This is a genomic window from Streptomyces sp. NPDC032745 (assembly GCF_055579465.1).
On record NZ_JBVING010000019.1, the window covers coordinates 57,672 to 107,611 of the forward strand.

At 70.5% G+C, this 49,940-nt stretch carries 37 protein-coding genes and 1 pseudogene (1 of these 38 only partly in view); 25 read left to right on the forward strand and 13 right to left on the reverse strand.

The annotated features are described in order from the left end of the window. On the forward strand, positions 1-88 hold the 3' portion of the coding sequence (locus ACZ5WG_RS35720; RefSeq protein ID WP_468728686.1) for an oxidoreductase. 845 nt of this gene lie to the left of the window's left edge; the window shows 88 of its 933 coding nt (coding positions 846-933); its start codon lies off the left edge, out of view; it ends in the stop codon at positions 86-88. Positions 89-198: 110 nt separating this feature from the next. Then, a complete protein-coding gene (locus tag ACZ5WG_RS35725) occupies positions 199-1,605 on the forward strand; it encodes an FAD-dependent oxidoreductase (protein ID WP_468728687.1) in 1,407 nt (468 codons plus the stop codon). 43 nt (positions 1,606-1,648) lie between these two features. Here ACZ5WG_RS35725 and ACZ5WG_RS35730 read toward each other — a convergent pair whose 3' ends face one another. Then, positions 1,649-2,707 carry a trypsin-like serine peptidase gene (locus ACZ5WG_RS35730; RefSeq protein WP_468728689.1) on the reverse strand — a complete coding sequence of 353 codons (1,059 nt, stop codon included), beginning with the start codon at positions 2,705-2,707 and terminating at the stop codon, positions 1,649-1,651. A gap of 209 nt (positions 2,708-2,916) precedes the next feature. Here ACZ5WG_RS35730 and ACZ5WG_RS35735 point away from each other — a divergent pair, with 209 nt between their 5' ends. Continuing rightward, complete coding sequence (locus tag ACZ5WG_RS35735) at positions 2,917-3,975, forward strand: phosphatidylinositol-specific phospholipase C domain-containing protein (RefSeq protein ID WP_468728690.1); 1,059 nt, start codon at positions 2,917-2,919, stop codon at positions 3,973-3,975. Positions 3,976-4,021: 46 nt separating this feature from the next. Further along, complete coding sequence (tsaD, locus tag ACZ5WG_RS35740) at positions 4,022-5,086, forward strand: tRNA (adenosine(37)-N6)-threonylcarbamoyltransferase complex transferase subunit TsaD (protein ID WP_468728692.1); 1,065 nt, start codon at positions 4,022-4,024, stop codon at positions 5,084-5,086. A gap of 3 nt (positions 5,087-5,089) precedes the next feature. Here tsaD and ACZ5WG_RS35745 read toward each other — a convergent pair whose 3' ends face one another. Continuing rightward, positions 5,090-5,392 (reverse strand): hypothetical protein, encoded by a 303-nt coding sequence (locus tag ACZ5WG_RS35745; protein ID WP_468728694.1) that lies wholly within the window; start codon positions 5,390-5,392, stop codon positions 5,090-5,092. Between ACZ5WG_RS35745 and ACZ5WG_RS35750 the strand changes: the two genes are divergently transcribed. From ACZ5WG_RS35750 to ACZ5WG_RS35780, 7 genes are all read left to right on the forward strand, one after another. Beyond that, complete coding sequence (locus tag ACZ5WG_RS35750; protein ID WP_468728695.1) at positions 5,391-6,059, forward strand: O-methyltransferase; 669 nt, start codon at positions 5,391-5,393, stop codon at positions 6,057-6,059. The genes ACZ5WG_RS35745 and ACZ5WG_RS35750 overlap by 2 nt on opposite strands. 180 nt (positions 6,060-6,239) lie before the next feature. Further along, complete coding sequence (locus tag ACZ5WG_RS35755) at positions 6,240-6,968, forward strand: tyrosine-protein phosphatase (protein ID WP_468728796.1); 729 nt, start codon at positions 6,240-6,242, stop codon at positions 6,966-6,968. 143 nt (positions 6,969-7,111) lie between these two features. After that, positions 7,112-7,948 carry a S1 family peptidase gene (locus ACZ5WG_RS35760; RefSeq protein ID WP_468728696.1) on the forward strand — a complete coding sequence of 279 codons (837 nt, stop codon included), beginning with the start codon at positions 7,112-7,114 and terminating at the stop codon, positions 7,946-7,948. 105 nt (positions 7,949-8,053) lie between these two features. After that, entirely contained in the window at positions 8,054-8,644 is a 591-nt protein-coding gene (locus ACZ5WG_RS35765) for a DUF421 domain-containing protein (RefSeq protein WP_468728698.1), read from the forward strand. A gap of 398 nt (positions 8,645-9,042) precedes the next feature. After that, positions 9,043-11,400, forward strand: coding sequence for a hypothetical protein (locus ACZ5WG_RS35770; RefSeq protein WP_468728699.1), 2,358 nt, complete (start codon positions 9,043-9,045; stop codon positions 11,398-11,400). Next, positions 11,397-13,622, forward strand: a complete 2,226-nt coding sequence (locus ACZ5WG_RS35775; RefSeq protein WP_468728700.1) for an SNF2-related protein — start codon at positions 11,397-11,399, stop codon at positions 13,620-13,622. The genes ACZ5WG_RS35770 and ACZ5WG_RS35775 overlap by 4 nt, the downstream gene beginning before the upstream one ends. Positions 13,623-13,753: 131 nt before the next feature. After that, on the forward strand, positions 13,754-15,019 hold the full coding sequence (locus tag ACZ5WG_RS35780; protein ID WP_468728701.1) for an NAD(P)/FAD-dependent oxidoreductase: 1,266 nt from the start codon (positions 13,754-13,756) through the stop codon (positions 15,017-15,019). Positions 15,020-15,064: 45 nt separating this feature from the next. Here the strand turns inward: ACZ5WG_RS35780 and ACZ5WG_RS35785 are convergent, their stop codons facing one another. Further along, complete coding sequence (locus ACZ5WG_RS35785; RefSeq protein ID WP_468728703.1) at positions 15,065-17,956, reverse strand: AfsR/SARP family transcriptional regulator; 2,892 nt, start codon at positions 17,954-17,956, stop codon at positions 15,065-15,067. Between the two features lie 118 nt (positions 17,957-18,074). Between ACZ5WG_RS35785 and ACZ5WG_RS35790 the strand changes: the two genes are divergently transcribed. Genes ACZ5WG_RS35790 through ACZ5WG_RS35800 form a run of 3 tightly spaced genes read left to right on the forward strand, consistent with a single transcriptional unit; the run spans position 18,075 to position 22,143 of the window. Next, complete coding sequence (locus ACZ5WG_RS35790; protein ID WP_468728704.1) at positions 18,075-18,374, forward strand: trypco2 family protein; 300 nt, start codon at positions 18,075-18,077, stop codon at positions 18,372-18,374. Then, a complete protein-coding gene (locus ACZ5WG_RS35795; RefSeq protein WP_468728705.1) occupies positions 18,371-21,211 on the forward strand; it encodes an NACHT domain-containing protein in 2,841 nt (946 codons plus the stop codon). The genes ACZ5WG_RS35790 and ACZ5WG_RS35795 overlap by 4 nt, the downstream gene beginning before the upstream one ends. Positions 21,212-21,222: 11 nt before the next feature. Then, positions 21,223-22,143, forward strand: a complete 921-nt coding sequence (locus ACZ5WG_RS35800; RefSeq protein ID WP_468728707.1) for a DUF6801 domain-containing protein — start codon at positions 21,223-21,225, stop codon at positions 22,141-22,143. Positions 22,144-22,238: 95 nt separating this feature from the next. Here ACZ5WG_RS35800 and ACZ5WG_RS35805 read toward each other — a convergent pair. From ACZ5WG_RS35805 to ACZ5WG_RS35825, 5 genes and pseudogenes are all read right to left on the reverse strand, one after another. Further along, a pseudogene (locus tag ACZ5WG_RS35805) lies at positions 22,239-22,445 on the reverse strand (transporter); the annotation flags it as partial. A gap of 160 nt (positions 22,446-22,605) precedes the next feature. After that, on the reverse strand, positions 22,606-24,084 hold the full coding sequence (locus ACZ5WG_RS35810) for a TerD family protein (protein ID WP_468728708.1): 1,479 nt from the start codon (positions 24,082-24,084) through the stop codon (positions 22,606-22,608). A gap of 615 nt (positions 24,085-24,699) precedes the next feature. Then, positions 24,700-25,599: a hypothetical protein gene (locus ACZ5WG_RS35815; protein WP_468728709.1), complete on the reverse strand. Its 900-nt coding sequence runs from the start codon at positions 25,597-25,599 to the stop codon at positions 24,700-24,702. Between the two features lie 23 nt (positions 25,600-25,622). Further along, the gene (locus ACZ5WG_RS35820) at positions 25,623-30,329 is read right to left on the reverse strand and encodes an AAA domain-containing protein (RefSeq protein WP_468728710.1); all 4,707 of its coding nucleotides are present in this window, start codon (positions 30,327-30,329) and stop codon (positions 25,623-25,625) included. A gap of 827 nt (positions 30,330-31,156) precedes the next feature. After that, positions 31,157-32,326 (reverse strand): magnesium and cobalt transport protein CorA, encoded by a 1,170-nt coding sequence (locus ACZ5WG_RS35825; protein WP_468728712.1) that lies wholly within the window; start codon positions 32,324-32,326, stop codon positions 31,157-31,159. Positions 32,327-32,478: 152 nt separating this feature from the next. Here ACZ5WG_RS35825 and ACZ5WG_RS35830 point away from each other — a divergent pair, with 152 nt between their 5' ends. Both ACZ5WG_RS35830 and ACZ5WG_RS35835 read left to right on the forward strand, forming a co-directional pair. Then, positions 32,479-33,585 carry a winged helix DNA-binding domain-containing protein gene (locus tag ACZ5WG_RS35830; RefSeq protein ID WP_468728713.1) on the forward strand — a complete coding sequence of 369 codons (1,107 nt, stop codon included), beginning with the start codon at positions 32,479-32,481 and terminating at the stop codon, positions 33,583-33,585. A gap of 45 nt (positions 33,586-33,630) precedes the next feature. Further along, entirely contained in the window at positions 33,631-35,382 is a 1,752-nt protein-coding gene (locus ACZ5WG_RS35835) for an AMP-binding protein (protein WP_468728714.1), read from the forward strand. Between the two features lie 63 nt (positions 35,383-35,445). On the opposite strand, the gene ACZ5WG_RS35840 is transcribed toward ACZ5WG_RS35835, so the two are convergent. Together ACZ5WG_RS35840 and ACZ5WG_RS35845 are read right to left on the reverse strand one after the other, a co-directional pair. Next, positions 35,446-35,934, reverse strand: a complete 489-nt coding sequence (locus ACZ5WG_RS35840) for a glutathione peroxidase (protein ID WP_468728716.1) — start codon at positions 35,932-35,934, stop codon at positions 35,446-35,448. A gap of 144 nt (positions 35,935-36,078) precedes the next feature. Beyond that, positions 36,079-36,984, reverse strand: coding sequence for a hypothetical protein (locus ACZ5WG_RS35845; protein WP_468728717.1), 906 nt, complete (start codon positions 36,982-36,984; stop codon positions 36,079-36,081). Between the two features lie 289 nt (positions 36,985-37,273). Here ACZ5WG_RS35845 and gcl point away from each other — a divergent pair, with 289 nt between their 5' ends. After that, positions 37,274-39,052, forward strand: a complete 1,779-nt coding sequence (gcl, locus tag ACZ5WG_RS35850; RefSeq protein ID WP_468728798.1) for a glyoxylate carboligase — start codon at positions 37,274-37,276, stop codon at positions 39,050-39,052. Positions 39,053-39,219: 167 nt separating this feature from the next. After that, positions 39,220-39,843 (forward strand): ATP-binding protein, encoded by a 624-nt coding sequence (locus ACZ5WG_RS35855; RefSeq protein ID WP_468728718.1) that lies wholly within the window; start codon positions 39,220-39,222, stop codon positions 39,841-39,843. Between the two features lie 397 nt (positions 39,844-40,240). On the opposite strand, the gene ACZ5WG_RS35860 is transcribed toward ACZ5WG_RS35855, so the two are convergent. From ACZ5WG_RS35860 to ACZ5WG_RS35870, 3 genes are all read right to left on the reverse strand, one after another. Next, positions 40,241-41,698, reverse strand: a complete 1,458-nt coding sequence (locus ACZ5WG_RS35860; RefSeq protein ID WP_468728799.1) for a catalase — start codon at positions 41,696-41,698, stop codon at positions 40,241-40,243. Positions 41,699-41,928: 230 nt separating this feature from the next. Then, the gene (locus ACZ5WG_RS35865; protein WP_468728719.1) at positions 41,929-42,828 is read right to left on the reverse strand and encodes a 2-hydroxy-3-oxopropionate reductase; all 900 of its coding nucleotides are present in this window, start codon (positions 42,826-42,828) and stop codon (positions 41,929-41,931) included. 75 nt (positions 42,829-42,903) lie between these two features. Next, positions 42,904-43,737: a TIM barrel protein gene (locus tag ACZ5WG_RS35870; RefSeq protein WP_468728720.1), complete on the reverse strand. Its 834-nt coding sequence runs from the start codon at positions 43,735-43,737 to the stop codon at positions 42,904-42,906. Positions 43,738-43,863: 126 nt separating this feature from the next. Here ACZ5WG_RS35870 and ACZ5WG_RS35875 point away from each other — a divergent pair, with 126 nt between their 5' ends. From ACZ5WG_RS35875 to ACZ5WG_RS35905, 7 genes are all read left to right on the forward strand, one after another. Beyond that, on the forward strand, positions 43,864-44,115 hold the full coding sequence (locus ACZ5WG_RS35875) for a thiamine-binding protein (protein ID WP_383509964.1): 252 nt from the start codon (positions 43,864-43,866) through the stop codon (positions 44,113-44,115). Further along, positions 44,112-44,495, forward strand: coding sequence for a helix-turn-helix domain-containing protein (locus ACZ5WG_RS35880; protein ID WP_266662320.1), 384 nt, complete (start codon positions 44,112-44,114; stop codon positions 44,493-44,495). Before ACZ5WG_RS35875 ends, ACZ5WG_RS35880 begins: the two co-directional genes overlap by 4 nt. Before the next feature lie 154 nt (positions 44,496-44,649). After that, the gene (gene uraD, locus ACZ5WG_RS35885; protein WP_468728721.1) at positions 44,650-45,168 is read left to right on the forward strand and encodes a 2-oxo-4-hydroxy-4-carboxy-5-ureidoimidazoline decarboxylase; all 519 of its coding nucleotides are present in this window, start codon (positions 44,650-44,652) and stop codon (positions 45,166-45,168) included. Between the two features lie 2 nt (positions 45,169-45,170). Beyond that, positions 45,171-45,560, forward strand: a complete 390-nt coding sequence (gene uraH / locus ACZ5WG_RS35890) for a hydroxyisourate hydrolase (protein ID WP_468728722.1) — start codon at positions 45,171-45,173, stop codon at positions 45,558-45,560. Between the two features lies 1 nt (position 45,561). Continuing rightward, a complete protein-coding gene (pucL, locus tag ACZ5WG_RS35895) occupies positions 45,562-46,485 on the forward strand; it encodes a factor-independent urate hydroxylase (protein ID WP_054226574.1) in 924 nt (307 codons plus the stop codon). A 204-nt stretch (positions 46,486-46,689) separates the two neighbouring features. After that, the gene (locus ACZ5WG_RS35900; protein ID WP_468728723.1) at positions 46,690-48,093 is read left to right on the forward strand and encodes an 8-oxoguanine deaminase; all 1,404 of its coding nucleotides are present in this window, start codon (positions 46,690-46,692) and stop codon (positions 48,091-48,093) included. Between the two features lie 303 nt (positions 48,094-48,396). Then, positions 48,397-49,779 carry a nucleobase:cation symporter-2 family protein gene (locus ACZ5WG_RS35905; protein WP_468728801.1) on the forward strand — a complete coding sequence of 461 codons (1,383 nt, stop codon included), beginning with the start codon at positions 48,397-48,399 and terminating at the stop codon, positions 49,777-49,779. The last annotated feature ends 161 nt before the right edge of the window (positions 49,780-49,940 follow it).

The following is a 49,940-nucleotide window of genomic DNA, read 5'->3' on the forward strand; positions in this document are numbered from 1 at the left end:
GTGGACCCTGGACGACACCTCCGGCGAACGGCTCTGGGCGGCCTCGGAGAAGCTCACCTCCGTCCCCTACGACTCCCTCGCACGCTGAGGGGATCCGGCCCGGGCGCCCCGCCGTGAGCCCGTCCGCCCCCGGGGTGCCCCGGGGCGCCCCGGGCGGGACCTGATCCCGGGTGCGCCCGCCACGGGAGACTCGGCGCCATGGACGACGACACGGACAACCACCCAGAAGCCCACGACCACGCAGTGGTCCTCGGCGCAGGCCTGGCGGGGCTGCTGGCGGCGCGGGCACTCGCCCAGCGGTTCGCGCGCGTGACCGTGGTGGAGCGGGACGAACTGCCCGACACCGGACCGGCCTTCCGGCCCGGTGTGCCGCAGTCCCGGCACGTGCACGTGCTGTGGTCGCGGGGCCTGGAGCTGATGGAGGAGCTGCTGCCCGGGGTCACCCGCGAGCTGCTCGCGGCCGGGGCGGCCCTGATGGAGTCCCCGCGGGACTTCCTGTGGCTGAGCTCCGCCGACTGGTTCCACCAGGTTCCGGGTTCCCGGATCCTGGTGGGCAGCCGGGAGCTGATCGACTGGACGGTCCGCAGGGAGGTCCTGCGGGACGAGCGCATCCGGGTCCGCGCCGGATCGACGGCGACCGGGCTCGTCGCCGGACCGGACGGCCGCTCCGTGGCCGGCGTGCAGCTGCGCGAGGGAGGCCCACTGCCCGCCCGCTTCGTGGTCGACGCGACCGGGCGGACCTCCCGGGCCCCGGCCTGGCTCGCCGCCCTCGGCCACCCGGCCCCGGCGACCACCCGCTACGACTCCCGGCTCGGCTACTCCAGCCGCTACTACGAGGTGCCGCCGGATCCGGCCCGCCGCTGGCAGGGCATGTACGTCCAAGGCCGCCCCGACAGTCCGCGCGGGGGCGTGCTGGTGCCCCTCGACGACGGCCGCTGGCTGGCGACCCTGATCGGCAACGGCGATCACGCCCCGCCGACCGGGGACGAGGAGTTCCTCGAGTACACGCGGAGCCTGCGCACCCCGGCCCTGTACGACGCCCTCCGCGACGCCAAACCGCTTTCCTCGCCGACGGGCTTCCGGAGCACCGCGAACGAATGGCGCCACTACGAGCGGCTCGACCGCTGGCCGGCCGGATTCGTCGTCCTCGGCGACGCCGCCTGCCGGTTCAACCCCGTGTACGGGCACGGGATGACGGTGGCCGCCCTCGCGGCGGACGCGCTGGCCGGCGCCATCCGGGGGCTGGCGCCCCGGGAGATCGCCGCGGCCGCCCGGCGGATCCAGCGGCGTACGGCCGCCGCCGCCGAAGTGGCCTGGCAGATCGCCACCAGCGAGGACATGCGCTACCCGCAGACCGAGGGGCCGCCGCCCGACCGGGCGACCAGGGTCCTGCAGGCCTACATGTCACGGGTGATCGTGGGCGCCAACGCCGACCCGGAGATCTCCCGGCCCTTCTTCGGCGTGCTGTCGCTGTCGGCCTCGCCGAACACCCTGCTGAGCCCGGGCACGGTGATCCGGGTCCTGGCCAAGTGGCGCCTGCCCACGACCCCGGAATCCGCGGCCTACCCGCCGCACCACCCGGGCCCGCCGGATTCGGGTACGTAGGCGTCCGGGGGTCCGGCGGGGGTCCCGCCGGACCCTGCAAGCACTAGCGGGCCGCCACGGCCCGCTCGTACAGGGCGCGTACCGCCTCGTCGAACCGGCTGCTGTACGAGGTCGTCTCGTCCCCGCCCCCGTCGCGGCCGCCGACCACCCCGATCAGGGTGTGCGCGTCGGTCAGCACCGGACCACCGCTCGTGCCGTCGGGTACGTCCGCGCAATCCAGCCGCAGCTGCGCGGGCCCGGCGGCGCGGGCGGTGTTGAAACACTCCACCGGGTGCTCGGTGTCGTTCGGATAGCCCACGACCCGGGCCGGCGCGGGCAGTTCGGGCCGGAACCGGATCGTATGGGACCCGGTGGCGTCCTCCAGGCGCTCGCCGGGACGGCCGGGCCGGCGCATCCGGAGGAAGGCCACGTCGTAGTCGGGGTCCTGGTCCTCGGTCCACCGGGGGTCCACGTCGATCCGGGTGGGCACCCAGATCCCGAACGGGGCCTCGCCGTCCCGGTAGCCCGGGGCGAAGGCGAGGTTGGTGCGGAAGCCGAAGCTGCCGCGGTACACGCAGTGGGCGGCGGTGGCGATGAGGTCGCCGTCGGGGGAGTGGACCACGCCGGCCGAGCAGTGGTGGTCCTGGTCGCCGTCCTCGCCGGGGGAGAACAGCGCCCCGGTCGCGGGCTCGGCGGCGGCGGGCCGCGCGACCAGCGGGTCGGAGGGCTGCCAGCCGCCCGACCGCCAGTGCACGCCGGCCGGGGGGCCGCCCGTGCCCTGCGCGGTCGGGCCCGGCGGGGCGGATTCCGGCGCCGGAGCCTCCCGTACCGGGGCCTCGGGCGCCGGGGTCTGCCGTACCGGAGCCCCCTGAGCCGGGACTTCCCGTACCGGAACCTCCTGCGCCGGAGTCTCCCGCGCCAGGCCGTCCAGCACGGCCGCCGCCGCGCGGTCGGCCTGCTCCGGGTCCTGTACGTAGCTCCCCTCCGCGGGATCCCCGTCCGCGAGGTGCGCCGCGATGCCGCGCAGCTCCCACAGGAACCCGCCGCCTGCGATCAGCACCGCGCAGCACATGCCGACGAGCAGGGAGACCCGTACGGCCCGCCCGTGAACCTTGGTGAACATGTGGTACTCCCGCCGAAAACCCCGATCGGCACCCCGATCGGCCCCCTGTTCGACGGACGGCGTGACGGCGCCAGTTCCGGATCCGGAACGTGTCCGTTCTCACAGCCGGGCACCCGTCATCCGCCGTCCTTCCGGACGTCACCCAACTCGCCTACTCTCCCGGCGGGTTGACACATGGCGCACCGACAGGGCGGACAGGAGCCGAAGGCATGGGATTGCGGAACCGGATGGCGGGCGTGGTGACGGCGGGCCTGGCGGCCCTGGCCCTCGTACTGGGCACGGCCCCGGCAGGGGCCGCCGCCGGGGCGGCAGGCGCATACGCCGACCTCCCTTACGCGGGATCGACCGGCGTCGGCGTGCACAACGCGTACGAGAAGGCCAAGTACCCGTACTTCGCGGACGCCCTCGACTCGGGCGCCGCGATGCTGGAACTCGACGTGTGGACCAACTTCTTCGGCAGCTCCTGGCGGGTCTCCCACGACAACCCGTTCGGCAACGACAACAACTGCGAGAACGCCACGAGCCCCGCCCAGCTGCGCACCAAGTCCCGCAACCAGAACCTCGCGGGCTGCCTCTCCGACATCCGCAGCTGGCACGACGCCCACCCCGGCCACCGCCCGGTCGTCCTCAAACTGGAGCTCAAGGACGGCTTCGCCGCCAACCTCGGCCGCGGCCCGGCCGAGCTCGACGCGCTGCTGGCCTCGAAGCTCGGCGACGCCGTCTACCGCCCCGGCCAGCTCGCCGCCGGCCACCCCGACCTGGACAGCGCCGCCCGGGCCGGCGCCTGGCCGAGCCGCGCCGCGATGGCCGGGAAGTTCCTGGTGGAGCTGATCCCCGGCACTCTGGAGGAGGGCAACGCGGGCGACACCCTGTGGACCGACCGGGAGTACGCCCAGTACCTGCGCTCCCTCGCCGCCGCGGGCCGGCTCGGCCAGGCCGCCGCCTTCCCCGCCGTGCACCGGGCCGAGGCCGGCGACCCGCGGGCCCGGTACGCCGACGCCTCGCTGCGCCCGTGGTTCGTGGTCTTCGACGGGGACGCGAGCGCGTACGCGGGCGGCTCCATCGACACGGCCTGGTACGACCGCAACCACTACCTGCTGATCGCCACCGACGCCCACGACGTGGCGCCCGCCATCGACGGGGTGCACCCGACGGAGGCCCAGGCCCGGGACAGGGTCGGCCTGATGGCCCGGCACCACGCGTCCATCGCCTCGGCTGACTGGTACCCGCTGCCGTCGGTGCTGGCGACGGTGGTCCCGCGCGGCTAGTACCCTTATTGCGAACTGTTCGCAATAAGGGTCGGGTGCGGGTCTGATGGCTGTTTCTCCGGTGGTGCTCGGCATCGAGTCCTCCTGTGACGAGACGGGCGCGGGCATCGTGCAGGGCGGCCGACTGCTCGCGCACGTCGTCGCGTCGAGCATGGACGAGCACGCCCGCTTCGGCGGGGTCGTCCCCGAGATCGCGGCCCGCGCACACCTGCACGCCTTCAACCCGGTGGTCCGCCAGGCCCTCGACCAGGCCGGACTGCGCGCGGACCAGCTCGACGCGGTGGCCGTCACCACCGGCCCCGGCCTCTCCGGCGCGCTCCAGGTCGGACTGGCCGGGGCCAAGACCCTCGCGTACGCGCTGGGCGTACCGCTGTACGGGGTGCACCACCTGGCCGGGCACGTCGCCGCCGACACCCTGGAGCACGGGCCGCTGCCCGAGCCCTGCGTGGTGCTGGTCGTCTCCGGCGGGCACACCTCGCTGCTGCTCGTACGGGACCTCGTACGGGAGCCGATCCTGCACCTCGGGGACACCCTGGACGACGCGGCCGGGGAGTGCTTCGACAAGGTGGCCCGGGTGTTCGGCCTGCCGTACCCGGGCGGGCCGGCCATCGACCGGGCGGCGCGGGGCGGGAACCCGAAGGCGGTGGCCTTCCCCCGCCCGCTGACCGGCGGGCCGCGCGGGGAGGACCCGTACGCGTACTCCTTCTCCTTCTCCGGGCTGAAGACGGCCGCCGCCCGCTGGGCCGAGGGCCACCGGCAGCGCGGGGAGCAGCCGCCGGTCGCCGACGGCGCGGCCTCGCTCCAGGAGGCGGTGGCCGACGTACTGACCCGCAAGGCGGTCGCGGCCTGCACGGCGTACGACGTGCGGACGCTGGTGGTGGTCGGTGGAGTGGCGGCCAACTCGCGGGTCCGGGCACTGGCGGAACGGCGCTGCGCCTCGGCGGGCATCGAACTGCGGGTGCCGCCGATGACGTTGTGCACGGACAACGGGGCGATGATCGCGGCGATCGGCGACCTGCTGGTCCGCGCGGGCGCGGAGCCGGCGCCGCACGACCTCACGATCGACCCGTCGGCCCCGCTGGAGTACGCGGCGCTCCACCCGGCGGGCTGACGGTCAGCCGAGCAGTCGGGGCCGGTCGAAGACCGAGTTGTCGATGACGGCGTCGATACCAGCGGCATCGTGACGGGACATCTCACGTCGTGAGGTGGCCAGCGGCTTGCGCCAGTGCTGGGCGCCCCACATGGAGGTGTACGGCCGGGCCGGAGCTGCGTTCCGGCCGGCCCCGGCCGCGCCACGACGCGGGCGGGGTCGTGCCGTTGCCGTTTCGGGGGTGGTGTCGTTGGTCAGCGGGGTGATCCGGTGGCGCGGGGTCTCCCGACGGCGTGACGGACTCGCGGAGGGGTGTACGGACGACATGGGCAGGACTGCCGACGATGTGAAGACGGTGCACCTCACCGCCGAGGTGTACGGGTACCTGGTGGCGCAGGCCGAGCCCCCGAGCCCGGTCCAGGAGCAGCTGATCGCGCGCACGCGCGAGCTCGGCCGCCCGGCGCAGATGCAGGTCCCGCACGAGCAGGGCGTCTTCCTCACCCTGCTGGGCAGGATCGTCGGGGCCCGCCGGATCGTCGAGGTCGGCACCTTCACCGGCTACTCCACGCTCGCCCTGGCCGAGGGGCTGGCTTCCGGTGGACGGGTCCTGACCTGCGACGTCTCCGAGGAGTGGACGGCGATCGCCCGGGAGGCCTGGAAGGCGGCCGGGGTCGACGACCGGATCGACCTCGCGATCGCCCCGGCCCTGGAGACGCTCCGCGGGCTGCCGCAGGACCCGGTGATCGACCTGGTCTTCCTGGACGCCGACAAGTCCGGCTACCGCGCCTACTGGGACGAGCTCGTGCCGCGCCTGCGCCCGGGCGGGCTGATCCTCGCCGACAACGTCCTGTACGGGGGTGAGGCGGTGCACGCGGACGCACAGGGGAACGCCCTTGCCATCCGGGAGTTCAACGCGCACGTGCGAGCCGACGAGCGGGTCGAGTCGGTGATGCTCCCGATCGCGGACGGCCTCACCCTCGCGCGCAAGCGCTGACGGTCCAGGGGTCCTGAGCGGCCTCGGGGGCAGTGGGGCATCCTGGGGCGACAACCGCACTCCGAGGAGCCCCAGTTGACCGACCTGCACGCCGACGCGCCCGCCGACCTGCACGCCGACGCGCCCGCCGACCCGCCCGCCGACGCGCTCGTGGACCTGCCCGCCGGCCCGGCCGCGGACATGCACCGCCGGCACATCGAGTTCGAGCGCCTGCACAACTTCCGCGACCTGGGCGGCTACCGCTCCGCCGACGGCCGTACCGTCGCCTGGGGCACGCTCTACCGGTCCGACTCCCTCGGCAAGCTGGCGGGCGCCGACTGGGAGCGTTTCCTCGGGCTGGGCATACGGACCGTCATCGACCTGCGCTACCCCTGGGAGATCGAGGCCAAGGGCCGGATCCCGGAGGCCGGGCGGTTCACGTACGCCAACCTGAGCATCGAGCACCGCCCGTACGACCAGGCCGCGATCGACCCCGGCATCGACCCCTGGCGGTACCTGGCCGACCGGTTCGCCGAGGTGACCGAGGACGGCATCGAGGAGATCCGCGCGGCCATCGAGCTCATCGCCGCCGACTCCGGCCCGACGGTCTTCCACTGCACCTCCGGCAAGGACCGCACCGGCCTGATCGCCGCATTCGTCCTGACCCTCCTCGAGGTGTCCGAGGAGGAGATCCTGGCCGATTTCGCGCTCACCGAGCTGGCCACCGCCCGCCTCACGGCCGACTGGCACGCGGCCAACCCGGGCCGCACCATGCGCTGGCCCTCGTACGGCCGCGCCCCGGCGACGGTCCTCTCCCTCGTCCTCGCCGACCTGACCACGCGCTATGGCTCCGCGGCGGGCTATCTCGCCACGCGCGTCGGGATCACGCCCGCGACGACGGCCCGGCTGCGGGAGCGCCTGCTGCGCTGATCATGGCCGGAACCTGACGCCGGCGTGGCATCAGCCAACTGGGCCTACGGGCTTGTCAGTTGAGGCGGGCATCCCAACAATGCGCATGACAACCGGAGGATCTTCGGTTGCATCGTGCTTCGTCATCAGAGGGGAACCCCCACATGAACAAGCCTCTCGCCGGCGCCCTGCTCTCGCTGCTCCTGATAGGAGCGGCGGCGGCTCCGGCCGTCGCCTCCGAACCCCAGGGCAAGGCCGCGGCGGCCGTCACCGTGAACTACGCGGGGACGGTCGCGCTCAGCAACTGCTCAGGCTCCGTCGTCCGCGCCCCCGGCTCCCTGCCGACCGACCCCGCGCTCGTCCTCTCCAACGGGCACTGCATCGAGACCGGCTTCCCGGGGCCGGGCGAGGTCGTCAGGGACCAGCCGTCCAGCCGCTCGTTCTCGCTGCTCAACGCTTCGGGCTCGCGCGTGGCGACGCTGCGGGCCAGCAAGATCGCGTACGCGACGATGACCGACACGGACATCTCGGTCTACCAGCTGACCAAGACGTACGCGCAGATCCAGAGCCAGTACGGCATCGGCGCGCTCACCCTGAACGACGCCCGCCCGGTGCAGGGAACGGCGATCAAGGTCGTGTCCGGGTACTGGAAGCGGATCTACAGCTGCAACGTGGACGGGTTCGCGTACCGCCTCAAGGAGGGCGAGTGGACCTGGAAGGACTCCGTCCGCTACACCTCGTCCTGCAACACCATCGGCGGCACCTCGGGCTCCCCGGTGATCGACACGACGACGGGCAAGGTCGTCGCGGTCAACAACACGGGCAACGAGGACGGGCAGCGCTGCACGGAGAACAACCCGTGCGAGGTGGACGAGAACGGTAACGTCACCGTCCGCCAGGGCATCAACTACGCCCAGGAGACGTACCTCATCGTTCCCTGCATCGGTGCGGGCAACAAGATCGACCTGAACCGGGCGGGCTGCGCCCTGCCGAAGCCGTAACACGGACGGCCGCCCGCTCCGCGGGGCGGGCGGCCACCGGCCTCACCACGGTCGACGGCGGGTCGATCGCCGCGGTCGCCCCCGGCATGTGCCAGCGTTGACCCGATGCAATCCGCCCACGGTGTCCTCACGCCCTTCCTGCAGAGCGACATGCCGTACCTGGAGAAGGCGCTCCGCACGATCGCGGTCTACGCGCTGATCCTCGTGCTGCTCCGGATCGTCGGCAAGCGCCAGCTGGCGCAGCTCAGCACCTTCGACCTCGTCGTCATGCTGCTCCTGGCCAACGTCGTGCAGAACGCCGTGATCGGCCCGGACAACTCGGTCATCGGAGCGGCCTTCGGGGCCACCGTACTGCTCGCGGTGAACACCGTGGTGGTGCGGGCGGCGGCCCGCTACGAACGGCTGGGCCGCCTGCTGGAGGGCGGCCCCACCACCCTGGCCCGCGACGGCCACTGGCTCACCCCGGTGATCCGCCACTACGGCCTGCGCCGCGCCGACCTCGACGCGGCGGTCCGCCACCAGGGCGGCGACGACGTCACGGAAACCACGGAGGTCACCCTCGAGCCGGGCGGCACCCTGGTGGTCCAGCTGGCGGAACCCGAACAATCGGCGGACAAGGCGGACATCGCCGCCCTGAGGGCCGACATCGCCGCGCTGCAACGGAAACTGGACGCCCTGGCGGCCGGTACGTCCTGAGCCGATGTGGCCGGAAGTCATCGCTCGTTTCTTCTAACTTGCGGGATCGGTCCGCCAGTTGGGGCGTCGTCCGCTAGCGTCTGCTGCGCAACCACCTCCGACGGGTGGTCGCTCCACATCATCGGGAGTCCATCCGCCCTCGCACGCCGCAGCAGGCGACGCGCCTGGCCGGCTCTGGTGACGGTCTGTGGAGGCGGCGCTTGCGTCGTCATGCAGTTGAGTTCCGCGCTCCTGCAGCGCACCGACGACGCACCCGTCCTCCACCGTGTCCTCCCGTACGCGCAACCGTCTCCTCCACGGCCGTGCACCGGCGCCCTTCGCGCCGCCAGCCCAGGTGACCGCATGCGTGCTGGGGCTCCACACCGTGACGGGTGTCGACCCTGAGGAGGTTGCCACCCATGGCTGCCCGCAAGAGCACCTTCCGGTTCCTCGAGCCCCGCCACGAGAACCTGATCTCCGACGCCGTCCCGCTCGACGGCGTCTTCCCCCTGCTGCCACCGGTCTTCGAACCCCTGCGCGGCGAGCCCGCACTCTCCGACGGGGAGGCGCCCACCGAGCTCGGCAAGGCCGTCATGGAGTGGTACGCCAAGGCCCACGACTGCCCGCCCGAGGAGACCCCCGCCGGGTTGGTCCGGGCCATCGAGGCGGTGTCGGCCGGCGGCCGGGAGAACGTCGAGGCCGTGCGCCGCGCGCAGTGGCGGCGCAACCACGCCGGGCAGCTGTCGGTGGCCCAGCTCGTGGTCTGCGTCCCGATGGTGCGCCCGGCCACCGTCCAGCCGCGTATGGCGGCCTCCGCCCAGCGGATCATGCGGGAGCAGTACGGGCAGTCGTTGATCCACGAGGTCGGTTCCGGCCTGCGCATCCGGGCCCGCTCCGCCCAGCACCTGATCAACATCAGCCAGGCGCAGCAGAGCGTCCGCATCCCGCACGCGTACGTCGGCGAGGCCGAGAAGGAGTTCGCGGACTCGCTCGCCCTGGAAGGGATCCGCGAGGAGATCCGCGGGTTCGCGTACGACATGCACGTGTCGGAGGACGAGCGCGGGTACCTCGTCGAGACGGACGACGGCTGGACGCGGGTCAGCGTCGCCCAGTCCTTCATGGGGCAGCTGATGGGCACGCATGCGGACCTGTCCACCATGCACTGGGAGTACCCGGCCGGTTCCTTGACCGTCCGCCCGCACACCCCCGACAGCATCGAGGCGGCCCACCAGGCACTGCGCTTCGAGGAGGCGTCCTTCGCCGTCTGGCCGACGGGCCGGACCAGGTCCGCGGTGCAGACCTGGCTCGACGGCGCCCGGCCCGAGGCCCAGGCCACGCTGCGCATGATGACGGCCCGGATGGACATCGGCATCGCCGTCCTGCCGTACCGGAGGAACAGCGCTCACGACGTGGTCTACGCCGACATGGCCCGCTTCCACGTCAAGGGGCAGAACCCGACCCTGTGGGGGAAGTCGGACGACGAGGCCTTCAAGGCCCGCACGGTCGTCAACGACCTCGTCCGTCGCAACTACCTCACGGAGGAGCAGCGGGACGTCTTCTTCGGCGACGACGAGGTGCCGTGGGAGGACGCCCCGTCGGGCATGCCCTACCGCAACCGTATCGTGGCCACCACGCACGTCATGGTCTCCACGGTGGTCGACGATCCCGCCGTGCCCACCCGGTACGCCGTGGTGCGGGAGACGCTCAAGCGGTTGCGGGTGCCCAACTCGCCCCTGCAGGCGGCGACCACCACCGCCTCCCTGGCCGGCCTGGTCGCAGGCCTGGAAGGGGATGGCGAAATGGGCCAGTTCACCGCCGTGATCGCCCGCTCCTTCCGCAAGTCGGAGCTGCGTGACATCGCCCAGCACGACGGCAATTGGACGGAGCTGATCGACCGGGACATCGAGGAGATCGCCGATGGCGCCCGCCGGGAGCTGGCGGCGGCCCTGCAGGCCAAGCGGACCCGCATCGGACGGCACCAGCGGGCCCTGGCCGTCCTCGCGCTCGTCGCGCACGCGGCGAACCCCGCCCTGCGCAACTACCGCCGCCCGGACGGTGGCACGCACCCCGACGGTACGCCTCGTACGATCCGGTACCCGTCTTCGATGACCCTGACCGGGCGCGGCGGCCGGGGCGGGGTGATGAAGGTCGAGGCGGACGTCGTAGTCATGAACGCGGCGCGCTCACCCGAGGGAATCGACCAGCTCGAGGCGATCGTGCGCGCGGCCATCACCGAGGAACCTGTGGTCCCGGTCGACCCGGCGACCGGCGCGGAGATGCTGGAGGAGTGGCTGCGGCGGTCCTGGGCCAAGGCCCCCGGCATCGACGGCAGGCCCGGCACGGACGCGGGATCCCCGGCGCCCGCCCCGGCCCCCGGCTTCCGGGCCGAGGGCAGCGGCCACTCGGACGGCGTGGGCCTCCGCTCCGCCGTCGCCGTCCCGCTGTGGCAGGACGGTCCGGGCGGGGAGGAGGACCGGGGGAGCGCCGACCCGCTCGCGGAGATCGGCGCATGGGAGAAGGCCGTCGTCGCCCTGGCCGACGAGATCGACCACGTGGCTGCCCGGGCGAGCGTGCTCGCCGGCATCCGGGTGGACGCCGTGAGGGCCGGTGTCGACGAGGAGGACTACGACCCCGACGACGAGAACCTGCCCCTCATGATCGACGAGGTCGGCATCGACCCCGACGTGGAGGACGGCACCGACGAGTCCCTCGAAAGCCTGCGCCGCTTCCTCCGCCAGGGCGTGATGGCCTACCTCAAGCAGCAGGCCCGGCGATGACCACACAGCCCAAGGTCGAAGCCGTGCCCAAAGCCGTGCCCAAAGCCGTGCCCGCGGCCGTGCCCAAAGCCGTGCCCAAAGCCGTGCCCGCGGCCGTGCCCGCGGCCGTGCCCGCTGCCGAGCCCGCTGCCGTGCCCGCGGCCGAGTCCGAAGCCGTGCCCGCTGCCGTGCCCGCTGCCGAGCCCGCTGCCGGGGCCGGGGCCGAGTCCGCTGCCGGGGCCGGGGCCGGGGCCGGGTCGGGGGCGTGGACCGGGGGCCGTCGCGTCACCGGCACGGTTGCGGCCGAGTCCAAGCGTGAGCCCGCGGTCGATCCTGCCGCCGGAGCCGGAGCCGGAGCCGGAGCCGGAGCCGGAGCCGGAGCCGGAGCCGTGCCCGGCGTCGGCGTCGGCGTCGGCGACCGGGTCGTGGCCGGCACGGTGGCCGTGGACGAGGCCGGCCGGCCGGTGGTCCGGCGGCCCGAGCACGTCACCGACCGCTGGTGGCAGGGCGTGGCCGCCCTCCTCGGCCCGACCCTGCACGGCACGCCCGCCACGGCCGTGACCGCAGCCTCGGTCGTCGTCCGCCGCGACCGGGCGCGGGCCCTGCCCCGGCTGCTCGCCCGCCATCCCGCGGCGGCAGCCCGGTGGACCTGGACGCCGGCCGCCGAACGGCTGCGCGCGGGCGGAGCCGCCGCCGCGGACGGACTGGCCGTGCTGCTCGCCGCCGACTCGGCCGAACAGTCCGCGTGGCCGGCCGACATCGACCTCCCGGCCCTGGGGTTCGTCCGCACGCTGCTCCCCTTCCAGCGCACCGCCGCGGCCCGGCTGCTCCGGGCCGGCGGCGGGGCCAATTTCTCCGTGCCGGGATCCGGGAAGACCACCGTGGCGTACGCCGTGTTCACCGCGCTGAGGGCCCGCGGAGCCGCGCACGCCCTGCTCGTCGTCGCACCGCCCTCCGCGTTCGAGGCATGGGTGGAGGAGGCCCGCGCCTGTTTCGCACCGGACCGGGCGCCCGCCGTCGCCGTACGGCCCCGGGTCATGGCGCGCACCGACACCGTCGTCGTACTCAACTACGAGCGCCTCGGCGACCCCGCGGTGCGCGCCGCGCTCGCCGGCTGGTCCCGAGGGCGGAAGGTCCTCACGGTGTTCGACGAGGCCCACCGCGCCAAGGCCGGCGCCGCCTCCCGGCGCGGCGCGGAGGCGGCGGAACTCGCCCGCCGCGCCGACGCCGTGATGGTCCTCACCGGTACCCCGATGCCCAACCGGCCCCGCGACCTGGAGGCCGTGTTCGACCTGGTGTGGCCGGGGCAGGGACACCGGCTCGTCCACGGAGACCTCGCCCACCTCCGGGACCGGGCCTACGTACGGGCCACCAAGGACGACCTCGAACTCCCGCCCCTGCACCTGCGGGTGGAACGCATCGCCCTCGACGCCTCCCACCGCGCCCTGTACGACGCCATGACCAGCCGCGTACGGCAGTGGGCGCAGGACGCCGCCGGACTCGAGGGATCCGCCTCGGGGGCGGTGGCGGCCCAGGCGGGGCGCGCCCTGCTGCACCTGATCGCCGCCGCGGCCAACCCGGCCGCGGTCTTCGCCCCGGGGCAGCCGTGGTCGCTGCCGCTGGACGGGCCCGGCCACGCGGACCTGGCCTCGCTGGTGGCCGAGCCGACCCGGCACATCCGCCCGGCCAAGGTGGTCCGCGCCGCTCAACTGGTGGCGGAGCACCGCGCCCAGGGCCGCAAGACCGTCGTCTGGTCGGGCTTCCTCGGCAACATCGAGGCGCTGGTCACGGCGCTGGCCCGGCACCGTCCGGCCGTCGTCACGGGAGCCACCGCGCTCGACGACCGCAAGGCCGAGCTCGACCGCTTCCGTCACGACGACGACTGCTGGGCACTGGTCGCGACCCCGCAGACCCTGGGCGAGGGGGTCTCCCTGCACCTGGCGTCCAGCGACCAGGTGCACCTGGACCGCGGGTACGCCGCCGGCACCTGGCTCCAGGCCCTCGACCGCACGCACCGCCTCGGCCTGCCCGCCGCCGCCCGCCCCACCTGCACGGTGCTGCTGGCCGCCCACACCGTCGACGAGCGGGTCAACGAGGCCCTCAACCACAAGGTCGCCGCCCTGGCAGCGGCCCTCCGCGACCCCGCCCTCCGCCCGGTGGCGGACCCCTCCCTCACGGACGGCGACACGGACGCCCTGCTGGGCGACACCGACGCCCTCCGCGAACTTCTCCGCCCCTGCTGACACGGGCCCCACCGAGGCCTGATCACGCATCACCCGGTCCACGGCTCTCTACAATTGGTCATGTGCCTGACAGCAGTGGCACTGCACCACTCCCAGGAACGGCACCACACCTCGAAGGGGGCGATCAGCGCATGACCGAGTCTGAGAGCGCGGGATACGACTACGACGTCGTCATCAGCGGATCCGGCCTGGCCGGCAGCGCCGCGGCGATCCTGCTGGCCCGACGCGGTGTCCGCGTCGCGCTGCTGGAACGCCGCTCGGACCCCGAGGCGTACAAGGTGCTGTGCACCCACTCCCTCACGGCCAACGCCTACCCGGTGCTGGACGAACTCGGCCTCGTCCCCGCTCTGGAGAAGGCGGGAGCCGTCCGCAACGAGGCCCGCTGGTTCACCCGTTGGGGATGGATCGAGCCGAGGGCCGCGCCGGAGGGCCCCGAGCTGCCATACGGGTACAACATCCGGCGCAGCACCCTCGACCCGTTGATCAGGTCCCGTGCTGCGCAGACCCCCGGCGTCGATCTGCTCCTCGGTCATCATGTGACCGGGCTGGTCCGGGAGGCCGGGCGAACCGTGGGGGTGCACGCCTCGACACCACAGGGCGAGCGTGAGATCAGGGCCCGCCTGGTGGTCGGCGCCGATGGCAAGGACTCGGCCGTGGCGAAGTCCGCCGGGGTGCCTGCCCGGCAGTACGAGAACACGCGGTTCGGCTACCTCGCGCACTTCCGCAACCTTCCGCTGCACGGCGGGATCGGCCAGACCTGGTTCCTCGAGCCCGACATGGCGTACGCGTTTCCCAACGACGACGGGGTCACGGTCCTCGCGGTGCTCCCGGACAAGAAACGGCTGCCGGCCTTCCGGGAAGACCTGGAGGCCAGCTTCCTCTCCTTCGTCCGCGCCCTCCCCGAGGCGCCGCCCATCGACTCCGCCGAACGCATCTCCAAGATCATCGGTACGGTCGACTACCCGCTCCACACCCGCAAGCCGACCGCACCGGGCGTCGCGCTCATCGGCGACGCCGCCCTGACCGGCGATCCCCTGTGGGGAGTGGGATGCGGCTGGGCGCTGCAGTCCGCGCAATGGCTGGCGGAGGCGGTCGCCACGGCCGCAACCGGCCGGGGCGACCTCGACCGGTCGCTCGTGGCGTACGCGCGCAGACACCGGAGCCGGCTGAGCGGCCACCAGTCCATGGCCGTCGACTTCGCCAAGGCCCGCCCGTTCAATCCCATGGAGCGGCTGGTGTTCTCGGCGGCAGCGCGCGATGAGTCGGTGGCGCGGCACATGCACCTGTTCGGACAGCGCCTGATCGGTCCGCTGCGCTTCCTGAACCCCATGGCACTGGCCAAGGCCTCGGCCGTCAACATCAAGCACCGCGCGGCGGCTGCGCCAACCGCACGCTGAGGCGTGCTCTCGCGCCCTTCGGGCTCCTCGGCCGCCGGTGCGCGGTCAGGGCTTCCCGCGGGCACCCGGCACCTCGAGCACGGCCTGGAACTGCCCGAGGGCCTCGTGGATGCGGCCCGTCGCCAGGTAGGCACGGCCCAGCCGCGAGCGAATGTCCATCTCCAGCCAGTCGTACGCGGGTTCGGTGAGCGGGGACAGCAACTGGTGCTGGATCAGGGCCTGGTGGTGAAGGGCCACGGCCGCGCCCGGATCTCCCTCGCCCTGCTCCGCCGTACCCAGCCGGGTCAGGCCGCGCGCGCAGAGGAAGACGTCCCCGGCCTCCTCGACGAGGTGGACCGCCTGGCGGAGCAGGCTCTTGGCCTCGGAGTACCGGCCGAGGCGGAGGTGGATGTCGGCGGCGAAGCTCAGGACCCTGCCGAGCAGGCGCGGTCTGCCGCTCCTGTCGGCGTGGGTACGGGCCTCGGCGAAGCAGGCCAGAGCCTCCTCGTTCCGTCGCTCCAACTGGTGGGCGAGGCCTTGGATGACGAATGCGATCGAGGCGATCCAGTCGTTGTGCGGCGGCCCGGACACGCCCAGTCCCGCGGCGACACGGGAGATCGCCCGGTCGGCCTCGCCCACACTCACCTCGACGGACGCCAGCCCGATGAGGGCCCGGGACTCTTCGGCCTGGTCGAGGTCGCGCCGGCTGAGGTGGAGCGCCTCGGCGAACACGGTCCGCGACTGCGCGTACCGGCGCTGGTACACGCCGGTGTAGGCAAGGCAGTTGCGCAGGGCGAGGGCCATCCGCGGGTCGGTGGCCCCGCCCACGTGCGCGAGTGCGATCTCGAGAGCGGTCTGGGACTCGTGGTAGCGGCCCTGCCGCGTGAAGTAGTCGACCAGCGCCTCGGCGATCCAGCACGCGTAGTCGACCTCGCCGAGGGCCACGGCGTGTCCGACGACGTCGACGAGCTCTCCACCGGCCGCGTCCAGCCAGATCTCCGCGTCCTTCCAGTTCGCGAACGGTGCTCCGGAGGGTTGGGGTCCGGTGGGGAAACCGGTGGGGAGCCCCCAGTCACTGGCGATCCGGGCGGCGTCGAGGTAGAGGCGCAGGGCGGCCGTGCGCGTGCCGACCGCCTCGTCGGGAAGGGCTTCCGCGAGGCGCCGCGCGTGCACGCGGACCAGATCGTGCAACCGGTAGCGGCCCGGACGCGGCTGCTGCAGGAGGTTCGCGTCGACCAGGCTCTCCAGGATCTGCTCGGTGTCGTGGGGCGGCCGGCCGAGCATGGCCGCCGGCGCCAGCACGTCGAACTCGACCGTCGGTGCCTGGCCCAGGGCGCGGAACCCGAGCTGCTGGTCGGGTGCGAGCTGGTCGTACGACAGCCGGAAGGCCGCCTCGACGCTGCGGTCCCCGATGCTCAGTTCGCCGAGTCGGCGTTCGTCGCCCGCCATACGGCCCACCAGGTACTCCACCGTCCAGGTGCGGCGGTTCTGCAGCCGCGACCCGGCGATGCGCAGTGCCAGCGGCAGCCCGTCGCACAGCCCGACCAGCTGACGCGTCGCCTCCGGCTCGCGGCTCGCACGCTCCTCCCCGATGAGGTGCGTGAGCAGCAGCACCGCACCCCCGCCCCTCAGCGGCTCCAGCGTGACCCGTCGGTCGGCGTCCAGTTCGGGCAGGCGTCGGCGGCCGGCCACCAGCACCCTGCTTCCCGCTCCCGCGGGCAGCAGCGGTCGCACTTGGTCGGCGTCCAGGACGTCGTCCAGCACGAGGAGCAGCCGTAGCGGGCTGGTCGCCGCGCGCCAGGCGGCGGTGAGTTCCTCGAGGCCGCTCGGCAACTCGCCTTTGGCCGCGCCCAGGGAGCGCAGCAGGCGCTGCAGTGCCTGCTCGGGGGTCTGCCGCCGCTGCGTGCTGTGCGCGCGCAGGTCCACGAACAGGCTGCCGTCCGGGTACCGGTCGCTGAGCTCACGGGCCGCGCGGACGACGAGCGCGGTCTTGCCGACACCGGCCGTACCGTCCACCGTCACGATCGACACGGATCCGGGCGCATAGGCCTCGGTCAGCTGCGCGAGCTCGGCCTCGCGGCCGACGAGGCGGCCGGCGTCGCCCGGCAGTTCGTTGACGGTGCGGCGGGTCCGGGGCCGGGCGGGAGGTGCGGCGGAGCGCGCAGCGGCCGGACCGAGCAGGTGTTCGTCGTCGCGGCGCAGCACCGCTTCGTACAGCCGGTGGAGCTCTTCCCCCGGATCGACGCCGAGCTCGTCGCGCAGCCGTACGCGCATGCCCTGGTAGGCGTTGAGCGCTTCCGCCTGGCGTTCACTGCCGTACAGGGCCCGCATCCGCAGCGCCAGCAGCGACTCGTCGTACCGGTCGGACGGGGAGAGGACCGTGAGGTCGTCGAGGGCGTCGCCGAACCGGCCGAGCAGGACCAGGCACTCGAGTCTGTCCAGCCGCAGCCCCCGCCGGCGCTCCGACAGCCGCTCCCGCTCGGCCTGCGCGAACGACCCCGGCAGGGCGGCCAGGGGCTCGCCCCGGAACAGTGCGAGCGCCGAGGACAGTTGGTCGACGGCCTTGGCCAGCTCGCCGGACGCCATCGTGCGCCGCGCCTCGACGCCCCGCTCGGTCAGGTCCGCCACATCGAGCCGGACCCCGTCGACGGCGAAGCGGTACCAGCCCTTTCCGCTGCGGATCACCGACTCCGTAGGGCGGGTGCCCTCCGCGTCGAGCGCCCGGCGCAGCGGGTTGACGTGACTGGCCAGCACTTTGTGGCCGGATGCGGGTGGCTCCGACCCCCACACTCCGTGCATCAGCTGCTCATGGCTCACCACGGCCCCCCGGCTGAGCAGCAACGCGGCCAGCACGGCCTGCCGTTTGACGGGCCCCAGATCCAGCGGTGCTCCGCTCCGGTGCGCCCGTAACGGCCCGAGCACCGCGATCCGGAGCTGCCCGGGAGGTTCGCTGTCCATGGAGAAGCCCCGCTTTCGCACATCATCGGAATTTCATCTGCTCTGCAGCGTGTCCGGTCATGGTTGCAGAGATGCGACGGAGAACGGCTGTGAAGCCAGGGAGCGCAAGGGGCACGGTGTGATCGAGTTGACGAGCGTGATCAGGGATCTACGGGAGGAGCTGGGCCGGGCGATCGCCGCGGCGGAGGGCGAGGCGCTGCGCTTCGAGCTGGGACCGATCGAGTTGGAGCTGTCGGTCGCGCTGGAGCGGTCCGGGCAGGCAGGGGCGAAAGTGCGGTTCTGGGTGGTGGAGTCCGGTGCGGAGGCGGCGGTGGGCGCCGTCTCGGCCCAGCGCATCTCACTGGCGCTGCAGCCGGCCTTGGCGGGGTCGGACACACCGCCGTTCATCTCCGGCCGCGCCGACGCACACGAGCAGTGAGCGCCGTCGTGGGCGGGTCGACGGAGCCGGACGGGCTCGACCGGCGGCGGGCGGTCCAGGTCATCACCACGTGCGGCGCGGGCGCCGGAGGGCGCGGGTCGGGTTACCAGGTGGCCGGGAACATGGTGCTCACGGCCGCGCACGTGGTGTGCGGCGCGGCGACGGTGCAGGTGCGTTTCCTCACCGAGGACGGCGGTACGCGGGAGGTGCAGGGCAAGCCGTTCTGGGTGAACTCCGCCTCGGACGTCGCGCTGATCGCCCTCGCGGACGAAGCCGTCCGAGGCTCGGGCGCGGACAGCCCGGCCGGTGCTGCGGTTCCGCCGGTCCGGTACGCCCGTGTTGCGAAGCCGGTGGAGTGCGAAGCGCTGGGATTCCCCAGGTTCAGACTGCGTGCCGGGGCCGCGTCGCCGGACGGCGGTGCGGCCGTGTCGTACCGGGATTCCCACCACGCGCGCGGTGAGACCACCCCGTTGTCGAACCAGCGTGAGGGCAGTCTGGAGATAACCCTGAAGTCCTCCCCGGAGCACGACCCCGAGCGGGGCCGTTCGCCTTGGGAGGGCATGTCGGGGGCCCCGGTGTGGAGCGGCGGGTGCGTGATCGGCGTCATCACCAAGCACTACCGCTCCGACGGGCTCAGCACGCTCGCGGCGAGCCCGGTGGACCGCTGGTACCGACAGGTGAGTCCGCAGGAGATCGGCGAACTGGGCTCGTTGATCGGGTTGCCGGCGCATCCCGGCAGGCTGGAGGAGCTTCCCCGTGCGGCGCCGCTGCCCGGTGCGCCGGAGCTGCGGGAGGCGGCCGGGCTGCTCGCCTCCCGGGTGGCCGGACAATGGCGGAAGGAGGAGCGGCGCCGGCATGTGCACGACCCGTTCCCGCTCCCCGTGCGCTTCCGGAATGCCGACGCCCGCCTGCTCGATCACTGGGCCAAGATCTGCGACGCACCACCCGGGGCGGATCCGGCGCCGCTCGCACTCGCCGGCCGCATCGACCGGATCGTGGAGGTGTACCGGTCCGTCCCGTCCCGCCGGCTGGTGGTGCTCGGTGCGGCCGGGGCGGGCAAGACGATCCTGACCCTGCGCTTCGTCCTCGACTGGCTGGGCACCCGTACGCCGGACGAGCCCGTACCGGTGATCTTCAGCCTGGGATCGTGGGACCCGACCACCGTCTCCCTGCGCGACTGGATGTGCCACCAGCTGGTACGCGACCACGGCCTCGCCGTTCCTGCCGCGCACGGGGGGAGTCTGGCCGGCGCGCTGGTCGACACCGGCTGGATCCTGCCCGTCATGGACGGGTTCGACGAGATCGCCGGCGGCCTGCGGCGTGCAGCGCTCAAGGAGCTCGACCGCACCGCCACCCCGCTGCTCCTCACCAGCCGCCCCGGGGAGTACGCCGAGGCCGTGGAGACCCGCCCGTTCCCGAAGGCCGCCGTTGTCGAGCTGGACGACCTGTCCTTGGACGACGTCGCCCGCTACCTGCCCCTCACCAGTCGTCCGGGTCCGGACGGCGGTGTGCGCAGTACCGTGTGGGAACCCGTCCTGGACGAGCTGCGCAGGCAACGGCGCAGCCCGGGCGCGGAGAACCTGGCCAGGGTGCTCGTCACCCCGCTGATGGTCGCCATGGCCCGTGCCGTCTACAGCGAGGCCCCCCGGTCCGACCCCCTACGGCTCCTGGACACCGCCGCGTTCGCCTCCCCGGAGGCCCTGCAGAGGCATCTCCTGGCCGCGTTCACCCCGGCCGCCTACGAGCCCTCGCCGACCGACGGCGGCAGCGGCCGTCGTCGGCGGCGGCAGGACTGGAACCCCCGCCGTGCGCAGCAGTGGCTCGGCCACCTCGCCGCGCACCTGGACCGACTCGGCAGGGAGGGCACGGGCGTCCCGGCACGCGACCTCGCCTGGTGGCAGCTGGGCACCACGATGAGCCGTTCCTCGCGCATGCTCGTGATCGGATTTCTGGCCGCACTGGCCCTCGGGGTGACCACCGCAGTCGGGAACGTTCCCGTGGACTTGGTCGCGACGTCGTTCGGGCTCAGGTTCGCGCTCGTGCGGGGGCTCGTGGTCGGGGCCCTGCACGCGCTCGTGAACGGACTGTTCTTCGGGCTCGTGTACGGATTCGTGTCCCAGGGCGCGGCAGAGCCGTCGCGCGTACGCATCCAGGTTTTCGGCAGGACCGGGCACGGCCGTACGGGGGTCCTCCCCAGGTTCCGGCTGGGACTCGCGTGCGGGGTCCTGGCCGCGCTCGTGCTCTTGTTCCTGGACAGGGTCGTGGTCGAGTCCCTGGGTCTCGGGGACGGCCTGGACGGTGGGCTCGTGGGGGGCCTCGTGTTCGTGCCCGGGCTCGGGCTGGGGGTCGGGTCGGTGCTCGGGCTCATGGCCTGGCTGGAAGTTCCCGTCGACATCAGATCCGGTGTCAGTTCCTCGGAGCTGCTCGGCCAAGACCGCAGGAACGTGCTCTTCCATTTGCTGGTGTGGGCGCTCGTGTTCGGGACGGGAGCCGGATGCGCCAACGCATTCACGGCCGGGCCCGTGTGGGGACTCCTGGTGGGGCTCGCGTTCGGGATCGAAGCCGCCTTCGCGGGCGGACTCGCGTACGGACTCGCTTTCACCGCCTGGGGCCAGTGGGTGGCCCTCGCGCGCATCTGGCTGCCCCTCACAGGGCAGTTGCCCTGGCGGCTGGTCGCCTTCCTCGACGACGCGTGCGAGCGGGACGTACTGCGCCAGGCCGGCGCGGTCTATCAGTTCCGGCACGCTCAACTCCAAGATCACCTGACCCGGGTCTTTCTGGCGGGCCGCAACAGCGGCCTGCCGGCGGACGGGCCGGACCGGACCAAAACACCCTGACGGGAGTCAGCATGAGAACTGGCAAGCACACCCAGAACCCTCCGGTGCCGCGCAGCCCGCTTCGACTGGCCACGGTTGCAGCGGTTGCGGGCGGAGTGCTGGGACTCTCGGGAACCGGACCCGCTGCCGCGGACCCCGTGTCGCTCACACTGCGGTACACGTGCTCGACCGGGCTGATCGGGAATCTGCCCGTCATGGTGCGGATCCATTCGGATGTCCCTGAGTCGGCCGAGGCCGGAAAGCCCACCCGCACCTTTCCCGTCAGCGCTACGGTGCCGGTGCCCGCGGACGCTGCGAAGGCGCTGGGCGGGATCGGTGTGACGACCGTCGAGGGCACGGTGGAGGCACAGGTCCGCGTGGCGGCCCCGGAGGGGGACAGCTGGGTGAAGGTGCCGGTCGATGTGAAGGCGCGCATCCCGGCGGCCGGGTCCTTCCACGTCGAGGCGTCCGGCTCCGCACCGTCGCTCACATTCAGACAAGCGGGCAGCGCGTGGATCACCGTCGGCGACCTCGTCGCGCATCTCGCCCTGAAGGACGCGAAGGGCCACGTGGCCTACCCCGGCGAGATCGCCGCGCGGTGCACGCCGGATGCCGGGCAGAACAACGTCTTGGCGTCGTTCCGCATTACCGATGCCGATGCCGATGCCGATGCCGATGCCGGGACCGGGACCGGGACGGACACGGGCCAGGCCGCGTCCGGGGCGGCAGGCACTGCCGGTGCAGCAGCCGCTCCCGGCGCACCGCAGGCCGACCGGACCGCGTCGGGCCCCACCGAGCCCACACCGCAGAGCGCGCTCCCGGAGACCGGAGCCGACCGCGCCCCGTGGCTGCTCGGCGGCGCGGGCGCGCTGCTGGCTGCGGGCGCGGTCACCCTCTTCGCCGCACGCCGAACCCGTGCGGACGACGGCGTCGGCGATACCGCCGGTACCTGACCGGGAGACCAGGCTGATTCACGTCCGGGAGTCAACCCCGGGGAGCAGCTGGTGAACCAAGTGGGCTGCGACGAAAGGCGGTCGCACCCAGTCGCCTACAGCCAGTCGCGCTTCTTGAAGATGACGTAGAGGCTGACGCAGACCACGGCCATCAGCAGGATCGCGAACGGATACCCGCCCGCCCACTTGGTTCCCACGAGTGTGGGTGCAAAGAGGATGGCGGCCCACGAGGAGATCTTCTTGACGTCGTCACCCTCACACCACTGACCTGCGGAAATCGGCTTCAGAGGTGCCCCGACCTGCAACGATCCGCCTTTCAGGCCCTTTCGCGGTGCTGCCCGTTTGTACGGCCGATCCTCCCCAGCCGCTCCCCAATGGGGCTTCATTCTCCCCAGATTCTCCCCAGCGAGAGCGTGCACAGACGTCCCGCTACTGCGCACTGGGGCGTCTGTGCACGATGGGCTACGCAACATCGACTCCGTGCGCCCTGGCCAAACCGTTCAGCCCGTCGGCCCACCCCTGTCCGATTGCTCGGAGCTTCCACACTGGCCTCCCCTCGGGGGACGTGTGCCGGTACAGCTCCGCGATGACCATCGCTTTGATGGCGGGGTCGGCGGGTGGCTGGAAGGTCCATGCGGCGGAAGCGCATCCGATGGACAGCTCCGCGTAGGTGAGGGAGCCGCACGTCAGCCCGGTGTCGACGTCCATGTTGATCGCGATCGTCATGCGCTGGACGTGCTCGGGCAGGGCGGTGAGGTGGGCGGCGGCGCGTTCGACAGTATGCGCGCCATCGTGCTGCTTCCCCAGGAGCCGAGCGGCCCCGTCGGCGGCGGACGGCTGGTTGTAGAAGACGAAGTCGTCGTCGGAGGCGACTCGGCCCTGCGTGTCGGTGAGGAAGAGGGTGAGGTCGGCATCCGCGCCGTCGAAGCTGAACGCGATGTTCAGCCCTTCCCACGCCTCGTCGGGCAAGGTGAGGTTCTGCCCCGGCGTGAGTGCCGCCGGGGCGGCGAGAACGGGCTCGCTGATGACGGGTGGCTGGGCCGCGGACGGCGTCTGGGCTCTCCACTCGGCGAACGTGTGGATCCGGTAGTGGTCTGCGGCCGGCGCATCGTGGGCGGCGGGGACATTGGCAAGGAGGTCTCCGTCCAGGCCGGCCAGCGCGGTGTCAACCGAGGCGGCTTCGTCCTGGGCGTGGTCGAGCAGGCTTTGGAGGCCGGGCAGCCGACTGATGTCCAGCGGCTTGATGGTGCTCGACAGATTTCCGGAGGCGGTAGTGGAGACGGCACAGGCGACGTCCTGTCCGAGGTCGAGGAACCGCAGCGCGTCCTCGGGCTGCCGCCAGGGGCTCGTCTCGATGGCCTGGCGGGTCCACCGGCCGTACGCCGTGAACCCCAGCCGCTGGGTGTCCGGCATACGAGTGATCACTGCCAGGTCGATCGCGGTGATGCCTGGCGCGACGGAGAATCCCTCCTTGAGGGTGGCGATGACGTTGGAGCCCATGGCCGTAAGCCACCACAGGACCCGGTCCCGCTTCGTCAGCGTCTTCAGCGTGGGGCGTCCACTGGAGGTGACTCCAGGAGTCTGGTTGGGCAATGAGTCGATGTCGTGCTGCCGCATCACCACAGACATCACGGAGCCGTCCACTCCGACCGCACAGCCGGCTGCGGGGTTGTCGGAGAAGGCGTAGTTCACCGTCTCGCACACGGTCGCCTCGTCATTCGCGACGAGGGACTGCCACCATTGATGTGCCTCGGCGGCCAGCGTCCCGTGGATGCCGTTCAACCGTGCCTGCTCGGCGGCCAGGTACACCGGCGCGTCCGCCTCGGCCCGCCGCTTCGCCTCCACGCGCTCTGCCCGTGCGAACACGCCGAGCCCTGCCAGATGGAACGCCTTGGCCTCGGCCAGCGCCCAGGGCAGACCCAGCTGCGGGGGCCCGGGCACCGCTGGGGGGTGGACGGGAGTGAATGACTGCAAGTGCACGCTGGTCATCTGCTGCCGCAGTTCCCGCAAATGCGCTATCGCTGCGTCGCGTTCCGCCTCCTGCTGGGCCCGCTCGGCCTGTCGGCGAGCCCGTTCCAGCTGTGCGCCCGAGGGTACGGCGGCCCGCGGGCGCGAGCCGGAACGTGCAGGACGGCTCGTGGTGGTCCGGCGGCGTCCACTGCCCAGCGCGGTGGAGGCGTACAAGGGCCCCATGCCCGACGAAAGCGTCGTCCGTCCTCCGCCCACGTTCACGCGTGCCATCCGCGGCCCGACGGACGTCCGTACGCCCCGCGTCGAGACGCGAACGCTCAGCCCAGGCACACCAACGCGGAAACCGAATCCCATGGAGCCTCCCTCTCTGCAACAGGAATTCTGTCACCGGCCAGACCTCGGTGCTGGGGGTACGCAGCAATCCAAGTAAAGGGGAGGCAGCTTGCAATGCTGGTCTTGGCGGGAGCAGGACGATGCTGTGCGGAGGGACCTGGTCACCCATTGAATCGAGAACTCTCGCCTCAGGGTCGGCCACTGAGTCCTGCTTTTGGAGCAGGGCAGTGGCCGAACCAACCGTGCCCGAAGTCAGGATTGGCGTGCTGGACGTGCTGTTGACGGCGGCCGGGGCACCGGTCGGACTGGCTGGGCGGTTGGCTTTGTCGCGGTCGCGGTCGCGGTCGCCTTCGGCTGAGAGGCGGCGAGGTCGTTCAGGACCGCTTCGACCACCGGCCAGCACATATTGAGCGTGTCGCGGTCGGGCGTATGAGCATCACGGATCTCTTGGCGCGGATGGACGAAGTTCCGGTACCTGCGCAGCTCGTGGCAGAAGCGCTCGACGTCTGCACCGATCCATCCGGCCGTGTGGCAGGTTTTGATCAAGGTGTCCAGGTTCACCTTGTCCGGCGAAGTGTTGCCGAGTCGCGAGGCGTCACGTTCGCGGACCACTTGCACCATGACTCCCTCCAGCAGGCTTCCGAGCATGATGATGGCAGCCACGTGAGCACCATTGGCGTAGCAAGTACGCGCCTCGGCCAAGCGGTGTTGGAGCAGGTCGGCCATTTTCCTGTCGCGGATGAGATCAGCCATGGCAGCGGTGAGTTCGGCAGGGCCCTGGCTGCCAGGCTGGGCAAGGGAGGGATCGCAGGCGACGATGCGTGGGCGGCCACCTGGACTTTCCAGCCGCGCCCCCTCGTAGACCAAGAAGTTGTTGATCGCGGATACGACAGCAGGGAGCTGATCCGGTTCATCGAGGTACTCGCGAGGGTCTGCCAGGCGAAGCAGGACCCGCTCCAGGTCTGTGGGTTCTTCTCGGCGTTCGATGAGGCGGGCGAGCGTCCATTCCATCCTGTACTCGCCGTTGTACTCCGGTACCCGCTGCCAGCCGGCGCGCTCCAGGAAACGCTCGATCTGGAAGCCCTTGCGGTAGTAGAGGTGGTCGTCGCCGCAGATGACGCGCGCGAGCTCTTCCAGGGTGTTGGCGTCCAAGATGCCGAGTGGGGACTGCGTAGTCATGCCGAGCCTTCCGTGCTGTCGTCTGTTCCGTTGTCTTTGGCCTCGTGGGATGTGTCGGCCGGATTGTTCGCCCCTGGCTCCTCAGGAGGCTCCACCGTGTCATCGGCGAGGCCGTCGTCCGAGGAGAGATCGAGTGGAGTCCACCGTCTGCCGGTGTGCGCCGCGGACGACCGAGTTTGGCCGCTGCTCTCCCTAAACGTGGCCGGATGGATGCCGAGCCGCTTGAGCTCCTCCCACAGACCGGAGAGTGCTTCCTCGGGGTCGAATCGGAACTCGCTCTCGCGAATCCGCCAGAACGTCCAGCCGACACGCTGCAGTTCACGGTCGCGCCGTTGATCACGTCGAATCTGGTCGGGTGTCGAGTGGTACCGGTCCCCGTCGCACTCCACGGCCAGGCGCCCACGTGCCCCTACGACGACGAGATCAAGGCGCTTGTTCCCTGCCGGATACTGCGGGACGACGTGATATCCCCGGGCCTTCAGGCGCAGGTAGACCTGCTGCTCGAAGAGCGATTCGAAGGGCTTCTGCGGCACATCGCCCGCTACCTCTGCGATGTCCTCGGAGCCGGCAAGTGCGGATGGCGGGTTCTCCATGTAGGACAGGAGGTTGAGTCGCATGTCCTCCCTCTTCAATCGGTCCGGCGGTACCGAATAGAAGAGCCACATCTGGTCCTGCGCCCGGGACGCAGCGACGTTGTAAGCCTGTCGTTCGCTGCGGGCACCTCCCGTGATGCGCGGCGGATCGGTGACCACCATCGACAGCAGGATGACGTGCCGTTCGTCTCCCTGGAACGACGCCGGGCTGCCCACACGGATCTGGTGACGTTCAAGCATCGGCGCCGGGATACGTTCCTGGATGAGCTTTTCCAGGAGCTTGACCTGACCGATCGACCCCTGAAGGGTGATGACGCCCATGGTCCGGTCGCGATAGGCAGGGTCGGCTACGAGCCCGGCCAGGCAGTCGACAATGGCCTCGGCCTCCTTCGCGTTGCGGATCCTGCTGTCGCGCCCCTGGGTAACGGCCCCTTCGACGAAGTGGGTCACGAGGGGGTCGAGGCGCTCGCCGCCGTACTGGCGCAGAGGCTGCAGCTTGTTGTTGTAGAAGGTTTGCGAAGACCAGCCGATGATCTCCGGCATGCAACGGAAGTGCTCCTCCAACCGGATCACCTTCGGGAAGAAGGTGGACAGGAGCTGGTACAGGTTGGTGGAAGGTCCGTACAGCGTGCGCAGCCTCGGCGGCATGTCCGGCAGGTGCGAGACGAGCCGGTCATGGATCGCCTGGTGCCGGCCCATGCCACTGAGTGGGGGCGCGCACTGTTTGTCGTCTCCCACGACGATGACGCGGGGCGCCAGCCACAGCAGGAATAGGGCGTCCATGCCTGCCTGACTAGCCTCGTCGACGATGACGACGTCGAACGCGTCCCGCCTGGGCTGCACCATCTCGGCGACTTGGGAGATGGGCATGACCCACGCAGGGACTGCTTCCTGCGCCGTCTTCATAGCGTCGTACGCCGCAGCACGGTACCGGCCCGCACCGCGCCCCTTGCCCTTGCCGTACGAGGACATGTGGTTGCGGTACGCCTGGAGAGCCGACCGCTGCTCTTGCGTCATGCGATGCAGGCAGTGCCACCTTCCCCAGGTGGCAGCGAGTTCACCGGTGATGTCCTCCAGGTGACGTTCACACTGAGCCAGTTCGCCTTCGATCTGACGTTCGCGTCCCGGTGTGCGCTGACGGTGAACGAAGGCAGAGGCCACCGCCCAGGCCCATGCCTCAGCAAGACAGTCCAGGCGAGCTTCCCATGCCCGGTCACCAGGGTCGTGCGTCAGCTGGTCGGCGAGCAGCGGGTGGGCCCGTCGGACACTTTCGAGTAGCACGGCGCACCGACGCCGGCGGTGTTCACGCCGATGAGCCTCGCGCAGCGCCTCAAGTTCCTTGGCGTATCGGTCGACGTCCTGCTCCCGAACGGCTTGAGCGGCGGCCACAGCTTCGGTGGTGGAGTGGGAGCCGTCCACCGGTGTGCGCAGTTGCTCCTCCCAAGCAAGCAACTGGGAGGTAGCCTCGTCCGCCGCTCGTCGGCCGGAGACCGCAGAGAGGGCGTCGGCGAAGTCCTGCCATGCCGACCTGGAAGTGAGCGCGATGTGTATCCCGTGATGTACGAGCAGCCCGTCGATGCGCTCGCGGCCGACGCCGAACGTGTCGACATGTTCCAGGCGTGCGTACGCCTCCGTCAGCGACGCCAGCCGAACTTCCAGCGGCCCTTCGGATACGGGCACCTGCACTTGGCCCCACCGCTCCGCAAGCGTGGCAACGGCGGAGCGGGCGCGGAGGTGAGCAAGGGCGGCGTCGAGATCCTCCAGGGTCTCGGGTGAGTGACCGTTCACGGTGCACGAGTCGAGGAGGTCCTGCGCGGCCTTCTGCGCCCGCGAGGCACGGAAGCTACCGCGGGCTCGCAGCTTGCCACCCGAGACGAGGTGCTCGCGCAGCGCAGAACCCGCCGTAAGCATCGCATCCCCTTGTTCCGTGGAGAGCTGCCCGGGCACGGTGACGCGCGTCATCCCCTGTTCGTTCAGCCGCTCGGAGATGTCGACGAGTTGATCGGCAAGTCCGGAAACGCGGCGCCACAGCGCGAGATTCTCACGGGAGAGTCGGTCGGTGAGGGCCTTGGTGGCCCACTTGCCCTCGTCCCATTCTGTGGCCCGCGGAGACAGACCCAGATGGTGCAGAGCCGTACGGCAGGAATCCACGAGAGAGGTCAGCTCATCGGTGACAGAGCTGTCGAGCCTGGCAAGATCGCCGCGGATGCGGACCGCCCCGGAGGACAGGCCCTCGTCGGTGACGCGGCTGGCTGAGAGTGCCTGGGCCAAGGCTTCGGGGGAGGGGAGGCTGTCGGGGTCTGGCAGGGTGCCACCGGCGCGTGGCTCAGCCGAACCGTCGCGCAGCAGGCTCAGCAGTTCCACCGCTTGCGCGGGGGATAGCGGAGGGACAGACGGGGTCGGGCCGTCAGTCGGCACAAGACCGATCCAGGAGTGATGTCCGGCTTTTTCTTGCACACGCTGCACAATCGAGGCGAGAGTGCCGGCGTACCCGCGGGCGATCTCCGGGTGCACGTAGACCTCGGCCTCACGCAGGGCGATCACCTGCTCGGTGAGCGTGCTGATCCTTCCCCGAACCTCCTCCCGGCGGGCGGAGAGCCGGTGGATCTCGTCTTGCAGTTGTTCGGGGTCACTCGCGGCGACCTGATCGGTAAGAGCGTTGACCGTTCGCTCCAGCTCGTCCGCACCGTCCTGCCGTGCCGAGCTCAGCAGGAGGACGCACAGGTCCCGTACAGCGGGAGGAAGCTTGTCCCGCAGTACCGTCAGGGCCTGGTCGCGGGCGCTGGTCACCAGGACCCGCTGCCCCTGTGCCAGCAGCGCAGAGACCAGGTTGGCGATCGTGTGGGTCTTCCCGGTGCCAGGCGGGCCTTGGACCACCACGCCCGTATCGTGCTCCAGCCGCCGTAGAACACTGCGTTGACGTTCGTTGGTCTTTCCCGGGAACAGCGGGTCGTCTCCGAACAGGGGCGGAATCTCGTTGCCGTCCCAGTTCGCGCGCTCTTCGGAGTTCAGCGGCAGCACCAGCTGGGCGAGGCCCAGAGGAGCGTGTGCCTCGGAGGACACGCTGTCCGCGATCCGGTCGTAGAAGCCCAGCAGAGCATTGCGGTCCCGTGGGCGCAGCACAAGTGCGGGGGCGTACGTAAGACGAGCGCCTGCTTCGGGCTCGCGGGGCGGCTGCCACTCGGCACTGAAGGACACAGGCCGTTGCAGCACCCGCTCTTGCCATTGGGCCAACTGCTCCAAGGCCTCCGAACCAAGCAGGTGCAGTGACTGGCCCGCGATCTCCTCGGTGAGCGCGGCCGAGCGTTCGGGCGCCCATCCGTCATCGGTGTCGAGGAATGACTGATCCTCCAGCCGCACGGCTCCCTCGGCCATGAGCCGCACAGTGAGCCTGGCGGTCTTCCGGTCTACCAAGGTCTCCACACGGTGGGTGAGTAGATGACGGTGAATGGCGTCACCACGCGGATCGCTCCACGTCAAGAGCCCTGTGGCGAGAACGAGTTCCAGCTGATCATCCTGCTGGGTCAGCTTCTGGTGCCAGCCGTAGACCAGGTCGTACAGCTCGCGAAGCGCTCGCTCCGCGCGCTCCCTCTCCGCCCACTTCCGCCAGCGCGTCAGCCAGGGACCGTAGGCTCGGAGTACCTCGTCGGCATCCTCTCGGCGGACGGTCTGCTCCGAGGCCTGTTCCCAGGACTGGCTGCCGTCTGCCGCTTGCACGAGTTCCTGACCCGGTCCTTCAGCCTCGAGCGGCGGGTCACCGCCGTCCGCGTCCTGGCAGCGTTCTGTGGACACCCATCCATCGAGCAGATCGGGGAGGGAGGGCGGCGATGTCTGCGGAACGTGCTCAAGCGAGAACAGCAGCCCGTCGTGTCGGTCGGACGGGCGTCGCACCGAGGGGGGCATGGCGACCAGCCATAACCGCTCCCTGGAGCGGCGGTCATCGCGAAGTCGTTGGTTGCTGCTCTGCACGACCTCCTTGAGGAAGCCGATCAGACTGGCGGTCTGGCCGATGACGTCGGGGTTCTTCGCGTGACGTCGCGGTTCGTTCACTTTTCTCCTCCCGGCTGGTGGCGAACGTTCCAGGATCGGGATGAGCAGCAGCAGGGGCAACCTGTCACTGGAAAATGGCGAAATATGAGCTTCGTATGGGCTGAATCACCTTGATCCCAGCGAGTACCTCGTGGAGATCCGCCGGCCGCCAGTGCCCGTGCCCGTGCCCGTGCCCCGATGGTCTTGGTATGCGTGGGGCCAATCAATCCGGGAGCTTGAGATTTGGTTGCCCGAGCGAGTTCCAGGCCGCCCCGATGGCGCAGTCCATCTGAAGGGGCGCATGGGTGGGGATGACAGGGTGCAAGGCTGATCGGTTGACGGGGTAAGGCCTTCTACGTGCTTGCCAAGGGGCAGGTGGCACTCTGATCAGCGCGGGCTGGTAGGACAACGCGAAGCGTCGTCGGCGGCAGCCCACCCTCGGTGTCGCCCCCTTGCTTCCAGGGAGCGACACCGGCCATGCAGCCCTCAGGCCTGTGGCAACACCCGCATGGCGAGTACAGAGCCGTCCTGGTGGACGGATACGGGGCCGTCCCACTCCGAATCCCAGGCAAGGAGGGGCCAGGTCCTCCGCTGGGCGTGGATCTCCGTGCGGTACTGCTCGACACGGCCTTTCGCGAGGTGGTGGAAGAGGTCGCTCGCGACGCCGGAGAAGGCCTCGACCCGTGTCCTGTTGAGGCGGAACACGTGGTCGGTGCCAACGAAGTCGATGTCGAGGAGCCGTTGGTTCGCGTCCTGGACGCTATCGGTGGCTGCGTGTGTGGGGTCGGTGAAGTGGCGTCGGCCCAGGCTCGTCCGGCCGGTCGGGACCGAGGAGGCCGACGGCTCCGCTCGCGTACACTTTCATGCATTCGCAAGAGCCAAGTTGATCAACAGTGCTGGTGTCCGGTCTACAGCCAGTCGCGCTTCTTGAAGATCACGTACAGGCTCGTGCAGACCACCGCCATCAGCAGGATTGCGAAGGGGTAGCCCGCCGCCCAGTGGAGCTCCGGCATGGTCTCGAAGTTCATGCCGTAGATGGTTCCCACGAGTGTGGGTGCGAAGAGGATGGCGGCCCAGGAGGAGATCTTCTTGATCTCCTCGTTCTGTTCGAAGCCGGCTTCGGCCAGGGCGCGCATTTCGGCGTTCTGCTGTTGGGAGACCAGGGTGGCGTTGACCGTCAGGATGTCCGTCAGAGCCTGGCGGAAGCCGTCCACGCGTTCGCTGGTGTGGGTGACGTGGTCGGCCACGTCGCGGAGGTAGCGCTGGAGTTCCTCGTCCGTGCCGTACTTTGCGAAGCCGGCCATCAGGCCGTGGAGCATGCCGACCAGGGGGCGGGTGGCGCGCTGGAACTCGACCATTTCGCGGGAGAGTTCGTAGATGCGGCGGGAGACCTCCGGGTCGCCGCGGAAGACCTCCGTCTCGATCTCGTCCATGTCGTTCTGGACGCCTGCGACGACGGGCGCGTAACCGTCGACCACCGCGTCGAGGATCGCGTACAAGGCGGCCTCGGGGCCGAGGGAGAGGAGCTCCGGGGTCTCCTCCATGCGGCGGCGGACCGCGGAGAGGTCCGGGGCGGCGCCGTGGCGGACCGTGATCAGGAAGTCCGGGCCGACGAAGATGTGCAGCTCGCCGAACTCGACCTCCTCCGGGGCGTCGAGGTAGCGTGCCGCGCGCAGGACGACGAAGAGGGTGTCGCCGTAGCGCTCCAGCTTGGGGCGCTGGTGGGCCTCGAGGGCGTCCTCGACGGCGAGCTCGTGGAGGTTGAACTCGGCGGCCAGGGAGTGGAGCTCGGGCTCGGTGGGGCGGTGCAGGCCGATCCAGGCCATGCCGTCGGGCTGGTCGCGCAGCTGGCGGAACGTCTCCGCGAGGGTCGCGGGGGAGGCGATGCGCCGGCCGTCGCGGTAGACGGCGGAGTCGATCACGCTGCGGTGGTTCGGGGGAGGGGCCGGCGCCGGCGCGGGCTTCGGGCCGTCCGGCGGGGATGCGGGCGGCGAGGCGGGTGGGGGTGCGGGGCGGCGCCATCCCGGGCCCGGGCGCTTCCCGGACGGCGAGGGGCGGCGGTCTGGGCGCTCCGACATCGCAGGTCAGCTCCCGGTCGAACGTGCGTATCGAATGTGTGTGTCGAACGTGGATTTCGAACGTGGATTCGGGCAATGAGTGGGTTTCAAGGATATTGGGGCCTCCCCCTTGCGGACAGTATCTGTCCGCAAGGGGGAGTAGCTTGCTGTCCATGGCCTCCCGGACTGCGCATCCCGTACTCGATACCCGTTCACTGAACCGTGCCACGCTCGCCCGCCAGTTGCTCCTGAGCCGCGCCGCAATGTCCGCGCAGGACGCCGTCGCGCACCTGCTCGGACTCCAGGCGCAGAACGTGAAGCCGCCCTACTTCCAGCTGCACGCCCGCCTCGCCGGATTCCGGCCCGCCGAGCTCGCGGAGCTGATGGAGTCCCGGCAGGTGGTCCGGATGGTCACCATGCGGTCCACCATCCACACCCACACCGCCCAGGACGCGCTGACCCTGCGGCCGCTCGTCCAGGGCGCCCGGGACCGGGAGGTCAGCTACTTCCGCAAGGGCCTCGTCGGAGTGGATCTGGAACGGCTCGGCGAGCTCGCGCGGGCGTTCGTCCAGGCCGAGCCGCGCACCATGGGCGAGATCCGGGAAGAGCTGCTCACACAGTGGCCGGACGCCGATCCGCAGTCCCTGTCCGTCGCCGCGCGGTGCCGGCTCCCGCTCGTCCAGGTCACGCCCCGCGGGGTGTGGGGACGCAGCGGGCAGGTACGGCTCACCACCCTGGAGCAGTGGCTCGGCACGCCCGCCGCGCCGGTACCGCAGACCGTGGACGACGTCGTACTGCGCTACCTCGGCGCCTTCGGGCCCGCCTCCGTCAAGGACATGCAGGTCTGGGCCGGGCTGACCCGGCTGCGGGAGGCCTTCGAGCGGCTGCGCCCGCAGCTGGCCGTCTTCCGCGACGCGAACGGCGTCGAGCTGTTCGACCTGCCCGACGCGCCCCGGCCCGACGCCGACACCCCGGCCCCGCCCCGCTTCCTCCCGGAGTTCGACAACCTGCTGCTCTCCCACGCCGACCGCACCCGCGTGGTCGCCCCCGAGATCAAGGGGCGCACCTGGGTGGGGAACCAGTCCTACCGCACCCTCCTCGTGGACGGTTTCGTCGGCGGGCTGTGGCGACTGGAGGCGGGGACGCTGACCGTGGAGCTCTTCGGGAAGGCCTCGACGGCGCAGAAGGATGAAATCGTCGCCGAGGGGGAGCGGTTGATCGCCGGCATGGCGGACCAGGACGGCCGTGGCTCCGTGCGCTTCGGGTCAATCAGCGGCTGACGCCGCTCTGGTGGGGCGTACGGCCGGCACGGCACGATGCCTCCCATGACGCACAACATCCCCGAGAACGCCGAGAACGCCGCGCACGCCGCGAACACCGCGCCCGCCGAGGCCGGCTTCACCAACCCCGGTGCCACCGCCGAGTTCCTGGCCGCACGCGACTTCCTGCTCGAACGCCGCGGGGACTACGAAGCCGCCCACGCCGCATTCACCTGGCCGCGGCCCGAGCGCTTCAACTGGGCCCTGGACTGGTTCGACCACATCGCCACGGGCAACGGCGCCGACGCCCTGCGCATCGTCGAGGAGGACGGCACCAGCCGGTCCGTCTCCTTCGGGGAACTGTCCGTACGCTCCGGCTCCGCCGCCAACTGGCTGCGCGACCAGGGCGTCGCGGCCGGCGACCGGCTCCTGGTCATGCTCGGCAACCAGCGCGAGCTGTGGGAGGTCATGCTCGGCGCGATGAAGCTGCGCGCCGTCGTCATCCCCGCCACCCCCCTCCTCGGTGCGGCGGACCTGCGCGACCGCATCGAGCGCGGCCACGTACGGCACGTCGTCGTGCGGGCCGAGGACGCCGGCAAGTTCGACGAGGTCCCCGGCACCTACACCCGGATCGCCGCCGGAGCGGACGTACCCACCGGATGGCGCCGGCTCGAGGACATGTACGCGGCCGACCCCCACTTCAGCCCGGACGGCGAGACGCTCTCCACCGACCCGCTGATGCTCTACTTCACCTCCGGGACCACCGCCCGCCCCAAGCTCGTCGAGCACACGCACGCCTCGTACCCCATCGGGCACCTCTCCACCATGTACTGGCTCGGGCTGCGCCCCGGCGACGTGCACCTCAACATCGCCTCGCCCGGCTGGGCCAAGCACGCGTGGTCCAACCTCTTCGCCCCGTGGAACGCCGGTGCCACCGTCTTCGTGCACAACTACACCCGCTTCGACGCCGAGCGGCTGATGGCCGAAATGGACCGGCACGGCGTGACCACCTTCTGCGCCCCGCCCACCGTGTGGCGGATGCTGATCCAGTCCGACCTCACCAAGCTCCGTACGCCTCCGCGCGAGGCCGTCGCCGCGGGCGAGCCGCTCAATCCCGAGGTCATCGAGAAGGTCCGCGAGGCCTGGGGCGTCACCATCCGCGACGGTTTCGGCCAGACCGAGACCACCCTCCAGGTCGGCAACTTCCCGGGGGTCCCCGTCAAACCCGGCTCGATGGGGCGTCCGGCGCCCGGGTACGAGATCGTGCTCCTCGACCCCGTCACCGGCAAGGAGTCCCCCGACGAGGGCGAACTCTGCGTGGACCTGCGCCGCCGGCCCGCCGGGGTGATGACCGGCTACCGGGACGACCCGGAGCGCACCGCCGAGGCCATGGCGGACGGGCTCTACCGCACCGGCGACATCGCCTCGCGCGACGAGGCCGGGTACCTCACCTACGTGGGCCGCTCGGACGACGTCTTCAAGGCCTCCGACTACAAGATCAGCCCGTTCGAGCTGGAGAGCGCCCTGCTGGAGCACGAGGCCGTCGCCGAGGCCGCCGTGGTCCCGGCTCCCGACCCGCTGCGGCTGGCCGTGCCGAAGGCGTACATCGCGCTCGCCGCCGGCTGGGAGCCCGGGCCGGAGACCGCGCGGGCGCTGTTCGCGCACTCCCGCGCGGTGCTGTCCCCGTACAAGCGGATCCGCCGCATCGAGTTCGCGGAGCTGCCGAAGACCGTGTCCGGCAAGATCCGCCGGGTGGAGCTGCGGGAGCTCACCGCGGCCGGCTCGGGGGCGGAATACGACGAGTCCGAGCTCGGCTGAGTCCGGTCCTGGTGCTGCCGGGGGCGGCCGACCGGAAGGCCGGCCCGCCCTCCGTACGGTCGGTCAGGCCGGCAGCTGCGCCTCGATCGCGGCGATGACCTCGGGGGACTCGGGCTCGGTGCGCGGACGGAAGCGTGCCACGACCTCGCCGGCCGGGGAGATCAGGAACTTCTCGAAGTTCCACTGGATGTCACCCGCCTCGCCGTCGGCGTCCGGGGTCTTCACCAGCTCCTGGTACAGCGGGTGCCGGTTCTCGCCGTTGACCTCGGCCTTCTCCAGCATCGGGAAGGTGACGCCGAAACCTGCCGCACAGAAGGTCGCGATGTCCTCGGCGTTGCCGGGCTCCTGCTCGCCGAACTGGTTGCAGGGCACGCCGACGACGGTGAAGCCCTTCTCCTCGTACTTGAACTGCAGCCGGGCCAGTCCCGAGTACTGCGGGGTGAGACCGCACTGCGAGGCGGTGTTCACCAGCAGGATCGCCTTGCCCTTGTGGGCCGCCAGGCTGGTGGGCTCGTCGGACAGGGTGGTCAGCGGGATGTCGTACAGGCTCATCGGGCTCTCCTCGGCAGGCAAAGGGGGCAGGCACGCAGGCAAGCGGGCACGCAAGCAAGCAACCAACGGGTACGGATATGTGTTCCGAGCCTACGTCCTGCCCCGCGTCCTGACGGAGCAGGCCGGCCCCGCCCCCGACACCGGCTAGGCCCCCGCGCCCACCAGCCGGTCCGCCGGGTCGTTGACCGGCTGCGGCATGCCCGTGAGGTCCATGACGAACAGCGGTATCCCGAGGTCGTCCGCGCGCGAGCGGGCGTCCTCCGTATATCCCGCGAGCGCGAAGTAGATGCTGGTCGCGGAGGCCGTCAGTCCGTTCAGCCAGACGCATTCCACGGCCCGCAGCCCGGCCGGCGCGGTGGTCGGGTCCACCTGGGCCACGAGCCCGGGCGCCCGCAGGTCCACGGCAGCCGAGGGGATGGGCCGCCCGTCGGGCTGCCGGACGTCCTGGAAACCGAGCCACCGCAGGTACAGCGCTGCCGTGGCCACCGCGTCCCGGGCGGTACGGATGGTCACCGGGCGGAACGCCGGCCGTGGCACCGGCGCCGCCGACGGCTGCCCGGGGACCGGTCCGGACGTGCCGGACGTGCCGGGTGTGCCACCCTCGCCGTCCGCCCCGCCTGACCCGGAGGATCCGCCTGACCCGGAGGATCCGGCGGCGCCGGCCGACCCGTCCCGCCTCGGTGCGCCCGGCCGCCCCGGACCCGCTTCCCGTTCCTGCCCGCGTACGCCGGGCCGGAACGGAGGCAGCCCGTCCCGTACGCCGGTCCCCGACACCGACCCCGTCTCCACCGGGTGCACCGGAATCCGCACCACCGTCCCGCATGACGCGCAGCCCAGCTCGGGGTGCGGCCACTCGCTCACCCGCCCGCAGGCCGTGCACCGCACCGCCACCCAGGTGTCCGACCAGGTGCGGTGCGTCAGCGGCAGGGGCGGCGCCGCGAGGTCCAGGGGCGGGGTGACCGGGCTTCCGCAGGCGCACGGGAAGACCGGGGCGGCGTAGCCGTTCTCGCGCAGGCATGCCGGGCAGCGCACCGGTACCGCTTCCGCCATGAGTGCTGGGCCCCCTCCGTCGCCGTCCGTAGGTCCATGCTCCACCACCTGCCACCGACGGGCGGGCCTGCCCTCGATTTTCCCCTCATATTCGGCCGGGTCCCGGTGGTTCGTACAACTCGCTTGCGTGAGACGCGGCATTTGGTGTGTTCCGGGGTGCTGAAGCTCCTTGACGTGCGGGGACTGGCCGCTTAGCTTGTTCCGTATAGCAGAACAAAACTTCCGGATTGTGGAAACGCCCCGGGAAGCAGTCTGACCGCCAGACCCGCAGGAGAACTCGATGCCTCGTATGACAGCCGCCGCCGCTGCAGTGGAGATCCTCAAGCGCGAGGGCGTTTCGCAAGCGTTCGGCGTGCCCGGCGCTGCGATCAACCCGTTCTACCGCGAGCTCAAGAACGTCGGTGGCATCAACCACACCCTCGCCCGCCACGTCGAGGGCGCCTCGCACATGGCCGAGGGCTACACCCGTACCAACCCGGGCAACATCGGCGTCTGCATCGGTACGTCCGGCCCCGCCGGCACCGACATGATCACCGGCCTGTACTCGGCCATCGCGGACTCCATCCCGATCCTGTGCATCACCGGTCAGGCTCCGGTCGCGAAGCTCCACAAGGAGGACTTCCAGGCCGTCGACATCGCCTCGATCGCCAAGCCGGTCACCAAGGCCGCGACCACGGTCCTCGAGGCCGCGCAGGTCCCCGGCGTCTTCCAGCAGGCGTTCCACCTGATGCGCTCCGGCCGTCCGGGCCCGGTCCTGATCGACCTCCCGATCGACGTCCAGCTGACCGAGATCGAGTTCGACCCGGACCTGTACGAGCCGCTGCCCGTGCACAAGCCGGCCGCCACGCGGAAGCAGGCCGAGAAGGCCATCCAGTTCCTGCTGGAGTCCGAGCGTCCGCTGATCGTCGCCGGCGGCGGCATCATCAACGCGGACGCATCCGACCTGCTGGTCGAGTTCGCCGAACTGACCGGCGTTCCCGTCATCTCCACCCTGATGGGCTGGGGCACCATCCCCGACGACCACGAGCTCGCCGCCGGCATGGTCGGTGTCCAGACCTCGCACCGCTACGGCAACGCGACGTTCCTCGAGTCGGACTTCGTCCTCGGCATCGGCAACCGCTGGGCCAACCGTCACACCGGGTACAACCTGGACGCGTACCTCGGCGACCGGAAGTTCGTCCACGTCGACATCGAGCCCACCCAGCTCGGCAAGATCTTCGCCCCGGACCTCGGCATCGCCTCCGACGCCAAGGCCGCGCTGGAGATCTTCATCGAGGTCGCCAAGGAGCTCAAGGCCGAGGGCAAGCTGCCCGACTTCAGCGCGTGGGTCGCCTCCCACCTGGAGCGCAAGGCCACGCTGCAGCGCCGTACGCACTTCGACAACATCCCCATGAAGCCGCAGCGCGTCTACGAGGAGATGAACAAGGCCTTCGGCCCGGAGACGCGCTACGTCACCACCATCGGCCTCTCCCAGATCGCCGGCGCGCAGATGCTGCACGTCTTCAAGCCGCGCCACTGGATCAACTGCGGTCAGGCCGGCCCGCTCGGCTGGACCATCCCGGCCGCGCTGGGTGTCGCCACCGCCGACCCGCAGACCCCGGTCGTCGCCCTCTCCGGCGACTACGACTTCCAGTTCATGCTGGAGGAGCTGGCGGTCGGTGCGCAGCACAAGATCCCGTACGTCCACGTCCTGGTGAACAACGCCTACCTCGGCCTGATCCGTCAGGCGCAGGGCGGCCTCGGCATCAACTTCGAGGTCAACCTGGAGTTCGAGAACATCAACGCCCCGGAGCTGGGCGTCTACGGCGTCGACCACGTCAAGGTCGTCGAGGGTCTCGGCTGCAAGGCGATCCGCGTCACCGACCCGAACGAGCTGGGCGCCGCCTTCGAGGAGGCCAAGAAGCTCGCCGCCGAGTACAGCGTCCCGGTGGTCGTCGAGGCCATCCTGGAGCGTGTCACCAACATCTCGATGAGCAAGACGGTCGACATGAGCGACGTCACCGAGTTCGAGGAGCTCGCGACCGAGCCGGGCCACGCCCCGACCGCGATCCGCCCGCTGGCGGTCTGACGGCCAAGGCAGCAGCAGCGGCTGTACGTTACGGCCCCCGTCCCTCCACCAGGAGGAACGGGGGCCGTTCCGCATGCGCCCTCCCGGCGGCCGCCCCGGCCCTCTCGGCCTGCCTCTTCCCCCCTCGGGCCCGCGCCCGGGGGAACGCCGGTCGGCATACTGCTGTGATGGACAGATCAATGGCCTCGTGGCGCAACACGACGCACGACTGGGCAGGTTCCGTGGACGCCGGCCACCTTGCCCACATCCGTGAGAACCAGGCCGTATTCGCCCCTGGCGGCCTTCCCCACCTGCTCCTCGAAGTCGTCGCCTACGCGGCCGACGAGGCGGAGTGTGTCGGCGGGGGGCGTTGCACGGTCACGCTCCACGCCGACGGCTCGGTGTCCGTGGCGGACGAGGGCCGGGGCACCGACACCCGCCTCGACGATCACGGCCGACCGGTGAAGAAGCCGATCATGGCGACGAAGGACCTCCGGTTCTTCGATCACCCCGACGCGCAGATCCTGCCCGACGGCCACCCGCGGCGCGGCATGTCCGTCGTCGCGGCGCTCAGCGAGTGGCTCGTCCACACCAACCGCCGCGCGGGCGGAGCCTGGCTCCAGCGCTACGAGCACGGCGTTCCCGCGACGGACCTGACACCGATCACCGCCGACGGCAGGACGGGTACGACCGTCCACTTCAGCCCCGCCGAGCCGCTGCGCGCGGCGACCGGACCCGCATCGGGCGAACTGGCCGCGCTCATTGCGCCGTGGCCGCATCTGTCCGTCGACGTCATCGACCGCCGCGCATGACAAAGCGCCGAGTCACGGGACCGTCCGTGACTCGGCGCTTTGGGTTTGACCGCCCGACGGTACGAGGCTGGCGCGACAGGACATTCGCATCGCCGGGCGGAGTCGTTGGGGAGGCTGTCCTCATGTACAGAGGCTGTCCTCATGTACAGGGGACCCTGTGCGTGGCCCCTGTACATGAGGAGTGGCTGGGACCGCGACGGGCGGTGACGAGAGCTTCGGCTTCGTCTCCCTCAGGTCAAGAGACGGGCCTCGGCACCCATTACCACCGCACTGGCTCACACGCCCGTCGCGGTCCTCGTCCGGCCCTTGCCGCGTACCACCCCTCATCCGGGTCCGCGGTTCGGGCTCGGCACCGGGGACCTGACCTCCCGCCAGGTCCCCGGTGCAGCTATTCGGCTCAGGCGTCGCGCAGGGCGCGGACGGCCTCCTCGACGCGCTTGCCGTAGTCGGCGTCCGCGGCGTGGAAGTGAGCCAGGTTCTTCTCGATGACGTCCTCGAGGGTGACCTGAGACAGGCCGCCGGCGATGTTCGCCACCAGACGCTGCTTCTCGGCCTCCGACATCAGGCGGTAGAGCTCACCGGCCTGGAAGAAGTCGTCGTCCTTGGTGTGGGCCGGGGCCTCGTGGGTGCCCGTGTAGCCGGAGACGGCCTTCGGGGCGCCGAGCGCCAGACCGGTCTCGGCCGGGCCCTGGTACGAGTTGGGCTCGTAGTTCTTGTCGTGGCGCGAGCCGTTGCGCAGCGCCATGACGCCGTCGCGGCCGTAGTTCTCGGCCTTCGTCGCCTTCGGGGCGTTGACCGGCAGCAGGGTGTGGTTCACACCGAGGCGGTAGCGCTGGGCGTCGGCGTACGCGAAGAGACGGCCCTGGAGCATCTTGTCCGGCGAGGCGGTGATGCCCGGGACGAAGTTGTTCGGGGAGAAGGCGGACTGCTCGACCTCGGCGAAGACGTTGTCCGGGTTGCGGTCGAGGACCAGACGGCCCACGCGCTGCAGCGGGTAGTCGCTGTGCGGCCACACCTTGGTGAGGTCGAACGGGTTGAAGCGGTACTCCGCGGCCTCGGCGGCCGGCATGATCTGGACGTACAGGGTCCAGCTCGGGTTCACACCGCGCTCGATCGCCTGGAGCAGGTCGGTCTGGTGCGAGTTCGCGTCCTTGCCGACGAGCTCGGCGGCCTGCTCGCCCGACAGGCAGCGGATGCCCTGGTTCGTCTTGAAGTGGTACTTGACGAAGAAGGTCTCGCCCTGCTCGTTCGTCCACTGGTAGGTGTGGGAGCCGTAGCCGTTCATGTGGCGGTACGACGCGGGGATGCCGCGGTCACCCATCAGCCAGGTGATCTGGTGCGTCGCCTCGGGGGCGTGCGCCCAGAAGTCCCAGACGTTGTCCGGCTCCTGCTTGCCCGTGAACGGGTCGCGCTTCTGGGAGTGGATGAAGTCGGGGAACTTGATCGGGTCCTTGATGAAGAACACCGGGGTGTTGTTGCCGACGAGGTCGTAGTTGCCCTCTTCGGTGTAGAACTTCAGCGCGAAGCCGCGCGGGTCGCGGACCGCGTCCGCACCACCCAGCGAGTCGGCCACGGTGGAGAACCGCAGGAAGGTCTCGGTCTTCTTGCCGACCGTGTTCAGGAACGCGGCGCTGGTGTACGCGGTGACGTCGTCGGTCACCTCGAAGTGGCCGTACGCGGCCGAGCCGCGGGCGTGCACCACGCGCTCCGGTATGCGCTCACGGTTGAAGCGGGCAAGCTTCTCAAGCAGCTGCTGGTCCTGGATCAGCAGCGGGCCACCGACGCCGGCGGTGGCGGAGTTCTGGTTGTCGGCGACCGGGGCGCCGGACTCGGTCGTCAGCGTGCGCTTCGACATGGTGACCTTCCGTACGGGAACCTGCTGACGGAAAGCGTCTTCCGTCATGCGGAACAGCCTAATTTCAGGCCGAACGCAGCGTCAACAGTTTGTTGAACAAAGATGGAGAGAGGTGATCCGGACGGTGCCGGCGCTTGGGCGCGACAGGACAGGTGTCAGCACCGGCACCATCCGGAAACTCAGGCCCCCGAACGGGGGAGGAGCGGCGGCCCGGCGAGCGGGCCGCGGGCTCAGATCTGGGCGCCGGAGAGGCGCTCGACCGCGCGCAGCAGAGCCGAGTGGTCCAGGCCGCCGTCACCCTGGGCGCGCAGCGAGGCGACCAGCTGGGCGACGACCGCGCCGACCGGGAGGGCCGCACCGACGTTGCGGGCGGCGTCGGTGACGATGCCCATGTCCTTGTGGTGCAGGTCGATCCGGAAACCGGGCTTGAAGTCGCGGTTCAGGAAGTTGTCCTTCTTGCGGGTCAGGACCGTGGAGCCGGCCAGACCGCCGTTGAGGACGTCCAGGGCGGCCTGGAGGTTCACGCCCGACTTCTCGAGGAAGACGACGGCCTCGGCGCACGCCTGGATGTTCACCGCGACGATGAGCTGGTTGGCGGCCTTCACCGTCTGGCCGGAGCCGTGCGGACCGCACAGGACGATGACCTTGCCGAGCGCCTCGAGGATCGGCAGCGCCGCGTCGAAGTCGGCCTGCTCGCCACCCACCATGATCGACAGTACGGCCTCGATGGCGCCGGCCTCGCCGCCGGACACCGGGGCGTCGATGACGCGGATGCCCTTGGCGGCGGCGTTCTTCGCGAGGTCGATCGAGGTCTGCGGGGTGATCGACGACATGTCGATGATCAGCGCGCCGGACTTCGCGTTCTCGAGGATGCCGTTCTCACCGTAGGAGATGGCCTCGACCTGCGGGGAGGCGGGCACCATGGTGATGATGACGTCGGCGTCCTTGACGGCCTCGGCGATCGAGCCGGCGGCGGAGCCGCCGGCGGCGGCCAGGCGGTCCAGCTTGTCCTGCTCCAGGGTGAAGCCGGTGACCGAGTAGCCGGCCTTCAGGAGGTTCTCGGCCATGGGGGAGCCCATGATGCCGAGCCCGATCCAGGCAATCGACGGGAGCGCAGCGGGGTTGCTCATGATGAGGGTCCTTCTCTTAATGCTTTGTACGAAAAGTTCGTGACGTGCCTGGCTGATCGCCTGGACTTTGTCCGCCTACTTCGCGGCGCGGGCCTCGGCCGGCAGCCATGCGAAGGACGCGGCAGCGTCGGCGGCCTTGTACTCCAGGCCTACGTAGCCCTCGTATCCGGCCTTCTTCAGCTGGTCGAGCAGCTCCTCGAGGGGCAGCTCGCCGGTGCCGGGGGCACCTCGTCCGGGCTTGTCCGCGATCTGGACGTGCCCGGTCTTGGCGGCGTACTTTTCGATGACCTCGGAGAGGTCCTCATCGTTCATCGCCAGGTGGTACAGGTCGAGCAGGAACTTGGCGTTGCCGAGACCGGTGGCCTCGTTCACCTTGTCCACTACCTCGATGCCGGCCGGGGCGCTCACCAGCGGGTAGAGCGGCGACTCGGGCTTGTTGAGGGTTTCGATCAGGAGGATCGCGCCGACGCGGTCCGCGGCCCGGGCCGCCACGACCAGGTTCTTCAGGGCGAGCTCGTCCTGAACGGCCGGGTCCACCCCTTCGACGCGGTTGCCGTAGAGGGCGTTCAGCGCCTTGCAGCCGACCGAGGCTGCGAAGTCCGCGGCCACGTTGATGTTGGCGTTGAAACGGTCCGACTCCTCACCGGGTACCGAGACCGCACCGCGGTCCGGGCCCGGCAGCTGGCCGGCGTAGAAGTTCAGGCCCACCAGCTGGGTGCCGGCGTCCTCAAGAGCCTTCTTGAGGGCGTCGAGTTCCGCCTGGGCGGGGGTGGGGGTCTCGATCCAGGGCCACCACAGCTCGACCGCCGTGAAGCCCGCCGCGGCGGCAGCCGCGGGACGCTCCAGAAGCGGGAGTTCCGTGAAGAGGATCGAAAGGTTCACATCGAAGCGCTGGTCCGTGTATCCCATGAGGGGTGTGCGCTCCTTCCGTATTGCGGAAGTTAGTTTCTGCTTGATGGAAGACTGCATCGGGCTCGTCGTAGATGTCAAGTACGGACTGCCGAAAAAAGCTGACCGGGAGGTAGCTTGACCAGCGTGCGATTGAGAGTGGAGTTCACGACCGAGCCCTTCGATCTCGAAGAGGCCCCTGCCCATGCCGTGGCCGCTCGCGAGGTCATCCAGAAGGCCCAGCTGGACGCGGTGGACGTAGGTCCGTTCGGCAACACCGCCGAGGGTGACGCCGACGAGGTGCTGACCGCGGTGGCCGCGCTGCTGCGCGACTCGCTGGAGTCCGGGGCCACGCGCGTCTCGCTCCAGGTCAACGTGATCGGGGAGGACACCCCATGACCGAGCCCCGCGACCACCCGTTCGTCACCGCGGTCAAGCCGCTGGTCGACGCGATGGGCGGCGAGCTGATGGATCCGGCCCAGGCCCTGCCCGACGACGTGGTCCTGTCGTGGGAAGGCCGGGAGCTGCTGGCCGTGCGCCTGCCCCAGCTGTCCGACTCGCTGGACCACATCCTGGCGGCGCTGGAGCGCCGGCACGGCGTACCGTTGTCTCAGCTCGACCGGAAGTCCAAGCAAGACGTCGTCCGGATACTGGAGGCGCGCGGCGCCTTCTCCGTCCGGCACGGCGTGGAGACGGTCGCGGGCGCCCTGGGCGTAAGCCGCTTCACGGTCTACAACTACCTGAACAGGGAAAACCCCAACAAGAACAGCAAGGCGTGAAGCCTGCTTGACCCGCTGTGACGAGCCGCCGCCCAATTCATCCGGGCGGCGGCTTTTGTGTACGGGAAGTTTCAACAAAGTGTTGACGCCGTGTTGTCGAGGGCGTTAGCTATGCCCAGCCCGTCAAAGCAACAACAGGCCACGGAGGCCTACCGTGACTTCGAGTCCGACCCCGGGTCTCACCCGGTTCAACGCCTTGGACGACGGCGCGGCCACGGCCGAGCTGCACGAGGTGTGCGCCAGTTCGGCATGGGGGAGCAAGCTGCTCGCCCAGCGCCCCTTCGCCACCGCCGACTCCCTGTTCTCCGCGAACGAGGCCGCCATGGCCGAGCTCACCGCCGAGGACCTGGCCGAAGCGATGGCAGGCCACGCGCCGATCGGCCGCCCGAAGCCGGGAGACCCGACCTCCGCCCGCGAGCAGCGCGGCATGGCCGGAGCCTCGGAGGAGCTCAAGAACGAGCTCCTCGAACTGAACCTGGCGTACCAGGAGAAGTTCGGCCACGTCTTCCTCATCTGCGCCACCGGTGCGACCGGTGAGTTCATGCGCGACGCGGTCAAGGTCCGGATCGACAACTCGCCGGAACAGGAGCGGGAGACCGCCCGCGGCGAGCTCGTGAAGATCAACCGGATCCGTCTGACCCGCCTCGTCGAACTCGCAGAAGAAGGAGCGTGAGCATGAGCACCGAGACCACCGCGTCGGTGTCCACGCACATCCTGGACACCAGCATCGGCAAGCCCGCCGAGGGCGTCGCCATCTCCCTTTCGGCCCGTACGGGCCTGGACGGCGAGTGGGCGGCCCTGGGCGGCTCCGCCACCGATGCCGACGGGCGCTGCAAGGACCTGCCGGCGCTGCCGGAGGGCACCACCCACGTACGTCTCGACTTCGAGACCGAGACGTACTTCTTGAAGAAGCAAGCCGAGGCGCAGCAGGACGCCCCCCGCGTAAGGGACAGCGGTGCGTTCTTCCCCGAGGTCACCATCACCTTTGCGGTGAACCCGGGCGAGCACTACCACGTACCGCTGCTGCTCAACCCGTTCGGCTACTCCGTTTACCGAGGGAGCTAGCATGGCCACGATTCTGGGCCAGAACCAGTACGGCAAGGCAGAGAACCGCGTCGTCAAGATCACGCGGGACGGCGACACCCACCACATCAAGGACCTGAACGTCTCGGTCGCCCTCTCCGGCGACATGGACGACGTCCACTACTCCGGCTCGAACGCCAACGTCCTTCCGACGGACACCACCAAGAACACGGTGTACGCGTTCGCCAAGGAGTACGGCATCGAGTCCGCCGAGCAGTTCGGCATCCACCTGGCGCGCTGGTTCGTGAACAGCCAGGAGCCGATCCAGCGTGCGCGCATCCGGATCGAGGAGTACGCCTGGGACCGGATCGCCACCTCGGACGCCAACTCCAAGTTCATCGGCTCCGACGAGGTCAACCACTCCTTCGTCCGCAAGGGCATGGAGACCCGCGTCACCCAGATCACGTACGACGGCCAGAACTGGGAGGTCATCTCCGGCCTCAAGGACCTGATCGTCATGAACTCCACGAACTCCGAGTTCTGGGGTTACGTGAAGGACAAGTACACGACCCTGCAGGAGGCGTACGACCGCATCCTGGCCACCCAGGTGTCGGGTCGCTGGCGCTTCAACTGGACCGACGACGAGCAGCGGATGCCCAACTGGGAGAAGTCCTACGCCGAGACCAAGAAGCACATGCTCCAGGCCTTCGCGGAGACCTACTCCCTCTCGCTGCAGCAGACCCTGTACCAGATGGGTTCGCGCATCATCAACCACCGTTCGGAGATCGACGAGGTCCGCTTCTCGCTCCCGAACAAGCACCACTTCCTCGTCGACCTCGAGCCGTTCGGCCTCAAGAACGACAACGAGGTCTACTTCGCCGCGGACCGCCCGTACGGTCTGATCGAGGCCACGATCCTCCGGGACGGCGCTGACGCCCGCATCCCCGTGGACATGACCAACCTCTGAGACACCGTCGAAGAGCGCGGCACGCGCGTCCCGGGGCTCCGCAGTGGCCCCGGGACCGCGCGACACGCTTCAACTTCCTGAATCGGCACCCGGAGCGCCACGCGGGACGGCAGTACTGTCAGCTGTCGAGGTCCCCGGCTCCGGCACTCAAATCCCCTGGGTCCTGCCGTGCCCCCACCGCCACTGAAAGCACGAGGAAGTCCCATGGCAGCATCGGCAGCGCATGACAGCGCCGTAGAGCGCATCGTCATCGAGAACTGTGCGATTGCGACCGTCGACGCGAACGACACCGAGTACGCCTCGGGCTACGTGGTCGTCGCCGGCAACAAGATCGAGTCGATCGGTGCGGGCAAAGCCCCCGAGAACCTCGACAACGTGGTCCGCCGCATCGACGGCACGGGTCACCTCGTCACCCCGGGTCTGGTCAACACCCACCACCACTTCTACCAGTGGATCACCCGCGGTCTGGCCACCGACCACAACCTCTTCAACTGGCTCGTCGCGCTGTACCCGACATGGGCGCGCATCGACGAGCAGATGGCCTACACGGCCGCCCAGGGCTCCCTGGCGATGATGGCCAAGGGCGGCGTCACCACCGCCATGGACCACCACTACGTCTACCCCAAGGGCTCCGGCGACCTTTCCGGCGCGATCATCCGCGCCGCGTCCGAGATGGGCGTCCGCTTCACCCTCGCCCGCGGCTCCATGGACCGCAGCAAGAAGGACGGCGGCCTGCCCCCGGACCACGCCGTCGAGACCCTCGAGGGTGCGCTCGCCGACACCGAGGCGACGGTCAAGAAGCACCACGACTACTCCTTCGACGCGATGACCCAGGTCGCCGTCGCCCCCTGCTCCCCCTTCTCGGTCTCCACCGAGCTGCTGAAGCAGGGCGCCGAGCTGGCCCGCCGCCTCGGTGTGCGCATGCACACGCACGGCAGCGAGACCGTCGAGGAAGAGCAGTTCTGCAAGGAACTGTTCGGTATGGGCCCGACCGACTACTTCGAGTCGACCGGCTGGCTCGGCGAGGACGTGTGGATGGCGCACAGCGTCCACATGAACGACTCCGACATCGCCGCGTTCGCCCGCACCAAGACCGGCGTCGCGCACTGCCCGTCCTCCAACGCCCGTCTGGCCGCCGGCATCGCCCGCGTCCCGGACATGCTCGCCGCCGGCGTCCCGGTCGGCCTCGGCGTGGACGGAACCGCCTCGAACGAGTCCGGTGAGCTGCACACCGAGCTGCGCAACGCGCTGCTGATCAACCGGCTGAACCCGGTCCACCGCGAGGCCGCCCTCAACGCGCGCCAGGCCCTGCGCCTCGGTACGTACGGCGGCGCGCAGGTCCTCGGCCGCGCCGACAACATCGGTTCGCTGGAGGTCGGCAAGTGCGCCGACCTGGTGATGTGGAACCTCAGCACCCTGGCCCACTCCTCGATCGCCGACCCGGTCACCGCGCTGGTCTTCGGTGCGGCCGCCCCGGTGACCCTCTCGCTGGTCAACGGCAAGCAGATCGTCGAGAACAACCGTCTTCTCTTCGCCGACGAGGACTCCATCGCGGTGTCCACCCGGGAAGAGGCCCAGCGCCTCGCGCGGATCTCCGCGCAGGGCTGATCCCACGGAGTCCGGCCGGGGGGGACGGCCCCCGGCCGGCGGTCGCGGACCCGAGCGGGGTCCGCGGCAGCCGTTCCCGGGAAGCGCCCGAAGGATTCCGAGGGTGCTCCCGGGGCGGTGACTCGTGCCACCGCTGCTCTTCGTCTTCTGCGCGAACGACTCGGGCGAATCGTTTCTGCATGCCGTGGACCACTGCGACCACGGCACCCCCACAACTGAATACAAGGCTCGACTTGCACCGCTTTCGCACCACCTCCAAGACACCACGCCCCTGCCGGCGTGTTCAACCGAACGGAGGAAGCCGTGGCCCAGGCGCCCAGGTTTCGCAAAGATGCAGTCGCAATACCGGAGGAGAAGCACCCGGTCGACGAGACCCTGCCTCCGCTGAAAATGTTCACCAGCGGACTCCAGCACGTTGCCGCCATGTACGCGGGTGTCGTCGCCCCGCCCATGATCGTCGGCCCTGCCGTCGGACTCTCCGCCACCGAGACCGCGTTCCTGATGGGCGCCTCGCTCTTCACCGCGGGCCTCGCCACCCTCCTCCAGACCCTCGGCTTCTGGAAGATCGGCGCCAAGCTCCCCTTCGTCAACGGCGTCTCGTTCGCCGGTGTGACCCCGATGATCGCCATCGGCAAGGGTGAGGGCGCCGACGCCGTCCCCGTCATCTTCGGCGCGATCATCGTCGCCGGGCTCGTCGGCTTCCTCGCCGCCCCGTACTTCGGGAAGCTCGTCCGCTTCTTCCCGCCCGTGGTCACCGGTACGGTCATCACCCTGATCGGCGTGTCCCTGCTGCCGGTGGCCTTCAACTGGTCCCAGGGCGGCAACCGCACCGCCACCGACTACGGCTCGATGAAGAACATCGGCATGGCCGCCGTCACCCTCGTGACCGTCCTGCTGATGCGCAAGTTCCTGCGCGGCTTCCTCCAGCAGATCTCGATCCTGCTCGGCCTGGTCGCGGGTACGTTGATCGCCCTGCCGCTCGGCATGACCAGCTTCGACGCCGTCAGGAACGCCTCCCTCGTGGGCTTCCCGACTCCGTTCCACTTCGGCGCCCCGCAGTTCCAGGTCGCCGCCATCGTCTCCATGTGCATCGTCATGCTGGTCTGCATGACCGAGTCCACCGCCGACATCCTGGCCCTCGGCAAGATCGTCGGCCGCCCGGCGGACGCGAAGACGATCGAGGGCGGGCTGCGCGCCGACACCCTCGGCAGCGCGCTCAGCCCGCTGTTCAACGGGTTCATGTGCAGCGCCTTCGCGCAGAACATCGGGCTCGTGGCGATGACCAAGGTGCGCAGCCGGTTCGTCGTCGCCGCGGGTGGCGGCATCCTGATCCTGCTGGGCCTGTGCCCGATCGCCGCCTCCGTCATCGGAGTGGTCCCGCTGCCGGTGCTCGGCGGCGCCGGCATCGTCCTGTTCGGCTCGGTCGCGGCCAGCGGGATCCAGACCCTGGCGGGCGCGGCCATGGAGAAGGGCGAGAACGCCCTGATCGTCGCCGCCTCGGTGGGCATCGGCCTGATCCCGATCGCGGCGCCGGACTTCTACCACGCGTTCCCGAAGGACCTGCTGGTCGTCCTAGACTCGGGCATCAGCACCGGCTGCGTGGTGGCCATCGCCCTCAACCTGGCCTTCAACCACTTCGGCGCCCAGCGGGCCGCGGCGGCTCCGGAACCGGTACCGGTGCACTGACCCTGACGGGGTCCGACCCACCACGGCGGTGGGGGGGGGGGAGGAGGGGGGGGGGGGGGGGGGGGGTGGTCAAGCACACCACGCGTGGTGGCCCCACCCCAGACCACCCCCCCCCCCACACCCACTAAAAAAACAATCTTCCTCTTCAGCATCTAGTTGCC

What these genes read in the sequence shown, in the direction of transcription:
- ACZ5WG_RS35725 (WP_468728687.1), top strand. Translation starts at nt 199, where the DNA reads ATGGACGACGACACGGACAACCACCCAGAAGCCCACGACCACGCAGTG.
- ACZ5WG_RS35730 (WP_468728689.1), bottom strand. Translation starts at nt 2,707, where the DNA reads ATGTTCACCAAGGTTCACGGGCGGGCCGTACGGGTCTCCCTGCTCGTC.
- ACZ5WG_RS35735 (WP_468728690.1), top strand. Translation starts at nt 2,917, where the DNA reads ATGGGATTGCGGAACCGGATGGCGGGCGTGGTGACGGCGGGCCTGGCG.
- tsaD (WP_468728692.1), top strand. Translation starts at nt 4,022, where the DNA reads ATGGCTGTTTCTCCGGTGGTGCTCGGCATCGAGTCCTCCTGTGACGAG.
- ACZ5WG_RS35750 (WP_468728695.1), top strand. Translation starts at nt 5,391, where the DNA reads ATGGGCAGGACTGCCGACGATGTGAAGACGGTGCACCTCACCGCCGAG.
- ACZ5WG_RS35745 (WP_468728694.1), bottom strand. Translation starts at nt 5,392, where the DNA reads ATGTCGTCCGTACACCCCTCCGCGAGTCCGTCACGCCGTCGGGAGACC.
- ACZ5WG_RS35755 (WP_468728796.1), top strand. Translation starts at nt 6,240, where the DNA reads ATGCACCGCCGGCACATCGAGTTCGAGCGCCTGCACAACTTCCGCGAC.
- ACZ5WG_RS35760 (WP_468728696.1), top strand. Translation starts at nt 7,112, where the DNA reads ATGAACAAGCCTCTCGCCGGCGCCCTGCTCTCGCTGCTCCTGATAGGA.
- ACZ5WG_RS35765 (WP_468728698.1), top strand. Translation starts at nt 8,054, where the DNA reads ATGCAATCCGCCCACGGTGTCCTCACGCCCTTCCTGCAGAGCGACATG.
- ACZ5WG_RS35770 (WP_468728699.1), top strand. Translation starts at nt 9,043, where the DNA reads ATGGCTGCCCGCAAGAGCACCTTCCGGTTCCTCGAGCCCCGCCACGAG.
- ACZ5WG_RS35775 (WP_468728700.1), top strand. Translation starts at nt 11,397, where the DNA reads ATGACCACACAGCCCAAGGTCGAAGCCGTGCCCAAAGCCGTGCCCAAA.
- ACZ5WG_RS35780 (WP_468728701.1), top strand. Translation starts at nt 13,754, where the DNA reads ATGACCGAGTCTGAGAGCGCGGGATACGACTACGACGTCGTCATCAGC.
- ACZ5WG_RS35785 (WP_468728703.1), bottom strand. Translation starts at nt 17,956, where the DNA reads ATGGACAGCGAACCTCCCGGGCAGCTCCGGATCGCGGTGCTCGGGCCG.
- ACZ5WG_RS35800 (WP_468728707.1), top strand. Translation starts at nt 21,223, where the DNA reads ATGAGAACTGGCAAGCACACCCAGAACCCTCCGGTGCCGCGCAGCCCG.
- ACZ5WG_RS35825 (WP_468728712.1), bottom strand. Translation starts at nt 32,326, where the DNA reads ATGTCGGAGCGCCCAGACCGCCGCCCCTCGCCGTCCGGGAAGCGCCCG.
- ACZ5WG_RS35830 (WP_468728713.1), top strand. Translation starts at nt 32,479, where the DNA reads ATGGCCTCCCGGACTGCGCATCCCGTACTCGATACCCGTTCACTGAAC.
- ACZ5WG_RS35835 (WP_468728714.1), top strand. Translation starts at nt 33,631, where the DNA reads ATGACGCACAACATCCCCGAGAACGCCGAGAACGCCGCGCACGCCGCG.
- ACZ5WG_RS35840 (WP_468728716.1), bottom strand. Translation starts at nt 35,934, where the DNA reads ATGAGCCTGTACGACATCCCGCTGACCACCCTGTCCGACGAGCCCACC.
- ACZ5WG_RS35845 (WP_468728717.1), bottom strand. Translation starts at nt 36,984, where the DNA reads ATGGCGGAAGCGGTACCGGTGCGCTGCCCGGCATGCCTGCGCGAGAAC.
- gcl (WP_468728798.1), top strand. Translation starts at nt 37,274, where the DNA reads ATGACAGCCGCCGCCGCTGCAGTGGAGATCCTCAAGCGCGAGGGCGTT.
- ACZ5WG_RS35855 (WP_468728718.1), top strand. Translation starts at nt 39,220, where the DNA reads ATGGACAGATCAATGGCCTCGTGGCGCAACACGACGCACGACTGGGCA.
- ACZ5WG_RS35860 (WP_468728799.1), bottom strand. Translation starts at nt 41,698, where the DNA reads ATGTCGAAGCGCACGCTGACGACCGAGTCCGGCGCCCCGGTCGCCGAC.
- ACZ5WG_RS35865 (WP_468728719.1), bottom strand. Translation starts at nt 42,828, where the DNA reads ATGAGCAACCCCGCTGCGCTCCCGTCGATTGCCTGGATCGGGCTCGGC.
- ACZ5WG_RS35870 (WP_468728720.1), bottom strand. Translation starts at nt 43,737, where the DNA reads ATGGGATACACGGACCAGCGCTTCGATGTGAACCTTTCGATCCTCTTC.
- ACZ5WG_RS35880 (WP_266662320.1), top strand. Translation starts at nt 44,112, where the DNA reads ATGACCGAGCCCCGCGACCACCCGTTCGTCACCGCGGTCAAGCCGCTG.
- uraH (WP_468728722.1), top strand. Translation starts at nt 45,171, where the DNA reads ATGAGCACCGAGACCACCGCGTCGGTGTCCACGCACATCCTGGACACC.
- pucL (WP_054226574.1), top strand. Translation starts at nt 45,562, where the DNA reads ATGGCCACGATTCTGGGCCAGAACCAGTACGGCAAGGCAGAGAACCGC.
- ACZ5WG_RS35900 (WP_468728723.1), top strand. Translation starts at nt 46,690, where the DNA reads ATGGCAGCATCGGCAGCGCATGACAGCGCCGTAGAGCGCATCGTCATC.